Source organism: Clostridioides sp. ES-S-0048-02 (assembly GCF_020658495.1).
Lineage (GTDB): Bacteria > Bacillota > Clostridia > Peptostreptococcales > Peptostreptococcaceae > Clostridioides.
On the sequence record NZ_JACVWH010000011.1, the window covers coordinates 1 to 57,671 of the forward strand.

Consider the following 57,671-nt stretch of genomic DNA (forward strand, 5'->3'; position numbering starts at 1 on the left):
TTCTTTGACTAATTGTTTTCTTAAAGTATTCATAAAAAATCTCCTTTACGACATTTGATTATATTTAAATCATTGCCATAAAGAAGATTTTTATTAACCTTGAAGCACAAATTATTTTACATTACCTCTTATTTTGTTACTCATTTAATCTAGAGACTCTACCATAAAAATTTCTACCTTCTTTGTAATGTTCTATTACAAAAGATTCTGGAGCTGTTAAGCCTATAATTACCATGGGAACAGTTAATATATTATTTAGTGGGGGTAGGTATTGTAAGAACTTTTCATAAGAGCCTGTGGCACCATCAAAACCACCAGCAGATTTCATTTCATCAGTTGCGCATATAAGTATACCAGCCCTAGTTTGAATATCTTTTTCGACATGGTTTAATTCACTTGCAAGCACAGGCTTTATAAGATTCCATGCTACAGCTTCGCCATGATTAAATGCAACTTCTATGGAAATACCATCTTTCGCAAAATCTAATCTCCAGTTACTATTACCTCTACTACTTCTATAAGTAGGATCATTAAAAATAAAGCTTTGTCTACGCCATCCTCTAGATATTAACCTATCATCTATCAAATAGTTTATTGCTTCTGAAATACTTTTAGCCCTTCTTTGCTGAGACTCGAAATAATTTATGATATCTTCATCACTAATACTTTGAAGAGCATGAATAACTTCATGCCATAAAACTTGGAAATCTTCTTGAGTATTAAAAATTTCTAATCCATATCTAAAAGAATGAGTTACAAAATTCATAGATACCTCCTATATTAAGTTATTATTTAAGGAGATTATAGCATAACAATAACAACTTTAGTAGAAAATAAATATATATAATTATTAAAATAATTTATAAAATCGATCTTTTATTTATATTTAAATTGTATTATAATAAATTATATTGATAAAACGAATGATAAGTGGAAGTGCGGTGAATACAAAATGGCTATAAATAAAACAGTATGTGAACTTTTTGCAGGTGTAGGTGGATTTAATGTAGGTTTAAGTAAATCGGATGAGTGGAATGTAGTTTTTGCAAACCAATGGGAACCAAGCAGAAAATCTCAGTATGCATATGAATGCTATAAAAGTAATTTTCCAAATCACTATATATTAAATAAGGATATAGCAGAAGTTAATGAAAACTATGAAAAATATAATATACCTAAATATAACTTACTAGTGGGTGGTTTTCCATGTCAAGATTACTCAGTGGCGAGAACAAAAGCTAAAGGACTAGAAGGAAAAAAAGGTGTTCTTTGGTGGGAAATAAATAAATTTTTAGAAAGAGATAGACCTAGATTTGTATTACTTGAAAATGTAGATAGATTACTAAAATCTCCAGCTAAACAAAGAGGAAGAGATTTTGGTATAATGTTAGGTTGTTTTAGAGATTTAGGATATAGTGTAGAGTGGAGAGTAATAAATGCGGCAGACTATGGGTTTGCTCAAAAAAGAACAAGAGTATTTATATTTGCATCTTTAAATACAACTAATTACTATATGAATCAAATAGGTAAGATAGAAAATAAATATATAAAAGAAGAAGGATTTTTTTCAAATCAGTTCCCAATAGAGGAGATATGCAAAACAAATGAATTTGATTTATATCAAGACATACTTACAATATCTAATGATTTAAGTTTTGAATTTTTAAATAGTGGAATTATGTTTGAAAATAGAATAATAACTCAAAAATATACTCCTAAAATAAAAAATCCAGTAACTATTAGAGAAATATTAGAAACAAATGTCGACGAACAATTTTACTTAGGTGATAATCTCGAAGATTGGAAGTACATGAAGGGTGGTAAAGCTATACCGAGAACATCAAAAGATGGGCATGAGTATATTTACAGAGAAGGTGCATTGTCTTTTCCTGATAAACTAGATAAACCTGCCCGAACAATGTTAACAAGTGAGTCATCAAAAAATAGGAGCACACACGTAGTTAGAGACTTAGAAACTAATAGATTGAGAGTATTAACTCCTATAGAATGTGAAAGACTAAATGGATTTCCAGATAATTGGACAAATACAGGTATGACTCAAAAGTTTAGATATTTTTGTATGGGAAATGCATTAGTAGTAGGATTAGTCGAGAGAATGGGAAGAAGTTTAAGTGAAATATTTGAAAATGAAAGTGGAATATTTGAAAATGCATATGATGAAGTAGCAATAACTAATACTGATATTAATATAGAGTAAATATTAAAGTAGAAGAGATTGTAACAAAATTTAATTTTAAATATATATTATAACTATGATAGGGCTAGATGAGATAAATACAATTCATCTAGCTTATTTTGTTTTCAAATAAGGAGGAAGATACGATGATAATAAATATTTGGAAAAAACAAGACTTAGACTTAGTAAAGGAACTACCGACAGAAGTACTATCTTCAATAGAAACTACCATAGAACTACTAGATGAAAACTACGGTATAGAAAGAATAGCAGAAAACTTAGGTGGATATGTAGTTGTAGTAGATAAAGCTAGAATAGAAGAGCTAAAACAACACCAACTAAAAGGAATAATACCTGAATACATAGACGAAATAGAAGGAGCTGAATATATTTCAGCTCTATTTTTGTGTTCAAATGATTTCTCAATAGTAGTTGTTTGCAAGAAAGAATTAAAGAATCTAATAGAAATAGATAAGGAACAATAGGTGGAACTTTTCAAGGGATAATCGCAGAAGAAACTTTCCAAAGAAATAGTTATTATTAATAGGTACTGATAGAGGAGGTGGAGCATGAAAAAAGATAAGAGTGACTATAGAGGAATCTATTCAGAAAGGGTAGAGATTTTAGGTGAAGAGATTGTAAAGATGATACATAAACACTATAAGGGACAGCAGATAAATCTACCTATGAAACTACATTCAAATGAGTACGTTGAAAGGTACATCATTGAAAATAAGGATAATAAAAGTTTAAGAGAGATGGCTAGAGAACTAGGTTACTCTGATAGATGGGTAAAAAGATTGATAAATAAGATTACAACAGAGGAATAGCATTTGGAGGAGATTGGGCATGAAAAAAATAACTATAGCAATAATGATGATAGTAATAATATTTGCACTTACAGGATGTAAAAATACTGAGGAAATGGAATCTAAATACACTCACGACCAACAAGTATTTGGATATTTTCAAAGGGCAGAATCTGATTTACAAGACAATTACGGATATTACAAGAAACAAGACAATCAAGATTTAGCGATAGCTGATTTTCAAAAAGAGTGTCAAAATTTAATTAAAGATATGAATGCATTAGAATTACAAACAAAAGAAGGGAAAACAGTGAGAAAGCATAAGGTAGAACAATTTACATACTTGTGCAACTACTTAATAGAGAATTGGGGAATGATTTTTAGTGATGCAATAGCTGATGAAGGATATCAAGAATTAGTCGAAAAAGGATATGAGTACTCAAATGACCTTAATAAAGCAAAAGAAGAGGTAAGAAGTAAAAACGAGAATAAATCGTATAATAGGGAAAGTAGATATTTCATATTCGGAATAATTGTAGGTACAGTAATATTTGCAATGCTTAACAAAATGGTAAACATACGATATTTTGGGTGTGCAGGAATAACTTTTACTTGGGGGACTTGTATAGCAGTAAGTACATATGTAATAGCACCAATAGTAGGAGAATTACTAATGTGGGTAATAGGAATTGGTTCAGTAATAATATTGTATGCAACATTAAAGAATAAGAGTAATAATGTATAAAATAAGAGTAGTAGAAGAGGTAGTCGATAAAAAGACTATCTCTTTTTCTATGTTCAAAATGAAAGGATGAAGATAAATGTTTGATAAAGATAGATACTTAACTAGAGGTGTTTCCAAGGAAATACCATTAGAAATACAGATACTATTGTGGTCAATGATAGGAGAAATAAAAATAAAGAAAGACTATTTACAGGTATTTGAAATAGAGCCTATAAAAAATAGCTTACTTAAAATAGAGCATAGGCAAGAAGTACCTAAGTATCAAAAAGAGCATGTAGTAGTAAATACAGGAATAAATTCTAAAGTAAAGATATTTGTAATAGATGATGGAGAGTATTCAACAATGATGTTGAGTAGTGAGTACTAATAAAAAAGGAGAAATAAAATGAGTAAAATAATAAAAGAAACCAAATACTGTAAGGTACTTAAACAAACTAAAATTAGAGAAGATAATATAGCTTACGGAATAGAAAAAATATTTGTAAAAGAACTAAATCAAGAAGAAATAAGATTTGTTTACTTCAAAGACACATACAGACAAGAGGAACAATTAGTACCAAGACCACTAGATTTACCAGAAGAAGATTTACTAAAACTAATTGAAGTTGCAATAAAACAAAATGTGTTTTCAAAAGAGTTTTTAAATAATCTAAAAGAAGTAGTAAATAAGTAGGTGATACTAGGAGGTGCAAAATGACTGTAGAGCTATTTGTAGAAGGAGTAACATTTGGAATAACAACATTTAAAACTATAATAAATCAAAGGAAAGAATATCTTAAAAAATAGAGGAGGATGTAAAATGTGGGGATTTGTAATAGGAGCAGTAATAGGTTTAGGAGTTTGTATAGCAGTTGAAATAATGGTTTCTAACAAAGCTATATTGGTATAAAATAGTAATAAGGTTGACATAGTTAGCCTTATTTTTTTTGACAATAGATATTTACAGAAAGAAGGTAATATATTGAAATAGATAATAAAAAATAAACTAAATTAGGAGAAAAACAATGGATACATGCAGAATGAACATATACAGTAACTATAAAAATGAAAACGTAGCAATTTACGCTAAGAAAAGTTTAGAGAAAGAAAATGTAAATGAGCTTGTAATGGGAAAAGTAACATGGATGAAAATGGAGATAGAAGAGTTTGGTGTAAACATATTAGAATTTGTAGATAGTCATACAAAAGGAGAGTATCAAGAGATAAATAAGCTAATAGAGCTAGTAAAGAAAGATGAAATAAAAGCAATCTTAATTTGGGATTTTGATGATATACCAGCAGAGCTGGTAGAAATCTTAGTAGACGAATGTAGTAAAAGGGATGTTTACTTAAATGGATTTCTAACAACTATAAAAATAAAAGATGTAATATAATTTAACAAATAAAAATAAATTGCATCTAAAAAATAACGTGAAAACGTGAAAATAATATTAAAACCCTTGGAACAACAAAATGTTTAACGTGAATCTAAACGTGGTTTCAAGGGTAATTAGTGACAAAAAACGAGAAAATAGTGTTTGGAGGACATCAAGATGACTAAAAAGGTAGCAATATATTGTAGAGTATCAACGGTAGAGCAAGCAGAAGAGGGCTATAGTATATATGAACAAAGAAGAAGGAACATAGAATACTGTGAAAAAGAGGGGCATGAAGTTTTCAAAGTATATGAGGATAGAGGTATAAGTGGTAAGAATATTTCGGGTAGACCAGGACTAAAAGATCTTTTACAAGATGCCAATATAGGTAAGTTTGATTTAGTAATAGTTTGGAAGCTAAATAGAATAAGTAGAAGGCTGATAGACATACTTAACATAGTAGATACGCTAGATAAAAATAAAATAGCATTTCGCTCTCTAACAGAAAGCTTTGAAACAGAAACACCAGCAGGAAAACTACAACTTAATATCATGGGGGCAATAGGAGAATTTGAAAGAGGTACTATAGCAGAGAATGTAAAAATGGGAATGATAGCAAGAGCTAGAGAAGGAAAGTGGAATGGTGGAAAAGTACTGGGATACGATATAGTAGAAATACCAAGTGAAGGAAAAAAGAGAAAAGATACTAAATTAGTAATAAATGAAAAAGAAGCAATGACAGTAAGAAGAATATTTGAGTTGTATAGTGAGGGGTATGGATACAAAGCTACTGTAAATAGAGTAAACCAAGAAGGTCATAGGAGTAAGAAAGGTAATGCATTTGCTACAGCTACAATAAAAGAAATACTAAAAAATCCAGTCTACATTGGAAAGATAAGATACAATTTAAGACAAGATTGGAATGAAAAAAGAAGAAGAAATATCAATCCTGACCCAATACTTGTAGATGGGGAACATGATGCAATAATAGATACTCAAACATGGGAAAAGGTACAAATAATACTAAAAGACAGAAGCAAAACTCACAATAGAGTCTATGATAGTGAGCTAATTCTAAGTGGGCTATTGAAATGTCCTGTTTGTGGAGTATCAATGACAGTAAGCAGGTCAACTAGAAAAAGAAAAGATGGAAGTAAAGCAGTAAATGAGTACTATGCATGTAGCAATTGGAAGAATAAAGGAACAGCAGTGTGTAATTCAAATTCTGTGAAGGCAGAGGTTGCAGATGAAGTTGTAATCAATAAACTAATAGAAACAGTAAACAATGAGCTACTACTAAAGAAGGTAATAAATAACATCAACAAGAATAAGTCTAGTAAGTTAAAGCCTAAACTAGATGAAATGAACTTAGTAAATAAGGAAATTGATAAACTGAATGGTAAGAAGAACTCTAGCATAGAGCTATTTGAAGATGGAATATTGGCTAAGAGTGAGTTGGCAGAGAGAGTAAAGAAACTAAATGAAGATATAGATACTTTGAAGTTTAGGCTAGATGAAATAAAGCAAGATGTAATGTTAGCAGAAGGAGAACCAATACCTTTTGAATTAGTAAGTCAAGTAATAAAGAAGTTTGGAGAAGTATTTAAGGAGAGTAGTACAAGACAACAAAGAAAGCAGTTGTTGAATTTACTTGTATCAAAGGTAACAATAGATAAGTCAAGAAAAATAGATACTATAGAGCTACAGATAAATGAAGATGTAATAAGATACTTAGTGAAGGAAGGGTCGTCTGAAGAAGACGAAGACCCTTCCTTTTTTCATGTTTCTATGTTTAATTGTACTACTTTAAAATTTGTAATATAATAAGAAGGAATAAAAACTAGGGGGAGAGATTGTGAATAACACATCTAAAAAAATAATAATACGTACATTTTGGATATCAGTACTATCAATAGTAATAATAAATGGAATAAACTATATCAGTATAAAGTCACTTCCTATAGCACATAATAGTGATTGGATTCCATTCTATGGTAGTTTTATAGGTGCGATATTAAGTGGAATTGTAGGGGGATTAATAACATTAGAAGGTGTAAAAGAAACTATTGATGATGCAAAAGAAGCAAGAAAAATAGATGAAAGACAAAGAATTAGACCATATTTACATATGGAATTAGAATCATTAGATGGGTCTTCTAAGGATATAAAGATAGATGTAAAAAATACAGGAGAAAATAGAGGGAATAGTAAATACCGTATATTTTCAATAAGATTAAAGAATATAGGATTAGAATCGTGTGTAAATATAAGAATGAATGACAAGATAATAGAAAATAGTTTGCAAAAAGGTTTCTTAACTAGAGAATTTACAATAAACTCAGAATTCTATGATGGGGAAGAATCAATAAATAACATACCTGTAGAGATTACATTTGAAGATTTAATGGGTAATTTATATAAGCAAGAATATTGTATAAATTTCTTGGGAAATGTTGAATACAATAAATTGAGAAGGATACAAAATAATACTTCTCCTATATATATTGAAACAAGAAAGTAAAACACGCTCCGTTGGAGGTGTAACGGAGAACCATATCATAAGTAAGGGAGCACGTTAGTCTTAACCACTGAAATAAGTTGGTTAAGGCTACTTTTATTTTACAGGCATATAATAAGTTAAAGTACAAATAATATATAGTATTTTGATATAAATTATCAGATTAGATTTAGTAAAGTATCGAAATTGATTAAAATATAGATAAATAAGTAGATAAAGAGGGATTAAACAATGAAGTATAAAATAATAAATTAGGTGAGGTCTGATTTAGAAGCGAAAAACTTTGAAAAAGTGGCTGAAGTTGAAATTTTAAGAAACTTAGCATCTTGTGTCGGTTTAGGTGTAACTAAAGAAGAAATGAATAAATTAAGAAATTTATCATCAGAGGAATTAAAAAATATTGCGGAGAAATGCAAGAAAGCATATTTACATGCTGTAGACTTTATAACAACAGAACTACCTTTAACTAGTCATGGATATTTGCCTTATCCATTACAGTTAACATATTTCATTTGCATTAAGAAATGTATTAAGTAAAACATATGCTCTTATTCTTTCTATGAACAACCTTAGAAGCTTACTGGACGGAGCTCTAATAAATACACAGTCAGTACTGTCTATAGTCAATAAAAATGAATATCATCACATTTTCCCAAAAGATTATTTGAAAAATAAAGGGTTTAATAAAAATTAAATTAACTGTAATGGAAATATATGTATAATTAATCTGAATAACAGTAGAACTATATCAAATAAAGTACCTAGTGATTATTTCAAAATAATTAAAAATAATTTAGGTGATAACTTAAAAGATGTGTTAAGTAGTAATTTCATAGATTAAGAAAGCTATGAGTACCCCTTAAAAGATGATTATGCTGGATTTATAACAGCTAGAAATAAATTAATAGTAAAAAAGCTAAGGAATTGTGTGAAGATGACTTAGCTTTTTTACCTGGACATGATTTATTTAGAGAACAAGATATTGACGAAACAAGTAACAATGAACAATTAACTCTAATTTAATATTATTTTATAAAATTGTAGCAAAATATATGCTCTGTTGGATTTATAATGGAGCAGTGTTTCAAAGGTAATAATGAATAAGAAAAGAGAAATAGATAGCATAGAGATATAAATAAATGATGATGTGATAATATACTTAATGAAGGATGGGCTGCCTAAATAACAAGGTAACCCATCCTTTTTGTATTTACTTGGAATAAATTGTGTAAATTTGAAAAGTAAATATATAAAAAGTAGACAAATACGTAAATTATAGTCTATTTGTAGTTAATATGAGATTGGCATTTTAAATAGGATAATACTCTAATTTTTATAAGAGTTAAAGCAAGCATGTATTATTACTTAAATATTTGTATAATCAACATCTAGTAATTTACCTTTTTGGTGAAAATGATTAATAAGTTTTTTAGGATAATTCATTATTAATTCATTTGGAAAATTAATTTCTTTTAAGATATTCTCAGAATACTCATAGTTACCTATATCAAAACAAATGTGAGCATCTGAAGTTAGTATGATTTTAGTACCATGTTTTTTGCAAAGTGTAGCAATATACTTACAATTATCCGAGCTACCATTTCTTGACACTCCTTTGATAGAACAATTATTTATCTCTATTAAGATATTCTTTTCCATGGCTAATTTAATGATTAATTCATAGTCGATTGGGTAGTTTGGGTTTCCAAGGTGGCCTAATATTTCAATATTATCATGCTTATTTATTGCATTTATTAAGGCTTTAGTATTATTCTCTAATGTATTTGGTGAAAAAACGGCTTCGTGAAATGACAAAATAAGATAATCTAATCGAGAAATGACAAAGGGTTCTAAATCGATGTTTCCTTCAGTGTCTAGTGTATTTGCTTCACATCCTCTTAAGATTATAATGTTATTTATGATTCTTGGGATATTTTGAATGTTGTGAAAGTACCATTTGTGGGGAGAACCAGGCATCTTAGGACCATGTTCAGATGTACCTAGTATCTTAATTCCATTTTCTTTACAATAATTAATATTTTCTAACAAAGTGCTATAGCCATGACCACTGACTATAGAGTGGGTGTGTAAATCTGATAAAAAATTCATATAAATTCCTCCTCTATAAAAGATGAGGGTAACGTAATTTATATTATAAAATGAACAGGAAAGAAAATCAATAGTTACACAATTAGACAAAAATATTGAAATATTGTAGAATTAAGCTTAATAATAAATATTTAACAGTATTACTGCTTATAGGGGAGGTTAACTATGATACAAAAGAAGCTATCAAGGAAAGAAAAAGTTTTAATTTGCTTGAAAAGATTAACAGAAGAACACTTGAACCTTAATAATGGCATTAGATTTGGATTTGATGCAGAACATATTGCTACTGAAGTAGGTATAAATAGAAGTAATGCTAGTAAGGAATTAAATCAATTAATAAAGGAAAATATCATTATAAAGATAAAGGGAAAACCTGTTCAGTACTTATATAAAGAACGTATTGAGAGTATTTTAGGAAAGAAACTAAATACAGGGATATTTGATAATATTAACTCTATAAACGAATATAGTGAAAATGATTCTATCAAAGATGAGTATATTGTAGAGGGTATAAAAAAAGAGAACAATATTTTTAATTTAGTAGGATGTGACGGAAGTTTAAAGTCCCAGATAGAGCAAGCTAAAGCAGCAGTAATATATCCACCTAAGGGGTTGAGTACATTAATAATAGGACCTACAGGAGTTGGTAAATCTATATTTGCAGAATATATGTATAAGTATAGTTTAACTATAAAAGAAGATAGTGATAATGCACCATTTATCATATTTAACTGTGCTGATTATTCTGATAATCAGCAATTATTATTAGCACAGCTTTTTGGATATGTAAAAGGAGCATTTACTGGAGCTGATAAAGATAAATATGGTATTGTACATGAAGCTAATAATGGAATATTGTTTTTAGATGAAGTTCATCGACTATCTGCAGAGGGACAAGAAATGTTATTTCTGCTTATGGATAAAGGTATATATAGAAGATTAGGAGAGGCTAATAAGGTACATGAGTGTAGGGTTATGATAATTGCAGCTACTACAGAAGATCCAGAGATAGCAATGTTGGAAACGTTTTTAAGAAGAATACCTGTAACTATAAAGATTCCGTCTTTAGAGGAAAGAGGCTTTCAAGAGAGAATGAAGCTTATATGTTATTTTTTTAAAGAAGAAAGTATTAGGATTGGTGTTAAGTTAAAGGTTTCAAAAGAAGTTATTAAGGCATTTATTTTATATAAGTGTAAGGGAAATATAGGACAATTAAAAAGCGACATACAATTAATTTGTGCAAGAGCTTTTTTAGATTATATGACCTATAAAAGAGAATGTGTATATGTAAGACTCTCTCTTCTACCAAACAATATTAGAGAATCATTATATGGAAATAATAGAAAAGAGGAGTTTGTACAAAACTTCAGTTTTATTGGGAAAGATGATATTATTTTTTTACCAGAAGAAAAGAATTTTGAAAGTGAAAATTTATTAATAGAAAATAAAAAATATGATTTAGATTTCTATGGAATGATAAAAGAAACTTGGAATAAACTTCAACAGGAAGGGATTAAAGAGTCACAAATTAGAAGCGTTATAGATGAAGATATACATAAGTATTCCTATAATTTAATGAATACTTTTATATATAATAGTAGTAATCAAACAGCTTATAACAATATTGTTAATGATTCAATTGCAACTACTGTGAAGTATATTTTACAAAAGCATGATAAATGGAGCAAAAGAGAAGGATTAGATAAATTAATAAAAGCTATAGCCTTACATATTCAGAATTTAATTGAAAGAATAAAGATTGGGAACATAGTAAAGCATCCTAATAAAGATGAGATTATGAAGGAAAGAGCATATGAATATAACATAGCAAAAGAAATATTATCTAACATGTCGTTAATGTATGGAGTTGAGTTTCCAGAAGATGAAGCAATTTTTTTAGCAACGTTTCTTTATTTATCTTATGTGGGATTAAATGAGGAGAGTATAGCAATATTAGTTATAATGCATGGTGAATCTACGGCATCTAGCATGGTGAATGTAGCTAATACTTTACTGGATTGTAACCATGCGGTGGCAATCAATATGGGATTAGAAGATAGAGTTCAGGATATTTTAGTCCAAGCTGTAGAAATAGCCAATGAAATTGACAAAGGAAAGGGAATTTTAATTCTAACTGATATGGGATCTATTTTAACATTTGCTAAAGTTATTCATGATGCTACTGGAAAAGAAGTAAAAGCAATAGATATGGTAAGTACACCTATTGTAATAGAAGCAACTAGAAAGGCCTTAACTCCGGAAATGACATTAGAGAAATTATATTTTAATATTATAGAATCTATAAAGAAACATTATGGAGATATGGAAATTATGTATGCTGAAAAAGATAATGGTGGTAGATATTTTGATAGATTACTAATTGATAATATTAGTAAAACTTTGACTTTTTTAAATGGGGAAAAGGCTTATTTTATATTAAAAGAAGTAATTAATAGAATTAGCGAACATTATTCTTTAGTAATTCAAGATGAGCTTTTAGTAAAGTTTATATTTCATTGTTCATGTATGATTGAAAGAGTAATAATAAAAGAGTCTTTAGTTTATAAATTATATGAAGAAAGAATTAGTAGAAGTAAAGAATTATATTTAGTTATAAAAGAAAGCTTTAAGCTTGTAGAAGAGACATTCGATATAATTATTTCAGATATGGAATATGCAAATATATTAGATATATTTGAATCACAGTATGATACAGATAAATTCAAAAGTTGATACAAAATTTAAATATAGCCAAAAGGCTATCTTTTTTTTACCTATTTTTGATACAGATTTGATACAGGTTTGAAAAAGATTTTGATACATATTGAAAAAGTGAGTTTTTTTTATAAATTAAGTAAAAAGATTTGATTAAATCCTGTAAAATAGCCATTTGTTATTGATACACATAAGTTGGCACAACAATTGCTTATATAAAAAGTGACAAGAAAAGTGAGGTGAGATTGGTGATTGGGATAATAGTTATGACTCATGGGAATTTTAGTGAAGAAGTTATAAAAAGCTGTGAACTTATTGCAGGACCAGCAGAAAGAACAGCAGCAATTAAACTAAATAGGAATGATAATATTGAAGACTTAAATAGAAATTTTGTAGAAAAGTTAAATGAATTAGATGAAGGTGACGGAGTTTTAGTATTAGCTGACCTATTAGGAGGTTCACCAAGTAATGTTGCAAGTTTAAACCTTAAAAAAGGTGGAAAGTTTCATGCACTTACTGGAGTAAATCTTCCAATGCTACTTGAAGCTTTAATTAATAGAGATGGAAAAAGTTTAGAAGAGTTAGCAGAGACATGTATTGAAGCGGGGAAAACTGGTATAAACCATATTAATAAAGTTCTTGGCTCAATGTAATAGAAAAAGGAGTTCGATTAAAAATGTCTTTAGTAAAATATTGCAGATGTGATGATAGATTAATACATGGTCAAGTGATATATAAATGGGTTAAGCATCTAGGTGTTAAAAAAATAGTAGTAGTAGATGATGAAACAACCAATGATGTTATTGCTAAAGGTTTGATAAAAATGGCAGCACCAAAGAATATTGATTTATCAATATTAACTGTAAGTGAATCAAGGAGGTATTTTTATAATAACCAAGCTGATGATAACGTTTTTGTATTAATTAAAAACTTAGATACTGCAAATAGAATGAAAGAAGAAGGAATTGATATTAAAAAACTTATTATTGGAAGAATACCTACAGGGATAGGAAAAAAGAAAATATCTCAAAGTGTATATATTAATAAAAAAGAATTTCTTTTAATAGATGAATTTATTAAAAAAAATATTAATGTATCAATTCAAATGGTACCTGACGAGGACGAAGTAGAGTTAAATCACATTATTAATCGCTATAAAGGAGAGTTTGTTTAGCAATGAATAAATATAAGGCAATCATACTCTGCCATGGAACTTGGGGAAAAGTATTAGTAGAAGAAGCAAATAAAAACTTTGGATTGTCAAATCAATACGAAGTTTTATCACTAAGCCCTGAAAAAGATGTTTCTGTATTCATGAAAGAGGTTGAAGAAATAGTAGATAAAGAGGATGTGAAAATTATAATATCAGATCTATATGGGGGATCTACATCAAATGTTGCAATAGCTGTTGCTATAAGAAGAGGGATAGATGCAATAAATGGACTTAGCTTACAGACAATTTTAATCGTAGATGAAGAATTAAGCAAAGAAGATAAAGTACATACATTACCAGAAAGAATCGTCAGAAAAAATAATAGCCTTTGTGTGGACTTAATTAAAGAATTTAAAAAAATATAAATTATGAGGTGGATATAATGACAAAAATAACATTAGTAAGAGTAGATCATAGATTAATTCATGGACAAGTTATAACAAAATGGGTGAAAATCGCTCAAGCTCAAAAAATAGTAATAGTTGATGACTTCTTAGGTCAAGATGAATTTATGGCTGACGTATATAGGATGGCAGCACCATCAGGAGTAGAAGTGGCTATTTTAACAGTAGAAGATGCAGGGCAAGCATTCCAAAACAATACTTTAGGAGATAAAAATATATTTATTCTATTTAAGAACGTTGATATGGCAAATAAGGCGTATAAGGCAGGTCTTAAGTATGAAAAGATTCAATTAGGAGGTATTCCAAATGAAGCAGGAAAGAAGATGGTATTTACAGCTGTTTCATTAGGAAATGAAGATGTAGAACAACTAAATGAACTTAATGAAAATGGGGTTGAAATAGTTCTACAGGTTATACCAGAGGAATCATCTATGACGTATGAAAATGCGTTAAAGAAATTTAAATAAAAATTTATAAATTAGGAGGAATTATAAATGGAATCTGTTTTGATGTTGGCAATTGTAACAGGATTATGGTATTGGTTTGCAGCAGGTCTTGCAGGGTATACCCTTTTCTCAACACTAAAGTCTCCTTTATTTATAGGTTTTAGCCTTGGATTACTTTGGGGTGATGTAACAACTGGTATGATTGTTGGTGCAAGTATAGAAATGGTTTATCTAGGAATGGTAGCAGCAGGAGGAAATATTCCATCAGATAAATGTTTAGCTGCTCTTATTGCAATACCAGTAGCACTTCAAACTGGTGTTAATGCAGAAGTTGCAGTATCTATTGCGGTACCTTTAGGTGTTATAGGAGTATTAGTTAATAACTTAAGAAGAACTGGTAATGCTGTATTAGTTCATAAGGCAGATAAGTATGCCGAAGAAGGTAATACAAAAGGTATCTGGAGATGTGCAACACTTTACTCTTTAATATTTGGGTTTGTTTTAAGATTTCCAATAGTTTTTGTATGTAACTTTTTTGGAGCAGATTTAGTTCAATCATTATTAGATGTTATACCACAATGGTTAATGAATGGATTAACAGTAATGGGTGGTATATTACCTGCATTAGGTTTTGCAACAACAATATTTACTATAGGTAAAAATAAATTCTTACCAATGTTTATTATAGGATTTTTTATGGTTCAATATTTTGAAATATCAATTACTGCAGCTGCAATATTTGGTGTTTGTATAGCTCTTTTAATTACATTTATGAAAGAAGATAAAAGGGTGGGTGAAGTATAATGCAAGAAATAAAAAACAAAGAAGTTAAAAATGAACAAGGTACGACTGAAGTTAATAAGACAAGAGTACTTACGAAGAAAGATGTAACAAAAACATATCTAAGATGGTGGTGGACAGCAGAATTATCTAACTCTTTTGAAAGAATGCAAGCATTAGCAGTTTGTGCAAGTTTCACTCCGGCTTTAGAAAAGTTATATAAGAGAAAAGAAGATTTAATAGATGCGTTAAAGAGGCATTTACAATTTTTTAATACTCAAGCTATATGGGGAGGGTTAATTCACGGTACAGTTTTAGCTATGGAAGAAGAGAAAGCTACTGAAGGAAAAATCCCAGGAGAAGTTATTTCAGGTGTTAAGAATGGGCTTATGGGACCTTTGGCTGGAATTGGAGATACTTTAGATTTTGGTACATTTCAAACAATATTCTTGGCTTTAGGTGCTTCATTTGGAGCAGAAGGGAGTGTTATAGGTGCATTTTTCCCAATAATGTTTAGTATATTACTATTTTGCGAAGGTTATTACTTATTCCATTTAGGATATTCTTTAGGTAGAGATTCAATTAAGAAAATTCTATCAGGTGGTATTGTCAATAAGATAATTGATGGTGCTTCAATTCTAGGAATGTTTATGATGGGAGCATTATCTGCAACTACAGTTAAGCTTTCAACTCCATTATCATTTGATATTGGTGGTAAAGCAATTGTTGTTCAAGACACATTAAATATGATTGCTCCAGGTTTATTACCACTTGGTGTTGTATTCTTCGTATATTGGGGAATGAAATACAAGAAGTGGACAATAACTAAGTTATTAGTAATTTTAGTTGTAGTAGCATTAGTAGGATCATTAATTGGAATATTCTAATTTACAATGATTAAAATATAGAATTTAATTTTAGGAGGAGAAAGACATGTCAGAAAAAATGTATACAGAGAAGGAATATTTAGAAGGAATTAGAGGAGCAACAGGAGAAAGAGCAGTATGGTTCTATCTTCTTATGAAAGAAGCTGAAAAATTAGGAGTTAATCCAGATGATATATGTAAAGAAGCAATATATGGATTTGGCAAAATGAGAGGTCAAAAATATAGCGTAGCAGATACTCCAGGAAAAATGGCAGAAATGTTATATAACAGTAAAGGACAAAAAGTGTTTGAAATGGAATTAGTAGAAAATACAGATGAGAATGGAGTTTTAAAATTCCATCACTGTCCATTAGATGCTGCTTGGAAAGAGTATGGATTAACTAAAGAAGAAAGAAAAGAAATTTGTAGATTAGCTTGCTACGGTGATTATGGAAGAGTTGATTGTGCACAAGGTGTTAGATTAGAGTTTGCTCAAAAATGTGCTCATGATGATGAAGTTTGCGAATTAGTATTCACAAGAAAATAGTTTTTAATGCTAAAAGCCTGTTCTTTAAGAACAGGCTTTAAAAAAACAGAAAGTAGGTTGATTTATGGATATAAGCAGAAGTGTAGATAATAGTTTAAATAGAACAGTAGAATTCCTAAAAGAATTAATAAAAATTGATACACAACAAGGTGAACCTATTTCACAATGTCCTTTTGGTATCGGACCTAAAAAATCTTTAGATAAAACTTTAGATTACTGCACTAGTTTGGGTTTTAGCGTTAAAAATATTGATAATTATATTGGATATGCAGAAATTGGAGAGGGAGAAGAATTAATAGGAATTCCAATGCATTTAGATGTAGTTCCCCCAGGAGATGGTTGGAGTGTAGATCCATTTTCGGGAGCAGTAATTGACAATGTTATTTATGGAAGAGGTGCCATAGATAATAAGGGGGCTGTATCTATGCTTATACATGTATTGAAAAACATAAAGGATATGTACCCTACAATTAATAAAAGAATAAGATTAATTTTTGGTACAAATGAGGAAACAGGTATGAAGTGTATCAAATATTATTTAGATAAAGGTGAAGAAATTCCAAGTATGGGCTTTACTCCAGATGCTATGTATCCAGTGGTTAATGGAGAAAAAGGAAGAGTTCATATAAGGATAGAAAAAGAGATTAAAATTGATAAAAGTAAACCTTACATAATAGTAAGTGGAGGAACTAAAGAAAATGTTGTTCCGTCTTATTGTACTGCAAAGATTATTAATGGAATTATTTCAGAATTAACTACTAAAGGAGTAGCTGTGCATGCAAGTAATCCTGAAAAGGGAGAAAATGCTATATCTAAAATGATAATAAAGATAGTTAAAGATAATATGGATTTTCAGTATAGAGAAGATATAGAATTAGTTTCAAAATACCTTTGCAGTGACTATTATGGAGATGCATTGGGAATTAATCAATATGATGAGGTGTTTAAAAGCACTACTTTAAATTTAGGAATATTAAAAGTGAATGAAGAAAAAATCATATGTGAGCTAGATATAAGGTATGGTAAAAATATAGTTTTAAACAATATAATAGATAGATTCAAAAAGTTTTTTTGTAATGGTTGGAAAATAAAGATTATTGATCATAAAGACTTACATTATGTGGATGAGAGTAGTTTAGTACTTAAAAAGTTATTAGAAGCCTATGAAAAAGTAACAGATGAAAATGGATATACAATTGCTATGGGTGGTGGCACATATGCAAGTTGGTTTAAAGATATGGTGGCGTTTGGACCTAAGTTCTTAGAGTATAAAACTGGTGGTCATGGAGCAGATGAAAGAGTACCAATAGAGCATATACGAAAGAATATGGAGATATATACCTTGGCTTTAATAAAACTATTAGAATTGTAAAAGGAAAATAGAACTTATGTGCAAATATAATTAAGAATACATTAAAGGTAGGTATACCTGGAACTGGGAAAATAGGAATAAAAATAACAGCTGGACTTGGTGGTGTTATTAAAACAATAAGGTTTTTGAGTTTGGAAATATTTATGTGTATTCTTTAAATAAAAGTTTATCTTTTAAGTGATAATTAAATATTTATTGATAAGGCTATGGCTTTAAAAATCATAGGCTTATTTTGATATTTTTTCCATTTTTGCAAAAATTATTATCCCTTTAAGAAAATTTCTTGAATTTTTTGAAATATTTCTTTATTAACTTAAAGTTAAAATTCTTTCTTCAAAGTAAATACTTAAATGAGCTAAAATTTGAGTCCAATTTCTAATTACCTTTGGTTCAAAATCTACATTTCGGTCTCTTGGAATATTTAAAGTTATTTCTCCAAAATCTGATTTAACATTTTTATTTCTATATCCATTTCTAGAGTTTTAGTATTTTTATTCTTATTATCATACCTATCATAACCTAGATGCTCATCAAGCTCCGCTTCTAACATTTGATGAATTGTACTTGCAAATAAATCCTTTAACATGTCTTGAACATCTGTAGTTGTTTTAACATCATATTCTTCAATAAGTTTTTTTAATATTTTGTTTTTGTTAAACATAAAAAGTGTGTACCTTCATTTATATAGTGATATTTAATATTTTAATTATCATTACTTTTTAGAAGAATACACACTTTATTTTAAAGACCAAGTTAATATTAATTAATTTTATATTATAGAAATAAATTTTTCTAATGCTGGATTTGTATTGTTTTTATTCCATACAACTACAACTTCGATTCTATTTTGTACTTCATTTATAGGTACAATTGCAATATCCTGTTTTATCATAGTATCTACAACACAAAATGAAGGTAAAATGGATATACCCATGTTAGAGGCTACTAGTGACTCAATAGTATTAAAATCATTTGAACGTTGTACAACATTAGGTACGAATCCCGCTTCACGATATCTATTCTGTATCATGGATTTTTGCCCATACTCATCTCCTGTTTCCTTTACAAAAATAAACTTCTCATGTTGTAGCTCAATTAAATCAATAGAATCCTCATTGCAAAGTGGATGACCATGGGGTAAAAGAGCTACCAAAGAATATCTTTCTACAGTTTTATATTCAAAATCTTTTAATGGTTGATTCTCTGGATTAATAACAAAGGCAAGATCCATAAAATTATTTTTTACTAAGTTTAAAAGTTCAGTTATCTCGTTAGTACAAATTTCCATAGATATATTAGGGTATGTATTAGAAAATTCTTTTAAATATTGTTGGAATTTGTTTTTTTCATATCCTATTAAGATTCCAATACTCAAAGTTCCAAAAGAACCATGTGCAAATTGTTGTGTCTTTTCAATAGCGTCATTGATATTTTTTATTATAGTACGAGCCTCAGATAAAAAAACTTTTCCAGCTGGTGTTAGCTCAACATGTCGTTTACTTCTTGTAAATAGAGTCACATTTATTTTTTCTTCTAAAGCTTTTATTTGTTGTGTAACAGCAGTTTGGGAAATATAAAACTTTTCTGCTGTTTTGGTAAAACTTAGATTTTCTGCTACAGATATAAAATATTCCAATTGCTTAGTATTCAAATAATCACCCCTATTTAAACTTTATTGTTTGTAGACCTTATTCATATATAATTAAAACTTATTATAGTATAAGAAAATTTACTTTTAAATAATATTGGAAAATATTTGTATAAAAATATATGTTTTAGACATATTTCTATATTAGGTTTTATAAAATTATCAAAGATAGACTAACTACTTCATCCTCAACATAAGTAGGCTGGAAAGGTAGTTAACATGGAGTAGCTCAATAATAAGAATAACTTATATATTCCCATGAAAACGATATTGGATTTAAGTAAGTTTGTCTCATAAAATGAAAGTATAGCAATTAATAATATTTTAAATGAGAAGGGAGAAAAAATGGAAGATAAATTTTATGCAAAAGGAAAAGGAAATAACGGATATGTTAAAAATCTTGAAGTTTGTTCCTTTAATGACTTAGATGGAACTTGTGGAATGTTTCAGATGGCTCTGTACAAAAGAGATGAAAAATACTATTTATATGGATGTTGTTTTGGGGGAAGTAAAAAAAATGGAGTAATGATTAGTGATGTGACAGATCCTTATAATCCACAATTTATAAAACATTTTCAAATGTTAAATCCAAAAGAGTATCCTACAACAACTACTCCAAAAATTCAAATAGCAGATGATTTAATGATAGTAGCTATGAGTTGTGGAAGTGGACCAGGAGCACTTGTAGATCAAGCTAAATTAGCAAGTATTAAGTGTGAAGCAGGAATCAGAATATATAGTTTAAAAGAAGACCCTTTAAATCCTAAGTTTTTAGGTTACTGGGATTGTGGATTAAAGCATGTAATGGGTGTTCATAGATTTATGTACAATGGTGGAAGATATGTACATTTATCAAGTGATTGTGTTGGATTTGAAGGTCTGATTTATAGAGTTATAGATATAATAGATCCAACTAATCCAGTGGAAATAGGTAAGTGGTGGAGACCAGACCAATATGCAGATGGATATCCAGATAGAACTTTTGATGCAGGAGCACCTCATTGTCCAGAATTTATGGATAAAGGATGGCTTCATGGACCACCATTTGTAAGAGATGGAAAAGCATATTGTGGTTATGGAGGAGCTGGTTTAGTTGTATTAGATGTTGAAGATTTAACAAGACCAAGATGCTTAGGTGAATTACCATTTATGCCTGCATTTTCTAGTAAACTCGCAGGAGCAAGAACTCATACAGCACTACCATTACCAGGAAGAGATTTAGTTGTTGTGCAAAATGAGGGAGAACGTTTCCAGTTTTTTAAGCCAGAGAGTATTACAGATGTTCAAGCTATGAATAATATACATATGGTTGATGTTAGTAATCCAACAAGACCAACATTAATTGCTCAATTCCCATATCCTGAAGTACCAAAGGATTTCCCATATCCTAACTTTAATGTTGCAGGGCTAGGAAAACCAGGGCCATTTGGTCCACATAACCTTCATGAGCCAATGGATAATAAACCATGGCTAGAGCAAAGAGGAGATAGAGTATATTGCTGTTATTTCCATGCAGGATTAAGGGTTTATGATGTATCAGATCCATATTACATCAAAGAGTTAGCATATTTTATACCACCAAATCCAAATAAAACGCCAGAAGAATCTTATTTCCCAGGATTCCCTGGACCACGCTTGGCAGTAACAGAAGATCTTATTGTTGACGATAGAGGTTACATCATTATAGATGCCCTAGATGATGGATTCTATATATTAAAAATGAAAGAAGATTAATAAACACTAAAGAGGGAGAGTTAAAAATGAAAATACTAGGTATTTCTTTTGGAACAAAAAATGGAAATAATGACACCATGTGTAAAGTGGCACTTAAAGGTGCTCAAGAAGCAGGAGCTGAAGTAGAATTTATTCAAATGTCATCTCTTAACATTAAACATTGTACTGGATGTTGTGCATGTGTTAAGACTTTATTATCTGGAAAAGGTAGTATGTGTGTATTAAAGGATGATTTTGAATGGTTACTTGACAAAATGAAAGATGCAGATGGGATAGTAGTTTCAGACCCTATATTTGAGGAAGGAGCATCAGGTCTATTCCATACTATAATGGACCGTTTTGGACCAAGAGCAGATAGAGGAAATAATATTATAGGAATAAAAGTTGCAGAAGCTACAGGAGGAAAAACTCCAGACCCAAGAATGCTTAATGATAAAGTAATATCATTCATGGGAATAGGAGGGTCAGACTGGGGTACAAGAGTTCAATGTGAGCATGCTATGTTAGCATTAATACCAATGTGGAAAGTTATAGATAATGCTTGGTTCCCATGGGCAAAGGAATTAGTAATGGATGGCTCAAAACTTGCTCAAGTTCATCAAATAGGTTTAAACATAGTTGAAGCAGCAGAAGATTTTGAAAAAGCTTTATACAAAGGAGAAGAAGGAGTCTGTCCACATTGTAATAATAGATTATTCTACCTTGAGCCAGGTACTAAAAAATCAATATGTGCTCTATGTGGTATAGTTGGAGAATTAGATACTGCAAGTGGAAAAACTGTATTTAGTTTCCCAGAAGAGCAATTAGGTCATGCTCATGATACTTTAGCAGGTAAGTTTATACATGGTGATGATATTAAGAAAATGGAAGGTCATTATGCAGAAGTTCGTAAAACACCAGAATTTAAAGAAAGAAAAGCCGCTTACAATTTTATAGAACCATTAACCAAAGAAAAGCATGCTGAACTTTCATTAGGAGAATAATTAAAATATGAAGATTCATATTTTAATTAGTGTTATAGGAGATTTATTATATGAATGAAAAGCCACACTTTAAACAAATTGGAATTATTAATATAGTAAATAATATCCAAATAGCACTTATCATATCGACTATAGAAGCAATTATTGCTTTAGTACCTGCATATTACAATGTTAGATTAGCTCCAGTGTTTATTGCTATGTTTATACCACTACACTTAATTTGTTTTGTAGTATCTATGATTGCAAATCCAATAACAATAAGGTTAGTGGGAATGAATCAAGCTATAGAAACTACTAATTATAATATAGGAAATGGATAGAAAGAAAAAAGAAATATTAACACTATCCATAGGGATTGCTTTACTACCTCCTTTATGGGCAGTGCTAGCACCTTATATAGGAATAAAAACTGGAGCAGTAGCATTAATTTGTGCAGGATTATATGTAACAAATGGTAATAAACGAAAAGATGGATTAAAAATAATGTTTGGTTTTTGGTGTGGAGATTTATGGGCAGTGTTGGCTATTATAATTATGGAATACATAAATCTCAACCCAAATCTAGAATTATTTTTAACACTTGGTATATTAGGTTTTTTTGCAGTTATAATTGCATCCTTATTTGAAAAAGTAATTTTCTTACCATCATGGCTTTGTGGTTGGGCCATAGGTCTAACTATTATGACAGGTGAAAGTATTATTAACTTACAAAGTCTTTGTATTCAAGTTGCTGTGGCTATGGCAGTAGGAGTATGGTATGTAGGAGCAGGCGTAGATTTATTTACTGTATGTATTTTGGAGAAAGATAAAAAAACGGGAAATTGAAAGCATATGAATATAATTTGATTATAGGAGAATGTTTATGGGATTTGAATTTAAAATAATGAGAAGTTTAATATATGTAGGACTTGCTAAGGAAGAGTATAGACCTAAATTAATGGACTGGTTATATCGCTACCATATTCCAGATAGTATTAGTAATTTTGGGCCATATTGTACTAAATATGCTTTTTATCAAGCATATCCTACACCAGATGAAGGCGAACGTTTTGGTGTACGTAAGATGCAATTAACAGAGCATTATTGGATTGTAGATGAACATATGCCTGAAATGGCAAATAGAATTATGACAGAATACATGCCTATGGATGTTCTCCGTTGGCAAGGGTGTATACCAGATGTGGAGAATAAAAAAGTTCATGAGAATGCAGAAAGTGGAGATGCAGGACGTGCAGTAGGTGGGGATAATGGATGTCCACCATTTATATTTGCTTTTGTTCCAATAAACTGGGAAGAAGATTTTAGAGGAAAAGGACGTACTGTACAAGATGGACCAAACTATCGTTGGCAATTTATGATTAAGTACCCAGATGGAATTTCTAAAGAAGAAGGAGAAGGATGGTTCTATGATGAGGTAGTTCCATACTTTACAAACTGCTGTTATGTTAATCGTTTTGTAAGTAGTAAAATCATGATTAACTATGGAGCAACTGCCTTTGATCGTGTAGTAGAACTATGGTTTGAAGGAGAAGAAGAATGGTATAAAGCTGTGGTTGAGGGGACAAAATCATTTATCAAAAAGCCAGAATGGGCACAAGAAGAAGAGTTCCCATATTTAAAACCACAATTTAATATTGCCTCAGTATTCTTAGGCGATATAGCAACTATGGACGCATATTCACAGTATCGTGGATATATTCCAATGAGATAAAATCAAGAAGTTCCTTTTATGATGACAAATAGTTAAAATAATAAAACTGTTATCATGAAGGGAACATTTTTGTGTCTAGAAAAACTTTTGAAGTAAAAGTTAAATATGTGAGAGAGTATTTTAAAGGTAAAGAATCATTGTTAGATACATGTAGACAATATAATATTTATAACGTATCATATTAACAAGTTTTCACTTGAGTTATGAAATCAAAAGAGTAATTACAAAGATTGCAAACACTATGATGACTTTGATACTTCAACGTTTAGAAGATGTTGTAATTGTTAATAGGAAGAAATTTAATGAACATAAAGAACTTATATAACAGTAGGAGGATACAATGTATACAATTGGACAAGTATCTAAATTTTTAGGAATGTCTAGAGACACACTAAAATTTTATGAGGATAAAGGATTAGTAAATCCTAAGAAAAATGATGAAAATGGATATAGAAAATATAATCAGTTTGATATATATGATATTACAACAATAAATTTTTATAGAGAGATTGATATCGAAATTAAAAAAATTCAAGAAATAAGAAAAAGCAAGAGTATAAGCAATTTAGAACTTTTACTAGAAGAGAAGGAACAAATCATATTAGAAGAAATAAAATATAAAAAGCTTCTCTTAAAAAAGATTCAGTTAGTCAAAGAAGATTGTGATAAAATCAAAACATATTTTGGGAAATACACAATAAAAGAAATGAAGCCTTTAGAAGTGAGAGGTAAAATAAAGCATGTTACTGATTACAATGAATAGGAGACTTTAAAAGAAAATACAAACAACTTAAAAAAAGCAGTTACATTAACTGCTTTAAGAAGAGTAATACGTTTTAATGAAGAAGGTATAATAGAAGATAAATTTATAATCGTAAAAGAAGTAGAAAACATCGATAAAACTATAGAAGGTGAAGTTCTCTCCCATCCCAATTGTATTTACACTATTATTGAAGATGGAAGATGGTCAACTGGAGGAGAAAATATTGATAATAAAGTGGAAGACAGATTAAGAAAAATAGCAACAGAAAATGGATATGAATTACTTGGAATAGTCTATGTTAACATATTGCTTACTACTTATGAAGAAGGGCTTGAACGTATATTCTTAGAGATTTATGCACCTATAAAATAACATAAAAACATTGACCTGGGATTTACTCATAGGTTTAAACTCATGATATAAGCAGTTAAACATTAATTTGAAATGAGGATTACTTATGAGAACAGAGACAGCATTAAAAAGACCTATAGTCAGTTTTATTATTTTAACAAATATAATTTTCTTACCACTTTTTTTATTAGTAGTAGCAACTATAATGTTAAAACTTCCAACAGTGGTATCTGACATTGCTTTGTGTATATCAGCTTGGTCATCAACTTTTGCATTTATGATATTATTTAAAAAAATTTACCCAGATAAAAAATTTGTAGTATATGTAAAAGATAGATTTAGAAATAAATTTAAATTTTCAATAGCATCTATAGTAATTAGTATACAAGTTTTAATAGCTATAGTAGTTATACTTATATTAACATCTAAAAATCATGGAACAATGCCTAACTTCACAGTCTCATCATGGGGAGCGTTTATATATTTATTCTTAAAAAATTTATTTGCAGGACCATTAGGTGAGGAATTAGGTTGGAGAGGATTTGTTCAAAACGAACTTCAGAAAAAACATTCTCCTTTAAAAGCATCAATAATAGTAGGGTTTTGGTGGGGGATGTGGCATTTGCCAATATGGTTTACAACAGGATTTACAGGGATTGATTTAATAAAATATATTATATTTTTTATGACTGCAATTATATCAACTAGTATTATAGTGGCAACTTTTTATAATTTAAATAAAACTTTGCTAGTATCTATTTATAATACATCAACTATTTAATTTTTTAATTGGGATAATTAGCGGAAGTTTAATAGAGCTTATAAAATACTATGCAATATTATATTTGGTAGTTGCAATTGTATTGATAGCTATAAATCCAAGAGAGGCACTATACGAAAGGTTTTCTAAAAACACAACACAAACTCTTTAAAAGTGTAAGGTCTAATCTTATCATAAATGAGTGATAAGATTAGACCTTATTTATTAATTGAATTTAGGTAAAAATCACTTGTAGATACTCTCTTAAATCGGAGCCTAGTTTTAATAGATTTTTCACAATAAAAATTTATAGGCTAATATTTATTTTTATAGTAAAATATAAAGAAATTATTAGAGGAATATTCAAGGAGGAATAGGTATGGTTTTATTAATTGTTGATACACAAAAACTAATAACAAATGAAAAATTATATAAATTTCATGAATTTGTAGTAAATATAGAAAGCTTAATTGATACAGCAAGAAAAAATAATATAGAAGTAATCTATGTACGTCATGATGATGGAGTTGAAAATGAGTTGACTAAAGGTAAAAACGGATTTGAAATATATGAAAAATTTAAACCATGTGATGAAGAAAAAATCTTTGATAAAGAAGTAAATAGTGCTTTTAAGGGAACAGGCTTATTAGAATACTTAAAAAGTACTAGTGAAAAAAATATAATTATTGCTGGACTTCAAACAGATTACTGTATTGATGCTACTATAAAATGTGGATTTGAACATGGATTTAACATAATAGTCCCAGCTTATGCAAATACAACTGTTGATAATTCATTTATGTCAGCAGAACAATCATATAAATACTACAATGAATTTATCTGGAATGAAAGATATGCAGAGTGTATTTCAGTAGACGAAACACTTAGAAGGATGAAATAAATATAGATTATTACATAAGAAAAAACTTAACTTACTTAGTCTAAAATATTAAAATCATAAGGAACATAGACTGTGACATTTATATTTACATAAGTTGATTTCAAATTTAAGTTCCAACAAAGGATGTTAAATTCCAAATTAAAAATCAGACTTAACATATTAGAGTTATATATAAGGCACATCAATTTTATTTTGAATTAATGTGCTTTTTAGTTGTAGTAATTTATTCATAATCAATATAATTTTTATTATTTAAATCAATTTTTCTTGTGTTTCTTTATTTAAGAAACTCTTTTTTTATCTATAGAATCTATACATGTATTATAGTTTGTATTTTAGATAAGTTTAATTTTTGTCTTAATCTAAAACAAAAGTTAGACTTAAATGAAATTGAAAAGGCTAAAATTATCAAATAAAATAAATATTGTGGAGGTGATGAAAATCTAGTGATAATACAAAGACTAATCTTAACAAGAAAGTAGGGATTAATAGAAGTGGATAAAGAAATTGTATCAATTCTTCAGGTTTTATTAAATAGCACATTGATTACAGCTGACGAACTACAAGAAGAATCTAATGCATCAAAGAGGCAAATTACTTATAGAATAAATAAAATCAATGACATACTGAAAGTAAAAAAAGTACCACTTATATATTTAAGAGCTGATAAAGATATTATTGTTAAAAAAGATACAAAAGATGCAATTAGAGAAATCCTCGAAAAAAACTATTCTAAGAATACTTACTATTTTAGCAAAACAGAAAGACTTTTATATATGTATTTAATGCTTTTTATTAATCTGGAGGATATTTCAATTAATCATTTTATAGATTCTATAAAAGTAAGTAGGTCTACTGTAAATCTTGATTTTAAAGATTTGATACCAGAACTTGAAAAAAAGAACATTAAAGTTAAGAACAATCGTATAAACGGATATTACCTAGTCGGGAATGAGATGGAAATTAGAAGAGTACTTATTAAAAACATTATAGAAACTCTATCTAATGAGAAAAGTTCAAGAGTATTTGATATTTTTATTGAAGAGTATAAGTTAGATAGTTTTGAAGAAGCTAAAAAAATTATATTAAAGCTTGTAAAAAAATATGAAATTACTTTTGTTGAAGATAGATTAATAGAGTTTATATATATCTTTATCTTTCTAAAAGCAAGAATGTATTCAAATAGAATAGTTATTCAAGAAAATATAGATATTCCTAATATTGCAGTCATGAGTTCGATGAAGGAATACAAATTTGCTAGGGAGTTATTAGAAGTATATGAGAGTAAAGAGAAGATAAAATCTCATAATATAATGTATATTAGTGCTTGGATTTTAGGTATATCAGTAGGAAATGATGAAGAAGATACAGAAGATAGAGCTGTTATTTCAAAAATTGTAAATAAAATGATGACAAAGTTTGGATATTTAAGTGGAGTTTATTATATAAGTCAAGAAAAAATATTTAAGAGACTATATTCTCATTTTAGACCAGCCTATTACAGACTTTTATTTAAATTACCTATTTATAATCCAATTTGTGAAAAGGTAAAAGAAGAATATAGATTAGTTTATAGAATTGTGAGTAATGCAATGAAAGAGTTTTGTGGGCTATTTGGAGAAGACATTCAAGAAGAGGAATTGGCATATTTAACTATGCATTTTGCAACCCTTTTCTCAGATAAAAAAGAGTTTGATGGACCTAGAAAAAGGAGAGCATTGATAGTTTGTTCAAATGGTGTTGGCAGTTCAGCTATTTTACATGCAGAACTTACAAGCTTGTTCCCTGATTTGCATTTTCTACCAATACTAGAATCCTCTGAACTGGAAAATATTAGTGAATCTGTAGACATTGTGTTTACAACTAATTATAAGGCGGAGGGTTTAAAAACAGATGTGCCAGTGATTAAAGTTAGTCCTGTTATGACCCCAAAAGAAAAATATAAGGTTACACGTGAAGTGTACATTCAATTGGGTGATATTTTTTTAAGGCAACCTAAAATCGATGAGGTTATGGATATAATAAAAAAATATGCGAAAGTAACTTCTGAAAGTATGCTTTCAAGTGAGTTATTAGCCTATTTTACACAGATAGAAAATTTTACGTCTAAGGAAGGAGAAGGACCTATGCTAAGTGACATTACTAATGAAACGCTAATAAAACTAAGGATAAAAGCTAAAGATTGGGAGGAAGCTATTAGACAGTCAGCTTCTGTCTTAGTTGAAAATAATAAAGTAACTGAAGCCTATGTAGATGCTATGGTTAATTCAGCAAAAGCGTCTGGACCATACATAGTAATTACAAAACATGTGGCACTTCCACATGCTAGACCAGAAGCAGGGGCAAAAGAAATTGCAATAGGGATTGCTACTTTAGAAAATCCTGTTGAATTTGGAAATGATAATAATGACCCTGTAAAATATGTATTTTGCTTAAGTGCAATAGATAATAATAGTCATTTACGTGCTATGTCAGAGTTAGTTGAACTATTGGAAGAAGAAGAATTCTTTAGAGTTTTGGATAATGCTAAGGAAGCTAATGAAATTATTGATTTTATAAAAACACATGAATTATAAAAGGGGGATTTAATTATGTATAAAATTTTAATCGCATGTAGAGCAGGAGTTGGCTCAAGTTTGATGTTAAAAATAAAGACTCAACAAATTATTAAGGAAAATAATTTTCCAATTGAAGTAGAGCATGGTTCATTAGACTCCTTAAATGGATTCAATGGAGATGCTGTAGAAACATTAATTGATGTTGCTGAAGAGTTAAAAAATAAAAATTTGAAATTTGATATAATTGGAATTCACAACATTGTTGACCGTAATGAAATTAAAACAGCATTAGAAAAATTTCTTGCATCAAAAGAAAAATAAAATTTAATAGAATAAGGAGGGCTATTTATGGAGTTTATTATTAGTTTATTGAGTACGCCAGCTGTTTTACTTGGTGTAGTTGCATTTATAGGATTGATTCTTCAAAAGAAACCAGCTGTTGAAGTATTTACTGGAGCTTCAAAAACACTTATAGGTTTCTTGATATTTGGTATTGGTGCTTCAGCTATGACTGGAGCATTACAGAACTTCAATAAATTATTTCAACAAGGTTTTGGAATTACAGGTGTTATAGCTTCACCAGAAGCAGCTACTGCACTTGCACAAGGTACATATGGTTTTGCGGTTTCATGTACATTGATTCTTGGATTCATATTAAACTTAGTTTTTGCACGTATTACAAGATTCAAAAATATTTTCTTTACAACAGGTCATAGTTTATTCTTTTCTTGTGTATTAGTTTTGATTATGAAAGCACATGGATTCGATAACACAATTACTATTTTAGTGGGTGGTACTATCTTAGGATTTATGTCTGCTGCATTACCTCAATTCTGTCAACCATTTATGCGTGAACTGACAGGTGGGGATGAACAAGCTATTGGTCACTTCAACATGATTGGTTATGGCTTATCAGGTTATATTGGTCGTTTATTTTCAAAGCATAAAGAAGAAACAACAGAAACGATTAAATTTCCTAAGTGGTTATCAATATTTAGAGATTTCTTAATGGGTCTGTCTATAGTTATGTTAATCTTATTCTATGTAGCAACTTTAAAAGCTGGACACGCATTTACTCAGGAACTTGCTGGCTCAACACATTGGTTAGTATTCCCTCTTATAGAAGCATTTACATTCGTAGCTGGTATGTCAATATTAATGTCTGGTGTTCGTATGTTCTTGGCTGAAATAACTGCAGCATTCGTAATTATTTCAGAAAAATATATTCCAGGTTCACGTCCTGCATTAGATGTACCAACAGTATTTCCATACGCACCAAATGCAGTTATTATTGGATTTATCTCAGCATATGCTGCTGGTCTATTAGCAATTGTTATTATGGCATCATTTCCTAATATATTCCCTGTAGTAATTATTCCAGCTGCTCATATATGTTTCTTCTCAGGTGGTACAGCTGCGGTATTTGGTAATGCATCAGGAGGATGGAGAGGAGCTATTGTTGGCTCATTCGTTGTAGGATTATTTCTTGCATTCTTACCAGTTATACTATATCCAGTTTATGGAACACTTGGTATAGAAGGAGCAACTTTCCCTAATATTGATTATAACGTGGTTGGTTCAATATTACATAATATTTTACAATTTATAAAACCTATCTAAAACATATTAATATTATACAAGGATAATAGGTATTCCTATTATAATTTTAAGGAGGATAAATCTATGGTAGAAAATACATTACCTGTATTTCTAGAGAATCTATCTAATGAAGTTGCAACGTTCATTGCTTCAATAGATGAAGTATCTATAAACAAAGCATGTGATTTAATTTTCGAAGCAGAAAGAAGTTATGGACGTGTGCATGTAACTGGTATTGGTAAACCAGGTCATGTATCAGGGTATATTTCTTCATTACTTTCATCTACTGGAACACCAGCATATGTATTGCATGGTACAGAAGCAGTACATGGGTCAAGTGGTCAAGTACTTGAGGGTGATGTTGTTATTGCAATATCGAATAGTGGTGAAACTCAAGAATTAAAAGCAACTGTTGAAACATTAAAAGCAAATGGAGCAAAAATAATTGGGGTGAGTGGTAATGTTGATTCATACTTAAAAAATTCTTCTGATATATTCCTATTTGCAGGCGTTAAACAGGAAGGAGATTGCCTTAATAAGGCTCCTCGTGCATCAATTCTTGCTGAAACTATAGTATTACAATCATTAAGTGTTGCACTTCAGTACGCTAAAGGTCTTGATGCAAAGCAGTATTTAAAGTGGCATCCAGGAGGAAGTCTTGGAAAGTCTATTAGAGAGGGAATATAATTTTATGAAATATAAAGGTATTATATGTGCAATGATAACTCCATTTGATGAAAATCAAAATATCAATCCACACGCAACATGTGAATTGATTGATTATCTAATTGATAGAGGAATCTATGGATTATTTATTTTAGGAACTAATGGTGAATGTCATGTACTTACAGATGATGAAAAGGTTGAATTTGCAAAGATTGTTATCAATCACACTAACAATCGTGTACCTGTTTTTGTTGGAACAGGAGCTAATTCAACTCGTGAAGTTATAAGTTTATCCAAGAGAATGGAAGAAATAGGTGCAAGTGCATTATCAATTATTACGCCATATTTTGTAACACCAACACAACAGGAATTAATTTTACATTATAAAACTATTGCTAATGCAGTTAACTTACCAATTATGATGTATAACATGCCAAGTAAGACTGGAATTAATATTGAACCTGAGTCAGTACATGAATTATCTAAGGTAAAAAATATTGTTGGAATAAAGGATAGTAGTGGTAAGCTTGATAATATAAAAGCTTATATTGAAATAACTAGGAATGAAGACTTTAGTGTATTTTCAGGTTCAGATTCCCTTATTCTTGATACTTTGAAATCTGGTGGGCAAGGTGCTGTAGCAGCCACAGCAAATTTTTTAACAGAGATTGATATTGCTATTTATGATAACTTTATTAAGGGTGATTTAAGAGCAGCTCAAAAAGCTCAAAATAGTATTGAAGAACTTCGTCGTATCCTAAAATTTGGGACTATTCCATCTGTTATAAAGAAAACTGTTGTCTTGAATGGAATTAATGTTGGGACTGCACGACTTCCTGTAATTGAGCCAATGGGAGTATTGCTTGAAGAAATTAAGCAAGTAGTTGAAAATTATAAAACTTTATTCAATAAAAACTGTGAGAATAGATAACGCAGATAGTGACATCACATTGACATATAACTAATATAGTATTGTAAAATGGGATTGGAATTAATGAAGAATCAAAATGCTTTGATGAATGTAGAGGTGAATGGTATGAAAAAGATGAATATAACTAAAAGAATGGTAGAATGTGGAGCTCTAGCAATTGTAAGAGTGGAAACACTTGAGCGTGCATGTGAGATTGCTGAAGGCTGTATTAAAGGTGGAGTACCAGTTATAGAAATGAGTTATACCTTGAATAATGCTGGAGAAATCATTCAAGGGCTTAGCAAAAAGTATGGTAAAAGACTTTGTGTGGGTGCTGGAACAGTTTTAGATAGTGAAACAGCTCGTCATGCCATTTTACATGGAGCTCAGTTCATTATTGCACCGAATTACAATGAAGGTGTAGCAAAAACTTGTAATAGATATCAAATTCCTTACGCACCAGGGTGTACATCACTAACAGAAGCAGTAGATGCATTGAGTTTAGGAGCTACCTTTATCAAAGCTTTTCCAATATCAGATTTCTATGGACCTAAACTAGTAAAGGTATTTAAAACACCAATACCTGATATGCCAATATTGGCAAGTGGAGGAATTACTCTTGATAACTTGCATATATGGTTGGAAAATGGTGTTGATGTGTGTGGATTTGGTGGGTTATTAACCAAGGGTAGTGTTGAAGATATTGCTGAAAATGCCAGAAAGATTCGTGAAACAATTAAAAATATAAGAAAAGCTTAAAGTTAGAGCTGTTGCTAAACAATTATAAATTGATGTGTAACAGCTTTCTTTTTTACGAAGAGTAGCTTATTTTCAAGAAATAAATTTCATTTAAAATTCCAAAAAAGGAGTTGAATTTAAAATTTGATTAGAAAAAAATCAATTTTAAGGCAACTCCTTTATTATTTTTTTATTTGAAATGTAGATAAATTCAGCAATGCAACTAATAGTTAACATGGTGCAACTATATAAGTCTTGTGAATAAATCAATAAATAAATATAATTTAAATTGAGATGAGGTGATTATGTTGAACTTGGGGGAAAGTTTAAAAAGACTAAGAAAAGAAAGAAATCTATCACAAGAACAACTTGCTGAAATGCTAAATGTATCTAGGCAAGCTATATCAAAATGGGAATCCAATAAAACATATCCAGATATAGAAAATTTAATACTATTAAGAAATCTATTTAATGTAACTTTAGATGATTTGATAGTTAATACAAATAAAACTGAAGCTGAAGATACGATTGTACCAGGTAAATTACCTACTGATAATATCGCAGATTATGATAAAAATGAGGAAGAAAATGACCCATCAGATAATTTAATTATAGGTGGTTTTATAATTGGCATCTCAATTGGATTTGTCACAAGTAATTTTATGTGGGGGATAGTTGGTAGTTTTATAGGTATGGGAATTAGTTATATACTGGACTATATAAAAAAATAGAATAAATTAAATTTTAAAAAAGTTAAACCTACAGATTTACTTTTAGTTGAAGATTGAGGTAGTTTTTCTGATGCTATATTAGATAATAATTATCTAGGTATAACCACTTACTTTTTAATTATTGATAAGAAAGAAAATAAATTTATTAAACAATTTTAGTACATTTACTGTAGTACACTTAAAAATAAAACTTTATAATAATGAATAATTAACATAGACCATATAAGATAATTACTTATGTGGTTATTTTTTAGTGAAGAAATTACTTATAGTACAGCAAATAACTATACTATAAGTAATAGATACAGTTTTTATGTGTATAGTATATAACATAGAATAAAAAACAAAGAATATATTTAATTGATATTAAAAAGAATTTAAGAATAGATAGTATCTCTAAGTTTAAAAAAATGAATATTAATATATAATTAACTCGAAAAACATATAGTTTTATAAGATAATTTAGAAGAATATTTAAAAATACGTATTAAAAATAGCAATGGTCAATCAGACTTGTAGAGTTAATACAAAACACTGTAGATAGTATATTTAAATTGATATGATTTTCTATTATTTTTTCCATAATTTCAATGGTTTTATCTTATTTTTCTATTTAGAAAAGGACTGATTTAAAGTTCAAGTTATGATATAATTTCATTAAAAGAAGGCAAATTTTAGATAAATATCAGAAAATTATGGTTAAGAAACAATAAGTTCCACCCTATATATAAAATTAATCAAGTTTTGTTTGCAATAAATCAAACCTATTGCCTAAATTAGAAGAAATCAATTTGTATAATTTTTGAAGTTGTAGCATTAGGGAAATCAACAATAGCCATACCTTTAGCATTCAAGCTGGACGATGTGTGAAAATTTAAAAGTTAAATAAAACAATATTGTAAATAAAATAATTTGACACACTGAGTATTCACTTTTATCATTATGCTAATTAGCACAATAGATTAGAAGTGGGGATAAAGAGAGGAGGATAATTAAAAATGAAGCAAGAAGATACTGGGACACATCGAATGTGTAAAGAAGAGAAAGTAACAAATAATGAAGTTATTTCAGAGGACATGCTAAAAGCTATGGATATTGGAGTTAGTAAGCATGTTTTAGATGATTCATTTACAATTATCTGGGGAAATACAGCTTTTTATCAGTTGTTGGGATATACAGAGAAAGAATTTTTGTCTCATTTTTCTAGTCTTAGACATTATTATGAAGATAATCTTTATCATTTTGAAGCTATGAAAAGTCGTTTTTTAGATGCTTATCAGAATGGTAAGAAAAGTGTAGAATATCAAACTTGCATTCCAGTAAATCATGGAGAATATGTTTGGGTAATAATGACTGGTATATTAGTTGAGCCACAGGAGGATGGAAAAGCAATAGTCTATATCATATATTCAAATATTGATGAGTTAAAAATTAGACAGAATGAACTATATGAGATGGAAAAAGAAAGTACAGAGAGTTTTAAGTGGATGATGTCAGAGTATGCTGGAAATGTATATATAAGTGATATGGATACATATGAGTTGTTGTACGTAAATAAACAGTCATGTAATACTCTACAGGCATCAGCAAATGAGGTGATTGGGAAAAAATGCTATGAGGTAATTCAAGGTAGAACTTCCCCATGTCCATTCTGTACCAATTCATGTTTAAAAAAAGATGAGACATATGAATGGGAGTTTTACAATTCCAAGTTGAAGCGAACATTTATGATTAAAAATCGTATGATAAATTGGGAAGGACACAGAGCACGCATAGAGTTGTCTTATGATATGTACAGTTCTGAGTATAAACTTGCAAAAAAAGATCAGGAAAGAGAATCAATCCTGAAAACTATTCCAGCAGGAATGATTCGAATGGATGCAAGGGATTATCTTACAATACTCTGGTATAATGATATATTTCTGAATATGATTGAATATACAAAGGAGCAGTTTAAAGAGGAACTTAATAGCCAATGTTTATATTTATATCCTGAGGATTATAAGCGTGCGAAGATGATGGCGCAAGATTTAAAAGAGTCTGGAGATAATGTTGTATTTGAGCAAGAGCATATACGCGCTCAAAAGAAGAACGTATATGGACTATCACTCTATGTTATATTAGTGGAGAAGACAGTTGGGATGGAATACCATCTTTTTATAGTGTAGGACTTGATATTACAAAAGAAAGAAAACAGATTGAGAAATTGCAATACATAGCAGAGAAAGATGCATTGACAGGAATTTATAATCGTGCTGAAACAGAAAAGCAGATTAAGGAATATGTTGAACAAAATTTAGATGCTATGGGTGCGCTATTTATGATTGATACAGATAATTTCAAACATATTAATGATACAGAAGGTCACATGATTGGAGACATAGTGCTCACAGAGATGGCATCAGGCATGAAAAAAATAATGCGCGATAGTGATGTTGTTGGCAGAATAGGTGGAGATGAGTTTGCAATTTTTATGAAGAACATTTCTTCAACTAAAGATGCAGAAAAGAAAGCAGAAGAATTGCTGTATATGTTCCGTCATCTATTTCAGAAAGAAAAAAGCTCTGTAAAAGTAACCTGTAGTATTGGAATCTCTATATATCCGAAAGATGGTAATACATTCAAGGAAATGTATACAAGAGCTGATAAGGCTTTATATCAGGCAAAAAGTTTGGGTAAAAACAATTATGTCATCTATAATCATGATGCCTTTAAAGGCTTGGAAGAATTGAATTACTCTTCTCTTGGGACAGCTATTGATTCAGAAAAAAAATACGTCGAATCTTCTGATAATCTTACACGTTATATATTCCGTGTCCTTTATCAGACCGATAATATAGACCAGACGATTAATATGATACTTGAAATTATTGGTAAGCAGTTTAATGTGAGTCGTGCTTATATCTTTGAAAATTCAGAAGATGGTCGATACACTTCTAATACTTATGAATGGTGTAATGAGGGAATCATTCCTCAAATAGAATACTTGCAAAATGCTGATTATGAGGACTATGGAGATTATGAAAAACTCTTTGAAGATGATTCTGTTTTCTATTGTCGTGATGTACATACATTAAGTCCTGAATTAGAGGAATTGTTTTCTAGTCAAGACATACATTCCACACTTCAATGTGCATATAGAGAAGATGAGGTATTCAGAGGATTTGTTGGATTTGATGAATGTACTGGTCTACGTCTATGGACACAAGAAGAAGTCAGTACATTAGCTTTGATTTCTCAAGTTCTATCAATATTTTTGCAACGTAAGAAAAAGAAGAAATTAAATCAACAGATGCAGCAATACCAGGCTATTATAGATAGTATTGATCAATGTATTTATGTTGTTGATAAGGAAGATAATTTGTTATTGTATGGAAATAAAAGATTTAAGAGTACATATCCTAAATTACATATTGGGCAGTATTGTAATTATGACTCTATAGATATTAATAAGACTCTTATAACATGGAATCAAAAGGAAGCATATTTATGTGTCAGTATGATTTAGTAGTAAAAGAAGTACTATGTTGGGCATAAATTAAATTTTACTTTAGACAAAATATTTTCGTTGACTATAGGAAATATTAGAGTTCTTATTTAAGGAATTAGGTAAATTTTGTAATGATATTGAAATATCAATTTATAAAAAATAGTATTAGTTTTAAAAGCAGTTGATTATAACAGATTGACTGTTTTTTCTTTTATAAATATTTAAAACTATAAGTACAAGGCTATATTTGTCAATATAAGTATAATGTGGTATCATATAGGCTCAAAAGAAATTTTATATATTTAAAAATAAAATTAAAAATAATAAATGGAGGACATATGAATATGGAAAATTTGCCAAATTGCCCGAAATGTAATTCAGAATATACTTATGAAGATGGAACTCTTCTAGTTTGCCCAGAATGCTCTCATGAGTGGACTTTAGAACTAGATACAGAAGAAGATACAAACATTATTAAAGATGTAAATGGAAATGTGTTAAATGATGGAGATGCTGTGACAGTAATCAGAGACCTTAAAGTAAAAGGAAGTTCATCATCTATAAAAATAGGAACAAAAGTAAAAAGTATACGTTTAATTCATGACCCATCTGATGGGCATGATATAGAATGTAAAATAGATGGTTTTGGAGCTATGAAACTAAAGTCTTCTGTTGTCAAAAAAGCATAGTATAAAAAATTTGTGGTATTTATGAAATAATCTATATAGCTATTATGCAAATATAAATTTAAGACTTTAATGTAGTAATAGAAAATTCATTAGGAGGGTAACGTATGTGTTATTTTTTAAAAGGTGAAGAACAAGATTATTATGTAAATAAAGTAATGGAAGAAATGAAAAAAGTAGTACCTATAGTATACAGATGCTGTGAAGATAGTGAAGATGGAGAAGCAGTAGTTGGGTGTGACGAAAATGGGGAAGCAAAGTTATGGATAACATTTGGCCCAAATGAAAGATTAGAAATGGATAAACACATAGAAAAAGGTACATTACTAGAATATATTATTGGTTAAGAAAGAAATCATATGATTTCTTTCTTTTTTTGTGACAACTTTAGATTATATATTTGAAAAGAAAATTAATGATGTAATACAAACATCAATTCACATTGGAGAATAAAAAGCGAAAAATTTTTAGTTTATTCTGCAATGTGTAATATTAGACTATTGTGGATGCAAAAACTATTGGCATGAAAAAGGCATTGTCACAGATATTAATATTGATAGATTACTGTATACTATTGGAATAAAGGACACTTTAACTTATAATTAAGAAGAAGTAATTTTGTATAAATAGTTTAAAAATGATTTGTTAATAAATATTAATTTATATTATAAAATGTAAAAATAAAAGGAGAGTAAATATGAAAGCTATACATAGAGATACATATAATAATCAATTATTTAAAGATTTAAAAATTGATTGTGAAAAGTGCTTTGGACTTTGTTGTGTGGCACTTTATTTTTCTGCTTCAGAAGGTTTTCCTGCTGATAAGGAATCAGGTAAGCCATGCACTAACTTACAATCAGATTTTAAATGTTCTGTACATAAAAATCTTAGAAATCAAGGATTTAGAGGCTGTACTACGTATGATTGCTTTGGTTCGGGTCAAAAGGTAGCACAGGTAACATACAAGGGAAAAAACTGGATACAAGAGCCAGAATTAGCAAACCAGATGTTTGAAGTATTTTTAATTATGAGGCAGTTACATGAAATGTTATGGTATCTTAAAGAAGCATCTACATTAGATATACCTAATTCAATCAAAGAAAAACTCAATCTAATAATTGAAGAAACTGATGAGCTAACTAATATGAGTCCAGAACAACTAATAGATTTAGATATAATATCACATCGAACAAAAGTTAATTCATTATTGTCACAAGCTAGTGACTTTGTACTAGAAAAAGCTAAATCCTTTGTAAAGACTTCTAATTTTAAAAATAAGAAAAAATTAAGTAAAAGTATAGATTTAATAGGAGTAGACCTTAGAAAAACAAATTTAATAGGAGCAGATTTAAAAGGTAAATTTCTTATAGCGGCTAATTTAAGGGAAACAGATTTAAGTGGTGCTAATTTGATAGGGGCAGATTTAAGAGACTGCGATATTAGAGGGGCAAATCTTAAAAATAGTATATTCCTTACACAATTACAGATTAATACTGCAAAGGGAGATTCTAATACGAAGTTACCAGATACACTAGTACATCCTAAATACTGGGATAAATAATTAAATTATTACATAACTTTACAAAATATGAACCTTTTTGACTCCAGTTCATAGTATATATTAGAGATTCTTTAGAGGAATTTCTTAATATATAATATAATAGGAGAGATATAAAAATGAGTTGTCAAAATTGTAAATGTGAAAAAAATTATATGTATGAGGATTATAAATATAATAAGTGTAATAAGTGCTATAATGACTATGAAGAAATGACACATGTCCATGAATACTCAGAAAGTGTTAAATTAGCAGAAGAATGTGAAGATAGACATAATCATCGTGCTGCAGGAGTTACAGGTGAAGTTATACCAATAAATGGCGGAACAAATCATGTTCATAAAATAAATGATAATGTAGATTTTCTTGACCATTTCCACAAGATATGTGTTACAACAGGTCCAGCAATTAATATACCAGGAACTAATAAGCATGTTCACTTAGTATGTGGAAATACTACTGTTAGTGATGGTCATTGCCATAAATTCCTTTTTACTACTCAAATAGAAGCACCTTTAGTATAAACTAAGGTAAATTATTGTAGCAAATTTATTGAATGTAAGTAAAGTATAAAAGTGTATTATATACAATGTTTAAACTTAATGAGGACTATGATATTAGCTTTCATAGTCCTTTATAACTTCTATCTTTGATAAAAAAGAATATTCATTTATAAGTATCAGAGGCATTTTAACTAGTATTCAACAGTGAATTTATTTGCCCAAAATACATGATTATAAATTATAATAAACTATTTACAAAATAAAATTTTATTGTGATTATACTTAACATAAGGTTGTACTATGTAATTAAAATATACTATGGAGAGGAGATTATTATGAGCTCTGAAATAGTTTTTGAAGTTAAACAAAGGAGTGCAAAAGAGCTTCAAGAGATGTTACAAATTTGGGAATCATCAGTAAGAGCAACACATGATTTTTTGACAAAAAAAGATATTGAATCTTTGAAGCCAGTAGTTAAAATTGGTTTGACACAAGTAGAAACTATGGTTTGTTTAAAAGTTGATAACATGATTAAAGCTTTTATGGGAATAGATAAAGATAAAATTGAAATGTTATTTATAAAAGATGAATATAGGGGTAATGGTATTGGAAAAAAACTAATATTATATGCTATAGATAAATACAATATAAAATATGTTGATGTAAATGAACAAAATAAAAAAGCAGTGGGATTTTATATTCACTTAGGATTTAAAGAGTTTGATAGGTCTGAAATAGATGGGCAAGGGAATCCATTTCCAATATTACATATGAGGCTAAGTTAATATAGATATAGTTAAATGAAAAAATATGCATATGAAAATATAAATATGCATATAGATAATTCTACAACTTAAATAAAATTGTAATTTTCCTAATCTATTTGGGTAAATATGATACTATATTTGCTATAGAACTTACAAATGATAATACACTAAAATATGACTGTAAAGAAGGAAGAAAGTTATATTTAGTTATTGTTTGATATGTCCAATAAAATAATATTATAAAAATGATAGACCTTATAATTTTAATTCTAGCAATTAAATTTGAAAATAATTTATTTTATTTTCTATAGATTTAGCACTATATTAAATATATAAGCAAATACAAGTTAATAGTAAAAAGCACTTTCTTAAGAAGAAGAAAGTGTTTTTTTATTTGTGAATAGTTGTAAATATAATAATTTGAGAGATATTAAATTATAAATTATTAAAAGATAATATATATTTAAGTGATTTACAGGTTAAAATATAATAAAAAGATTAAGGGGATATCATGAAAAAGAAAGTTTTAAATAATTTTATAAAATTGGTGAAATATAACTGGAGTACATTAATTCTATTTGAGCTATTTCATAAAGGATTAGCTTTGTTGATTATATTACCATCAATCAAACTTGTATTAAGTAGCTCTATGAAAAGTGCAAATATAGTGTATTTAAGTACTGATAACATAGGAGAAATATTAACGAATCCTCTATCAATAATATTAGCTATACTGTCAATTATAATATTGGCGTTTTATATGTTTTTTGAATTTACTTCAGTGATTATTTGTTTTGATAAATCACGAATTTCTGAAAAAATTACTTTGTTTAAACTTATTAAATTATCCTTAAGAAAATCTATAAACATATTGAATCCTAAAAATATATTATTATTTGTGTTTGTATTACTAATAGTTCCATTAACGAATATAGCCCTAACCTCAGGCTTTATAGGGAAAATAAAACTTCCTGAATATATATTGGATTATATAAGTTCTAATATTGTTCTGAATATAATTTATATGGTTTTGATTTTAATATTATATATATCAGTCATTAGATGGATTTTTAGTATACATGAAGTAACTCTAAATACAAATAGTTTTAAAAAAGCAAGGAAAAAAAGTGCTAGCCTTACAAAAGGAAAAGCAATAAAATTAATACTTTATTCCTTAGGATTATCTCTAATAATTACTGTTATGGGGTATATAATTTATCATGTTATTATTATATTGATAGGAATATGGACTAAAAATTACACAAATGCAAACTTTTTAAAAGACATATTTATTAGTAGATGCATTATGTTTAATGATTATGCAGCATTTATTTCATCAATAGCTATATTTATAATTAGTACTGGATTTATTTCTGCATTTTATTATGAATATAATGACATTCGTGTCTATAAAAAGAGTCTAGAAAAACAAAAAAACTCAATAAAGTCAATATTAAAAGTTACTTTGAAAATAGTAGTAATTTTATTTATCTTACATATTGAGTCGATGATGTACTCTTTAAATAATGATATTTTATTTAATACTTCATTTTTTTATAACACAACAGCAACGGCTCACAGGGTTTCAGCGTTGGTTGCTCCAGAAAACACTATAGTAGCATTTAAAGAAACCTTCATAACTCAAGCTGAATATGCTGAAATTGATGTTCAAGAAACTAAAGATGGAGAGTTGATTTTATTTCATGACTCTAATTTTGAAAGAGTCACTGGTGTAAATAAAAATGTTTGGGAAGTGGATTATAATGAAATTAAGACATATGATGTAGGAAGTCATTTTAGGTCAGATTTTGCTGGGGAGAAAATACCAACTCTTGATGAGGCAATGAAGTATTCTAAAGGCAAAATAAAATTGCTAATAGAAATAAAGCTTAATGGTCATGAAAAAACTGATGTAGAAAAAAGAGTATTAGAGCTAATTAAATCAAATAGAATAGATAATCAATGCGTTGTAGCATCCATGAATAAAAATGTATTAAAAAGGGTTAAAAAATTAAATCCCAATATGGTAACTTGTTATTTAACAGCAGTTGCATATGGGAATTTTTATGACTGGGACTATGTTGACATATATGGAATAGAGTCCACCTTTATAAATAAAAAGGTAGTAGATAACATACATCAAAAAGGAAAACAAGTTTTTGTATGGACTATTAATAACAGTAAATTAATGAAAAAAATGATTATTTTAAATGTAGATAGTATAATTACAGATAATCCATTTTTAGTAGATGATGCAATTTATTGGCAGAAAAATGGATTCATAAATAGAGTAGCTAATTATTTATTTAGGCATGATTCTAATAAAGATATAATTGAAGTGTATTAGACTAAAAAATGTGCAAATTGCAAAATAATAATATATTTATTTTATAATATTTTTAAATAACCGTATCATAGTGAAGAGATACGGTTATTTTTATTTGTTAATAACTTTGTGTCTGTAATCATTTCCCCATTCATGCATTGAATTTAGAACTGGCTCAAGACTATAACCAGTTTCTGTTAGAGTATATTCTACCTTTGGAGGAACTTCTGGATAAACTTTTCTAGTTACTAAATCACTTTCTTCCATAGACCTTAAGTTTGATGTTAAAACTTTTTGAGTTATATCTCCAATAGATTTTTTGATTTCACCAAATCTTTTAGTACCATCTAATAGCTCTCGTATAATTAATACCTTCCATCGATTACTGATGAGTTGTAAAGTAATCTCTACAGGACATTCAGGTAAATCTTTTTTCATAAATCACAACATCCTTTCTTTAATAATCTTCTTTAAAGTATTATATCATTTTAGGGAATACGTATAAAAATTTCTTTTAAATATATAAGTATTAAAAAAATAAACTGTGCCAATAGTTTCTATTAGGTAACTATAGTACTTTAAAGTGCTTACTATACAATAGATACTAATGAGTTTATTATATTATTAAAGAAATAAAAAATACAACAAATTATTTTAGGGGGTAGATGAAATGAATGAAGTAGTAAAATTTTTAAAGGAAAATCCAGTTCAATATTTTGCAACAATAGGAGCGGATGGAAAGCCAAAAGTTCGCCCATTCCAATTTATGATTGAAGAATGTGGAAAATTATATTTTTGTACAAGTAATGAAAAAGATGTATTTAAACAAGTTAAAAAAAGTCCATATGTAGAAATAACTACGTCAACTCCTGAATTTGCTTGGATAAGACTATGTGGAAAAGTCATATTCTCAGACAATAAGGATATAAAGAAAAAAATAATTGAATCTAGTGAACTTGTTAAATCAATCTATAAGAATGAAGATAATCCTACTTTTGAAATATTTTATCTTGAGGACGCTAAGGCTGTAATCTCAGATTTTTCAGGCGAGCCACCAAAAGAATATAGTATTTAATACAAAAAAATAATTAATATCAAGAGCTAGCAATATTATTTTAACAACATTAAAATAGAATTTAAGTTAGATGATAATATTATACTTGTTTTAACATAATTAATTTTAAGAAATAAAATAAATGTTTAAAAATCTTATACAAATCCATCACATTACAAATATATAAGAGAGTCATATTATATGAAATTAAATGATTCTCTTGTTTATTTGTATAAGTTTATATATTGACATTGACGCTACGTAATTCTATATACTTTATTTTAAAGGAGATGATAAAAATGAATATTGTAGAGGTACGCTCAGATAAAATATATAAAAAAATAATGAATGCACCTGCAAATAAGAAAGAGGATATATACAGATATGAGTTGATGAAGCCTTTTGAGTTTAAATGGATGTGTATAAATGTTCCAATCACTGCAAAACAAGAAGGTGGATATGATGTAATTATGGCAAGTGATATGATGGGGGTTTTATCTCCAAAAGATATTAATGAAAGTCAAATAAATAACATAGATATTCTATCCAATGACAAACTTTGGAACAAGTGTAAAGAAACTATTGAAAGTTCCATAAAGCCTTTTATAAAAGAGGGGTATAAATTGAACACTGAGAAGTATAAATTTTCAATATTATTAGCAAATCCCAAAAACCCTTATACAATATTAAGTGATGGATATTTTGGTGATGGTGGAATTCCAGGATATATATTTTTATCAATAGTCCCAAATGAGTATACTATTAATAGGTTACCAGCAGCACTAGCACATGAATGTAATCACAATATTCGATTTCAATTTATAAATTGGAGTAATAACATAACTTTAGAAGAAATGATGATAAATGAAGGTCTTGCAGAAAACTTTGCAACATGGATGTTTGGGGATGATATAGCTAAAATGCAAGGATATTTTCCAGTAGGACTACCTTATTGTGCAGGATATGCCTGTGGTTACTATATGATTAAGTATTATTTAGAAAAAACAAACAAGTCAATAGTGGAGGCTACTTTATTACCATATAGTGAAATCATAGAGGAAGTAAGGGAATTTTGGGATTAAATCTATAAGTTGCATAATCTAAAAAAGATTATGCAATTATTCTATTTTTGAGAAAAATAAATTGACAATGATTTGTAAAAAATATACAATAATATATATAAAGAAATATTTCAATGATAAAATTTTGAAGATTTCATATCTAGTGTATCTAATACTACATGCTAGTTTCTTATTACTTATCTAAATATTATGTATTTCATAGTTACCTGTAAACTTACTATAAAAATATGAAATACACTAAATAATCGACTGAAAAATGAAATATTAATTAAATAAAATTCAAACTATAAAGATTAAATGAATATAATTAAAGTAAACATATGAGATTGAGTATAATAATCAACTTTTAATAGATTGTTAAATTTTAATTATACTTTGCACAATATAACTTATATCATATTGATACTTAAAGAATCAGTATAATTATAGATATAATTTAATCTGTAAAATTTATATGAAATGGAGATGATGCTATGACAGAATTGATGATTGTAAGTGGGTTAGTACTATTGATTTGTATAACCTCAAGTAAGGTATTATATAAATTTGGAGTACCAATATTATTGATTTTTATCTTATTGGGTATGTTATTTGGGTCTGATGGAATGGTAGGAATCTATTTTGATAACTATGAGTTAACAAAACAATTATGTTCTATTGGATTGATATTTATAATGTTTTTTGGAGGATTTGGAACAAACTGGAATATGGCTAAACCAGTTGCAGTACCTTCTATACTGATGTCTTCATTAGGTGTAATAATTACAGCAGGTGTTACAGGTATATTTTGTTACATGGTAATAGGAACTAGTGTATTTGAAGGTTTGTTAATTGGAGCAATTGCAGCTTCAACAGATGCTGCATCTGTATTTGCTGTATTACGTTCTCAAAAACTAAACCTAAAAGGTTCTCTTGCTTCATTATTAGAAGTTGAAAGTGGAAGTAATGACCCAATAGCATATATGTTAACATTAATTATTTTGACACTGATGAATAATTCTGGTGTAGAACTGATTATTCCAATGGTAATAAAACAAATAACTTTTGGATTGGCAATAGGATTTATATTGGCAAAATTATCTGTTTATATTTTGAAAAATTCAAATTTTGAGATAGAAGGATTTTATACTATATTTATTATAGCTATTGTGTTACTTTCTTATGCACTTAGTGAGTATGTTGGAGGAAATGGATATTTAAGTGTATATATTTCAGGTATCATTATAGGTAATAATAGGATACCTCATAAAAGGAGTCTAGTTCATTTCTTTGATGGAATTTCTTGGATTATGCAAATAATGTTATTCTTTATGTTAGGATTGCTATCCTTCCCTTCCAAACTACCAAGTGTATTTGGTGTAGCAATGGCCATATCTATATTTATGATAATTATTGCAAGACCATTAGCCACATTTATAACTCTAGCAAAATTTAAATTTTCAAACAAAGAAAAATTGTTTATATCATGGGTAGGTCTTAGAGGTGCTGCATCAGTAGTTTTTGCAATTTATGCAGTTACTCAAGGATTAGTTATAGAAAATGACATATTTCATATAATATTTTTCATAGCCTTACTTTCAGTAGGACTACAAGGTACATTGATACCAGCTGTAGCAAGGAAGTTAGACTTGGTTGATGATAATACACCTGTATTAAGAACATTTAATGACTATGATGGTGAAATTAGTTCTAAGCTTATAGAAGTAAATATAGACGATGATAATAAGTGGGCTAACAAGAGTATAATGGATTCTAATATACCAGAAGACATATTAATAGTTATGATAAAACGAAAAGAGCAGGTTTTAGTACCTAAAGGGTCAACTGTTATAAAAAGAGGGGATATTTTAGTATTAAGTGGAGACAAAATTGAAGAATTAATATAATTATAATTTATTTAATATTGACTTTGACCTAAGGGTAAGGTTTAAACTTAAATTAATCAAGTCTAATGCGCAGGTGATGAGATGTTTTCTATAGGAATGTTTTCTAAAATAAATAAAATAACTACAAAGACATTAAGGTATTATGAAGATATAGGGCTGTTAGAGCCAGAATACGTAGACGAATTTACAAAATACAGATACTATACAACAGAACAATTGCCAAAATTGCATCAAATAATCACCTTAAAACAAATGGGCATATCACTAGTTGAAATAAAAGAAATAATAGAAAAGCCTGAAGAAGTGGAAAGGATTTTAATAAACAAAGAAAAAGAGATATTAGATGTAATGAGGAATGAAGAATATAAGCTTATTAAACTACGTAATTACCTTAAAAACTTAAAAGGAGAAGTCGATATGAATAATGTAATTATTAAGTCTCTACCAAAAGTTAAAATTGCTTCTATGAGAAAAGTATTAAAGAATTATGATGAACTTTTCAATTTGTTTCCAAATGTAATGGCTGGAGAAATGATGAAATCAGGGTGTACATGTATGGTTCCAGACTATTGTTTTAATATATATCATGATGGTGAATATAGAGAAACAGATATGGATGTTGAGATGTGTCAGGCGATAAATGACCTAAAAGAAGACACAGATTTATTAAAATTTAAAGAAATAGACGAAGTTGAAAATGCAGTTTGTATATTGCATAATGGCTCATATTCAACATTAGGAAAAACTTATGCAGCAGCATTTAAATGGATACAAGATAATAAGTATGAAGTAATAGGGCAATTTAGAGAATCTTATATAGATGGGATATGGAATAAGGAAAATGAAGAAGAATGGTTAACAGAAATCCAGATACCTGTGAAACATATTTTATAGTAAATTAAAATAATATATAAGTAATTAAGTAAGGTCTGTCTAAATAAAAAGATAGGCCTTATTTTTATATTTAATATATTTTACTAGATTTTTATGTATTTAAATATGCAATTTAAAATAGAGTTTTATACAACTAAGCTTAGAAAAACTGGTCTAACATAAGACATACAATTAATTGTTTAATTTTAATTAATTAATGATAGGATATGAAAATATACAACTTTATAAATAAAATATATTGATATTTTATTTATAAAGTTGTATATTTTCGTTGAGGTGATAAAGTGGAAAAATATAAAGTATTAACTGATAAAGTAAAACAAGTATTTAATGGATTTTATATTGATTATGAAAATGAAGATTTACCATATATAGATTTAGATAGGACTGACAAGATAATACTAAATGAAAGGTATTTTAAAATAGATAGTTTTCCTAAAACGATGGATAAGGAATCTCCACATAGTATCCTTGATGTATTTTGGGATTTAGATAAAGTAAAGGATAAGTATTTTATACAGGAAAATAAGTTTTTAAGAGCACTATTAATTATAATGAGTTACAGTAAAGAAATAATAATTGTAAGTGAATATTTTGTAAGTGAAAATAAAAAACATATAAAAAGAGTACTAAGTAAAAAGGAGAGTACATATCTAGAACAATTAAGCGATACCTTATTTGATTTTAAAGAAATAGGGTATAATTACTATATAATTGATGCTCTTATGAAGTTGGCACTAAGAGAAAGAGTTTATTTCTCTATATATATGTTGGATTTGGGAATAGGATTAGAAATAAATGGATTATTTAGCAATGTATATATAGGGTTAAATGGAAGTATAGATATAGTTAAGTATATTTGCAATGTAGAGGGCTTGTATGTAAGATAGATTATCAATTGTATAAAATAGTAATTTTAAGAATAGTAGGTGATTGTATGGAAATATTTGCAATAGGTCATTCAAATTATCCATTTGATAAGCTTATTAATATGATAAAAAAATATAATATAAACTGTGTAGTTGACATTAGAGAAACACCATATTCTAAATATAATATTCAGTATAATAGGGAGGCATTCAATGAATCCCTAAGAAAGGCTGGATTTGTATATATATACATGGGCAAGGAATTTGGGGCAAAAAGAACTAATAAAGATGTATATACAAAAGAAGGTTATGCAGATTTTGAAGAGGTAATAAAGGAAGAAGTATTTTTAAAAGGAATCGAAAGATTAAAAAAGGGATGTCAAATGGGTTATAAAATAGTTTTATTAGGTGCAATGCAAGAGCCTATAAGGTGTCATAGAAGTATTTTACTAGGAAAAATATTAAATAAAGAAGGTTTCAATGTAAAATATATAATGCATGAAGGACATTTAGCATCTCAAGAAGATATAGAAGAGTCATTATTAGATAAGTATTTTAGTGATAGAAAACAACTGAGTATTGATAATTTATTAGGAAATGCATTAACACGAGAAGATATGATACAAGAAGGCTATAGATTAGCTAATAAAGAAATAGGATATAGAACAGAAAAAATAGGTAAGTAAAATATATGAACTACCCAAAAACTTAAACACCATTTGATAAGAAAAATTATTATAAATTTGTAACAGTTAAACATGATGTACTAGCTAAGGTTTTTATGTTAAATTAATATCATTGCCTAAAAGGTTACATTGTTTTAAATAGCACATCATGTTGTACTGTTAAAAAATAAAATCTCTAATATTACCATAATCAACTGTTCTATTAAGAGTAGGATGGCTAGATATAAATCTAACTGTAATTTTTGAGTTTAATAAACAAGGATTCGAAGTTAAAAACACTCTGTCTCCATTGACAATAGAAGTAATAGCCACTGGTAAAATATCAACAAATGTATCATATCTACTTTTAGCAATTTGATAAGGATAGTTTCCTACAAAAACAAATAGATTTAAGTCATATATATCATCAACGAACCAAGCCCATTGACCATAAACTTTGTCAATACTTACTGTACCTAAACCAAGTGTATCAAAGTATGTTGCTATAGTTAAATAAATATTTTCCATGTTTTCTAAGTATGAAACAGTATATCTTCTGAAACGTATAGGTGCTGTGGCAGAAATAGGGTAAACCATATTTACATTTAAATTATTCGCATTCAAATTAACCAAAGTATCACATCCTAAAAATAGTCTATAAGATACAATATTTAAATTGATGTGATTTTGTTACAGATATCTTATAAGATTTTATAAATAGTTAGAATTAGGATACAAAGTGAATTAACAAGCCTAATAAGATATTCTACACTAATAGGCACAGATTGGTAATAGTGTCAAATTGTTATTACAGGACTTATATGTGATAATATTATGAAATTGTTATTATTGTACAATAGTGGTACAATATTATCGAAATACAGTGATTGCGTTTGATGTCCAGCTATATTAACTGGTTAATTTAACTCATAAATATTTTAAATCTAGTATCCATAAAGAATAATAAACATAAGATAATTATAAAGATATACTGTGTTCAAATGATATTAAACAAGATTTATATTATTTGAATACAGTATATTATAACGTTGAAAATACAATTCTAAACCTTATGGTATCAATTCATAGTTTGATAAACTAATTAAAAATTAAATTTATATAAAGAGGGAAAAGAGGAAAAGGAATGTTTATAAGGAAGAATGTTATAAGATTAGCAATTCCTATAATGATAGAGCAGACATTTGTTATGCTTTTAGGGGTATTTAATACAATGATGGCAGGTCATATTGGGGAAGAGGCTGTATCTGCAGTTGGAATGGTTGATTCAATCAACAATATATTTATATCTGTATTTGCTGCGCTATCTGTTGGTGCTACTGTTGTTGTAGCTCAACAAATAGGGAAAAGAGATAATGAAAAAGTAAATGAAACTATCAAGCAAGCATTAATATCTGGTGTAATATTATCATTTACAATAACAGTATTAATGTAGATTTTTAGAACAGGTGTAATCAATTTGTTTTATGGTTCAGCAGAAGAATTGGTAAAATCAAATGCAAAACTATACATAGAGTTTACATTATTCACCTATCCATTTATTGCAACACAGCAGATAGCAAATGGTATTCTAAGGGGTTGTGGAGATGTAAAGAAACCTATGTATGTGACTATGTTTATGAATATAGTAAATGTAACATTAGGATATATACTTATATATGGTGTTGATTTAAATACTTTAGGAATAAATTTACAGACACCTTCTTATGGCATAACAGGAGCAGCTATGTCTATTGCCATAGCCAGAATAATCGGATGTATAGTTATTGTAAGGGCTTTGTTTAAAGGGAATGAATTTATATCTATAGGTAAAATATTTCCATTTAAGATTGATGTTGAAACTCAAAAATCTATATTCAATATAGGTATACCAGCAGGGGTTGAACAATTACTTTTTAATGCAGGTAAATTGATTGTTCAAATATTTATAGTTACTATGGGAACATCAGCGATTGCATCAAATGCAATAGGAATGTCAATTGCATCTATTATAAATGTAATTGGAAATGCATTGGCCTTGTCTGCTACGACTTTGGTGGGTCAATATATAGGACGGGGAGACATCAAAGGGGCTAAGAGTACTTTATTGTATCTAACTAAATTTGCAACGGTTTGCTTATTTGCAGTAGGTGCTATATTTATACCAATTGCACCATGGATTTCAAGCATGTATACTCAAAACTCGAATGTAATTGATGTATCAACACAATTGATTCGAAGTGATTGTTTAGCTATGGTAATATGGCCTATATCCTTTGTATTATCAGCAGGGCTGAAAGGTGCTGGAGATACTAGATATACAATGATGACAGCCGTAATAGGAATGTGGATTTTTAGAATTTTTACAGGTTACGTATTAGGGGTTGTATTAGAATTTGGAGTGCTAGGAATTTGGATAGGTATGTATACAGATTGGCTTGTTAGAGGAACATTATATTGTTTGAGATTAAGAGGAACGAAGTGGCTAAAACACAAAGTTGCATAGAATATATAAAATCACTTTTAGATAGTAAATTCTATTTAAAAGTGATTTTTTATTTAGAGAATATCATAATTATAAGTATGATATATAGAAAAATTAAAATATGTAAATTAAGTATATAATTATATGGACACTATAAATTATATACTGTAGAGAATTACATAATTTGGCGACAAATATTAGAAATATATATCTATATTTAATAATATATATGGGTATATTATTAAATATAAAAAATATTAGATATTTATTTAATAATAAAGGTGGGTATTTTTATGATAAATAAAATAGGAAAAATAACTCTCTATGTAAATAATCAAGAGGATGCAAAATTGTTTTGGACAGAAAAATTAAATTTTGTGGTAACTTATGAAAAAGAAATGGGTCCAGATATGAAATGGGTGGAAGTAGCACCAAGTAAAAATGAATTTACAACATTTGTATTGTATGATAAAAATCTGATGATGAAGCAAAATCAAGATGTAAATTTATTGCATCCATCAATAATTTTAAGTACAAGAGATATTCATGGAACTTATGAACAGATAGCAAAGAATAAAGTTGAAGTAGGGGAATTAATGGAGATGCCTTATGGAAGAATGTTTTCTTTTAAAGACCAAGATGGAAATTCTTACTTAGTCAGAGAAGATAAATAATTTTGTAAAGTGTTAAATTTACTCAATATCTGATATAATTAGATACAATAATTATTATAATTTAGTATTAAACGATAATTATATAATTAAAAATCAATTGTAAAATTTGAGTAGAGGTGATAAAATGTTTAAGAAAATGGCAGTACTAAAAGATATAGCAACTAAAATAGGACGTAAAAAAGCGTATGAATTATTAGAAATGGTTGAAGGTAATGACGCTTTTGTAGCTGAAGTAAAAATAAAAAAGAATGGGATTGAATCTAAAAAAGAAGAAATCATGTTAAAAGATAATCAAAAAATAATATTAGAGTATATAGAAGGTTAATTTTTAGATACATATATAATTAAATAATACTGATTTTTAAAGATGAGTTATGAAAACTCATCTTTTTTATTTTTTCATAACTTTGTTTTATATTTAATATATATTTTATCCCTTAGAGTTGCTGAGATATAAAAAGTACTGATATAATAAAAGAATGGATATAAATGTAATATTTTACAGAAAAGAGGGGTATTATGCTTGAAATAAAAAATCTTTCCTTTAATGTTGAGTCTAACAATGAGGAGCTAGGAATAATAAATGATGTTAGCCTTTCATTTGAAAAAGGCAAACTTATTGTTATCACAGGACCAAATGGTGGAGGAAAATCCACAATTGCTAAGCTTATTATGGGAATTGAAAAAGCCACTAGCGGTCAAATACTTTTAGATGGAGAAGATATAACTAATCTTAGCATCACAGAAAGAGCAAAAAAAGGAATAGGATATGCATTTCAACAACCACCAAGAATAAAAGGTATGACAGTTGAAAACCTGCTTACTCTTGCTCATGGAAAACCATTGTCTACTGATGTGTGTTGTCAATATCTTACAGATGTTGGATTGTGCTCAAAAGACTATTTAAATCGTGAAGTTGATAACTCTCTTTCTGGAGGGGAAATGAAAAGAATCGAGATAGCAACTCTTTTTGCTAGAGATTTAAAGGTTTCTATATTTGATGAACCTGAAGCAGGTATAGACCTTTGGAGTTTTGGAAAGCTTAATGAAAGTTTTAAGAAAATTCATGGGGAATCTGACCAAACTATAATCATAATTTCTCACCAAGAAAGAATACTAGAGTTAGCTGATGAAATAATTGTTTTACAAGATGGTTCAGTAAAAAGCCATGGAACAAAAGATGCTATATTACCTGAAATCATGTGCCAAGTTAATTCAAACTGTGAATTAATGAAAGATATGAATTAATTAGAAAGGAAGGCAAATTAAATGAACAAAATAGACTTAAATCTTTTAGAAAAAGTTGCTGAACTTCGTGGAACTCCATTAGGAGCATACAATATACGTAAAAATGGACAAGGTATAGAAAGACATTCAACTGAAAATGTAACTATAGCTCCAAAGACTGATAAACATGGAATTGATATTATAGTAAAACCAAACACTAAAGGAGAAAATGTTCATATACCAGTAATAGTAACAGAAGCTGGTGTACAAGACATGGTTTATAATGATTTTGAAATTGGAGAAAATGCAGATGTTGTTATAATTGCTGGTTGTGGTATACATAATTGTGGTAATGATGACAGTGAACACAATGGAATACATAGATTCTTCTTACATAAAGGAGCTCGTCTAAAATATGTGGAAAAACATTATGGCGAAGGTGATGGAGAAGGAAAAAGAATTTTAAATCCAGTTACGATTGTTAATATGGGTGAAGATTCATATTGTGAAATGGAAACAATTCAGATTAAAGGCGTTGATTCAACTAAAAGAGAAATGGATGCCACTTTAGGTAAAGGAGCAAAGATAGTTGTATTTGAAAAGTTGTTAACTCATGGAAATCAAGTTGCAGAATCTAATATGAAGGTTATATTGGAAGGTGAAAATTCTTCTGCTCAAGTAATTTCTCGTACAGTTGGTCAAGACAACTCTAAACAAAAATTTAATCCTTGTGTTATTGGGGATTCTCTTTGCTCTGCACATGTTCAATGTGACTCAATAATTATGGGAAATTCTCAAATTAGTGCTATACCTGAAATTGCTGCAAACCATCCAGATGCTCTTTTAGTACATGAAGCAGCAATTGGAAAGATTGCAGGAGACCAAATTTTAAAGATGATGACATTAGGACTTACAGAAGAAGAAGCAGAACAACAAATACTAAATTGTTTTTTAAAGTAAGTCCAAGTTTTTATTTAATTTAATATAATTAATATAGTATAATATAATGAATAAGTCTAAAATTTTTTTATTTTTAGACTTATTTTCTTTATGTAAGATAAAACTATTAGAGAAATTATACTGTAATTAGGATGTGGAATAAATGAAAAACTTACTTATAAGAAATGGCACAATAATATCTCCAAAAGATGGTATCAAATTTGAGAAAAGAGATATCTTGGTTTTACATGGAAAGATATGTGATATTGGATTAAATCTTAAAGAAATGATAAGAAAAGAAAAAATACTCATAAACAAAGAGTTTGAGATAATAAATGCTAACAACATGTATATTTCTCCTGGATTTATAGATGTTCATACCCATTGTTATAAGAGAAAATTACCTACAGGTATGGATTCTGATTCAATTGGAATTGAAAAAGGTTCAACAGTTATATTTGATGCAGGTACAGCAGGTCCTGTAAATTACTACGATTTTAAGAAAAAATATATGGATGAATGTAAGACTGAAGTGTATTCATTTTTAAATGTAACCAATGAGGGATTAAATATATTGAATGAATCAACATCTTTAGATGTTATAAATTTTGATAACATTGAGTCTATTGTAGAAAAAAACATGGAAAAGATAAAAGGTATAAAAGTAAAAGCAAGTAAATTTCAATCTAGTACAGATGGTATAGATATAATTAAGAAGTCAAAGCAAATTGCAGAAAAATTAAATTTACCATTAGTGGTATATATAGGGGAGTATCCATCATATATAGATGAAGTAATGAATATTTTGGGAAAGGGAGATGTAGTTACGCCTGTATATGGAAATAGCACAAATGGAATATTTAATGAATCTGGCAGTTTGAGAGAATCTGTATTAAATGCAAAAGATAAAGGTGTATTATTTGATGTATGCCATGGATTAGAGCAGTTTGATTTTGAAGTCTTTAAAAAAGCAGTAAATCAAGGATTAGAGCCAGATTTAATAAGTACAGATATGCATATAAAAAATATGAAAGATATACATTATTCTCTTTTAAATGTTGTAAATAAAATCATGGAACTTGGTATACCTCTAGAAAAATGTATAGAAAAAGTAACTGAATATCCAACAAAAGTTTTTAATTTGCAAGGAAGTCAAGGTAGGATAAAAATTGGTGGAGAAGGTGATTTTACAATATTTACAATAGATGATAGTGAAGAAATTATAACAGATTATAGTAATAATGAACTAATGCTAAATAAAAAATTGAACTTACAATATACTATAAAATCATGGATGAAAAGTAGTGAAGTTTATAGACATTCGTATGATGGCACTGTAATAAATTAAGTTATATTGAAAAAAAAGGAAAAATATGTTTAAATTAGTATATATTGGATAAATATGTAATGGAACAATAATTATAATTTTAGGGGAGGTATTTTAGTATGAAAGCATTTGTTGATAAAGATGTATGTGTAGCTTGTGGAGCGTGTATAGGAACATGTCCAGACGTTTTTAGTATGAGTGATGAAGGACATTCAGTTGCAATTGAAGGAGAAATACCAGCAGAATTACAAGATTTATGTAAAGAAGCAGAAGAAGGATGTCCAGTTTCAGCTATAACAGTTAAATAAGACTGTTTAGATTTAGTTTCAAGACAACATATAAGATTTGATTATTATTTAAGCTATAGTATTAGATTAAGATTCTATTACTATAGCTTTTTAAAATATATAAACTCAAAAGATAATATATTATTTTTATAAAAAGTGGAGGACTTATATATGAAGAAAAATTATGAAATAGTGCTGTTTGACCTAGATGGAACACTTACAGACCCTAAAGAAGGAATAACAAAGTCTATTCAATATTCTTTAAATAGTTTTGGTATAGAAGAAGAATTGGATAACTTAGAACAATTTATAGGGCCACCCCTACATTCTACTTTCAAAGACTATTATAAATTTGAAGATGAAAAGGCAACAGAAGCTGTTGAAAAATATAGAGAATACTTTTCTGACAGAGGAATATTTGAAAATAAAATCTATAAAGACATAAAGGAGACTTTAAAAATACTTTATGAGAATGGGAAAACATTATTATTAGCTACTTCTAAACCAACAGTTTTTGCAGAAACCATACTTAAATATTTTGGTATAGATAGTTATTTTAAATATATCGCAGGTAGTAACCTTGATGGTACAAGAGTAAATAAAAATGAAGTTATAGAATATGTGTTAGATTTGTGTGGTGTAACAGATAAAGATAAGGTCATTATGATTGGTGATAGAAAATACGATATAATTGGAGCTAATAAAATAGGTGTAGATTCTATAGGGATATTGTATGGATATGGTTCTTTTGATGAAATTAGTAAGAGCAATCCTACCTATATTGTCGAAAGTGTTAAATCTATAAAAGATATTTTGCTATAAA

The 57,671-nt window shown here is 28.6% G+C and carries 65 protein-coding genes and 1 pseudogene; 58 read left to right on the forward strand and 8 right to left on the reverse strand.

Going from position 1 to position 57,671, the window contains the following annotated elements:
• Nucleotides 1–136 precede the first annotated feature (136 nt).
• On the reverse strand, nucleotides 137–766 hold the full coding sequence (locus tag IC173_RS13940) for a BglII/BstYI family type II restriction endonuclease (RefSeq protein ID WP_227483322.1): 630 nt from the start codon (nucleotides 764–766) through the stop codon (nucleotides 137–139).
• Between the two features lie 186 nt (nucleotides 767–952).
• On the opposite strand from IC173_RS13940, the gene IC173_RS13945 reads away from it, so the two are divergent.
• The 10 genes from IC173_RS13945 to IC173_RS13990 all read left to right on the forward strand — a co-directional run bounded on the left by IC173_RS13945 (nucleotide 953) and on the right by IC173_RS13990 (nucleotide 8,161).
• Nucleotides 953–2,218 carry a DNA (cytosine-5-)-methyltransferase gene (locus IC173_RS13945; RefSeq protein ID WP_255613402.1) on the forward strand — a complete coding sequence of 422 codons (1,266 nt, stop codon included), beginning with the start codon at nucleotides 953–955 and terminating at the stop codon, nucleotides 2,216–2,218.
• Nucleotides 2,219–2,343: 125 nt separating this feature from the next.
• Nucleotides 2,344–2,682 (forward strand): hypothetical protein, encoded by a 339-nt coding sequence (locus IC173_RS13950; RefSeq protein ID WP_227483321.1) that lies wholly within the window; start codon nucleotides 2,344–2,346, stop codon nucleotides 2,680–2,682.
• Nucleotides 2,683–2,766: 84 nt separating this feature from the next.
• Nucleotides 2,767–3,027, forward strand: coding sequence for a Mor transcription activator family protein (locus IC173_RS13955; protein ID WP_227855728.1), 261 nt, complete (start codon nucleotides 2,767–2,769; stop codon nucleotides 3,025–3,027).
• 19 nt (nucleotides 3,028–3,046) lie between these two features.
• Nucleotides 3,047–3,751: a hypothetical protein gene (locus IC173_RS13960; protein WP_227855729.1), complete on the forward strand. Its 705-nt coding sequence runs from the start codon at nucleotides 3,047–3,049 to the stop codon at nucleotides 3,749–3,751.
• 76 nt (nucleotides 3,752–3,827) lie between these two features.
• Entirely contained in the window at nucleotides 3,828–4,118 is a 291-nt protein-coding gene (locus tag IC173_RS13965) for a DUF960 family protein (protein WP_227483318.1), read from the forward strand.
• Between the two features lie 18 nt (nucleotides 4,119–4,136).
• The gene (locus IC173_RS13970) at nucleotides 4,137–4,424 is read left to right on the forward strand and encodes a hypothetical protein (RefSeq protein ID WP_227483317.1); all 288 of its coding nucleotides are present in this window, start codon (nucleotides 4,137–4,139) and stop codon (nucleotides 4,422–4,424) included.
• 331 nt (nucleotides 4,425–4,755) lie between these two features.
• Entirely contained in the window at nucleotides 4,756–5,124 is a 369-nt protein-coding gene (locus tag IC173_RS13975; RefSeq protein ID WP_227483316.1) for a hypothetical protein, read from the forward strand.
• Nucleotides 5,125–5,283: 159 nt separating this feature from the next.
• On the forward strand, nucleotides 5,284–6,930 hold the full coding sequence (locus IC173_RS13980) for a recombinase family protein (RefSeq protein ID WP_227483315.1): 1,647 nt from the start codon (nucleotides 5,284–5,286) through the stop codon (nucleotides 6,928–6,930).
• 31 nt (nucleotides 6,931–6,961) lie between these two features.
• A complete protein-coding gene (locus IC173_RS13985) occupies nucleotides 6,962–7,627 on the forward strand; it encodes a hypothetical protein (RefSeq protein WP_227483314.1) in 666 nt (221 codons plus the stop codon).
• Between the two features lie 252 nt (nucleotides 7,628–7,879).
• A complete protein-coding gene (locus tag IC173_RS13990) occupies nucleotides 7,880–8,161 on the forward strand; it encodes a hypothetical protein (RefSeq protein WP_227483313.1) in 282 nt (93 codons plus the stop codon).
• A gap of 828 nt (nucleotides 8,162–8,989) precedes the next feature.
• Here the strand turns inward: IC173_RS13990 and IC173_RS13995 are convergent.
• On the reverse strand, nucleotides 8,990–9,733 hold the full coding sequence (locus tag IC173_RS13995; RefSeq protein WP_227831484.1) for a PHP domain-containing protein: 744 nt from the start codon (nucleotides 9,731–9,733) through the stop codon (nucleotides 8,990–8,992).
• Nucleotides 9,734–9,898: 165 nt separating this feature from the next.
• Between IC173_RS13995 and IC173_RS14000 the strand changes: the two genes are divergently transcribed.
• From IC173_RS14000 to IC173_RS14040, 9 genes are all read left to right on the forward strand, one after another.
• Nucleotides 9,899–12,466 (forward strand): sigma 54-interacting transcriptional regulator, encoded by a 2,568-nt coding sequence (locus IC173_RS14000; RefSeq protein WP_227483311.1) that lies wholly within the window; start codon nucleotides 9,899–9,901, stop codon nucleotides 12,464–12,466.
• Nucleotides 12,467–12,696: 230 nt separating this feature from the next.
• Entirely contained in the window at nucleotides 12,697–13,101 is a 405-nt protein-coding gene (locus tag IC173_RS14005; protein ID WP_227436507.1) for a PTS sugar transporter subunit IIA, read from the forward strand.
• 23 nt (nucleotides 13,102–13,124) lie between these two features.
• The gene (locus IC173_RS14010) at nucleotides 13,125–13,622 is read left to right on the forward strand and encodes a PTS sugar transporter subunit IIB (RefSeq protein WP_227436505.1); all 498 of its coding nucleotides are present in this window, start codon (nucleotides 13,125–13,127) and stop codon (nucleotides 13,620–13,622) included.
• Between the two features lie 2 nt (nucleotides 13,623–13,624).
• Nucleotides 13,625–14,026: a PTS sugar transporter subunit IIA gene (locus tag IC173_RS14015; RefSeq protein ID WP_227436503.1), complete on the forward strand. Its 402-nt coding sequence runs from the start codon at nucleotides 13,625–13,627 to the stop codon at nucleotides 14,024–14,026.
• A gap of 17 nt (nucleotides 14,027–14,043) precedes the next feature.
• The gene (locus IC173_RS14020; protein WP_227483310.1) at nucleotides 14,044–14,532 is read left to right on the forward strand and encodes a PTS sugar transporter subunit IIB; all 489 of its coding nucleotides are present in this window, start codon (nucleotides 14,044–14,046) and stop codon (nucleotides 14,530–14,532) included.
• Between the two features lie 27 nt (nucleotides 14,533–14,559).
• Nucleotides 14,560–15,315: a PTS mannose/fructose/sorbose/N-acetylgalactosamine transporter subunit IIC gene (locus IC173_RS14025; RefSeq protein WP_003425166.1), complete on the forward strand. Its 756-nt coding sequence runs from the start codon at nucleotides 14,560–14,562 to the stop codon at nucleotides 15,313–15,315.
• Nucleotides 15,315–16,178, forward strand: coding sequence for a PTS system mannose/fructose/sorbose family transporter subunit IID (locus tag IC173_RS14030; protein ID WP_227436499.1), 864 nt, complete (start codon nucleotides 15,315–15,317; stop codon nucleotides 16,176–16,178). Before IC173_RS14025 ends, IC173_RS14030 begins: the two co-directional genes overlap by 1 nt.
• 46 nt (nucleotides 16,179–16,224) lie before the next feature.
• On the forward strand, nucleotides 16,225–16,704 hold the full coding sequence (locus tag IC173_RS14035) for an L-2-amino-thiazoline-4-carboxylic acid hydrolase (RefSeq protein ID WP_227436497.1): 480 nt from the start codon (nucleotides 16,225–16,227) through the stop codon (nucleotides 16,702–16,704).
• 64 nt (nucleotides 16,705–16,768) lie between these two features.
• Complete coding sequence (locus IC173_RS14040; protein ID WP_227436496.1) at nucleotides 16,769–18,076, forward strand: M20 family metallopeptidase; 1,308 nt, start codon at nucleotides 16,769–16,771, stop codon at nucleotides 18,074–18,076.
• A 308-nt stretch (nucleotides 18,077–18,384) separates the two neighbouring features.
• On the opposite strand, the gene IC173_RS20855 is transcribed toward IC173_RS14040, so the two are convergent.
• The 3 genes from IC173_RS20855 to IC173_RS14050 form a co-directional block, all read right to left on the reverse strand.
• Entirely contained in the window at nucleotides 18,385–18,507 is a 123-nt protein-coding gene (locus tag IC173_RS20855) for a hypothetical protein (protein ID WP_413926651.1), read from the reverse strand.
• Nucleotides 18,504–18,737, reverse strand: a complete 234-nt coding sequence (locus IC173_RS14045) for a transposase (RefSeq protein ID WP_255606218.1) — start codon at nucleotides 18,735–18,737, stop codon at nucleotides 18,504–18,506. The genes IC173_RS20855 and IC173_RS14045 overlap by 4 nt, the downstream gene beginning before the upstream one ends.
• A gap of 108 nt (nucleotides 18,738–18,845) precedes the next feature.
• Nucleotides 18,846–19,727 (reverse strand): LysR family transcriptional regulator, encoded by an 882-nt coding sequence (locus IC173_RS14050; protein WP_227436494.1) that lies wholly within the window; start codon nucleotides 19,725–19,727, stop codon nucleotides 18,846–18,848.
• Nucleotides 19,728–20,069: 342 nt separating this feature from the next.
• On the opposite strand from IC173_RS14050, the gene IC173_RS14055 reads away from it, so the two are divergent.
• The 25 genes from IC173_RS14055 to IC173_RS14175 all read left to right on the forward strand — a co-directional run bounded on the left by IC173_RS14055 (nucleotide 20,070) and on the right by IC173_RS14175 (nucleotide 43,483).
• On the forward strand, nucleotides 20,070–21,458 hold the full coding sequence (locus IC173_RS14055; protein WP_227483309.1) for an LVIVD repeat-containing protein: 1,389 nt from the start codon (nucleotides 20,070–20,072) through the stop codon (nucleotides 21,456–21,458).
• A gap of 26 nt (nucleotides 21,459–21,484) precedes the next feature.
• A complete protein-coding gene (locus tag IC173_RS14060) occupies nucleotides 21,485–22,441 on the forward strand; it encodes a flavodoxin family protein (protein WP_227436490.1) in 957 nt (318 codons plus the stop codon).
• A gap of 50 nt (nucleotides 22,442–22,491) precedes the next feature.
• Nucleotides 22,492–22,761, forward strand: coding sequence for a hypothetical protein (locus IC173_RS14065; protein ID WP_227436488.1), 270 nt, complete (start codon nucleotides 22,492–22,494; stop codon nucleotides 22,759–22,761).
• Nucleotides 22,754–23,266, forward strand: a complete 513-nt coding sequence (locus IC173_RS14070) for a DUF1097 domain-containing protein (protein ID WP_227436486.1) — start codon at nucleotides 22,754–22,756, stop codon at nucleotides 23,264–23,266. Before IC173_RS14065 ends, IC173_RS14070 begins: the two co-directional genes overlap by 8 nt.
• 31 nt (nucleotides 23,267–23,297) lie before the next feature.
• The gene (locus IC173_RS14075; protein WP_227483308.1) at nucleotides 23,298–24,152 is read left to right on the forward strand and encodes an acetyl-CoA hydrolase; all 855 of its coding nucleotides are present in this window, start codon (nucleotides 23,298–23,300) and stop codon (nucleotides 24,150–24,152) included.
• A 196-nt stretch (nucleotides 24,153–24,348) separates the two neighbouring features.
• Complete coding sequence (locus tag IC173_RS14080) at nucleotides 24,349–24,477, forward strand: winged helix-turn-helix transcriptional regulator (RefSeq protein WP_227855730.1); 129 nt, start codon at nucleotides 24,349–24,351, stop codon at nucleotides 24,475–24,477.
• Between the two features lie 15 nt (nucleotides 24,478–24,492).
• Complete coding sequence (locus IC173_RS14085) at nucleotides 24,493–24,915, forward strand: MerR family transcriptional regulator (protein ID WP_227855731.1); 423 nt, start codon at nucleotides 24,493–24,495, stop codon at nucleotides 24,913–24,915.
• A gap of 234 nt (nucleotides 24,916–25,149) precedes the next feature.
• Nucleotides 25,150–25,287 (forward strand): hypothetical protein, encoded by a 138-nt coding sequence (locus tag IC173_RS14090; protein ID WP_227855732.1) that lies wholly within the window; start codon nucleotides 25,150–25,152, stop codon nucleotides 25,285–25,287.
• A gap of 85 nt (nucleotides 25,288–25,372) precedes the next feature.
• Nucleotides 25,373–26,047 carry a type II CAAX endopeptidase family protein gene (locus tag IC173_RS14095; protein ID WP_227855733.1) on the forward strand — a complete coding sequence of 225 codons (675 nt, stop codon included), beginning with the start codon at nucleotides 25,373–25,375 and terminating at the stop codon, nucleotides 26,045–26,047.
• Between the two features lie 358 nt (nucleotides 26,048–26,405).
• Nucleotides 26,406–26,927, forward strand: coding sequence for a cysteine hydrolase family protein (locus tag IC173_RS14100; RefSeq protein WP_227436482.1), 522 nt, complete (start codon nucleotides 26,406–26,408; stop codon nucleotides 26,925–26,927).
• 494 nt (nucleotides 26,928–27,421) lie between these two features.
• Nucleotides 27,422–29,503 (forward strand): BglG family transcription antiterminator, encoded by a 2,082-nt coding sequence (locus IC173_RS14105; protein ID WP_227855734.1) that lies wholly within the window; start codon nucleotides 27,422–27,424, stop codon nucleotides 29,501–29,503.
• Nucleotides 29,504–29,518: 15 nt separating this feature from the next.
• Nucleotides 29,519–29,806, forward strand: a complete 288-nt coding sequence (locus IC173_RS14110; protein WP_227436477.1) for a PTS sugar transporter subunit IIB — start codon at nucleotides 29,519–29,521, stop codon at nucleotides 29,804–29,806.
• A gap of 27 nt (nucleotides 29,807–29,833) precedes the next feature.
• Complete coding sequence (locus IC173_RS14115) at nucleotides 29,834–31,105, forward strand: PTS ascorbate transporter subunit IIC (protein ID WP_227825068.1); 1,272 nt, start codon at nucleotides 29,834–29,836, stop codon at nucleotides 31,103–31,105.
• Nucleotides 31,106–31,168: 63 nt separating this feature from the next.
• Nucleotides 31,169–31,771 carry a KpsF/GutQ family sugar-phosphate isomerase gene (locus IC173_RS14120; RefSeq protein WP_227436474.1) on the forward strand — a complete coding sequence of 201 codons (603 nt, stop codon included), beginning with the start codon at nucleotides 31,169–31,171 and terminating at the stop codon, nucleotides 31,769–31,771.
• A gap of 4 nt (nucleotides 31,772–31,775) precedes the next feature.
• Nucleotides 31,776–32,681, forward strand: coding sequence for a 4-hydroxy-tetrahydrodipicolinate synthase (gene dapA, locus IC173_RS14125; RefSeq protein WP_227855759.1), 906 nt, complete (start codon nucleotides 31,776–31,778; stop codon nucleotides 32,679–32,681).
• A gap of 105 nt (nucleotides 32,682–32,786) precedes the next feature.
• The gene (locus IC173_RS14130; protein ID WP_227436597.1) at nucleotides 32,787–33,419 is read left to right on the forward strand and encodes a ketohydroxyglutarate aldolase; all 633 of its coding nucleotides are present in this window, start codon (nucleotides 32,787–32,789) and stop codon (nucleotides 33,417–33,419) included.
• A 284-nt stretch (nucleotides 33,420–33,703) separates the two neighbouring features.
• On the forward strand, nucleotides 33,704–34,129 hold the full coding sequence (locus IC173_RS14135) for a helix-turn-helix domain-containing protein (RefSeq protein ID WP_227436472.1): 426 nt from the start codon (nucleotides 33,704–33,706) through the stop codon (nucleotides 34,127–34,129).
• Between the two features lie 998 nt (nucleotides 34,130–35,127).
• Nucleotides 35,128–36,297: a PAS domain-containing protein gene (locus tag IC173_RS14140; RefSeq protein ID WP_227855735.1), complete on the forward strand. Its 1,170-nt coding sequence runs from the start codon at nucleotides 35,128–35,130 to the stop codon at nucleotides 36,295–36,297.
• A 65-nt stretch (nucleotides 36,298–36,362) separates the two neighbouring features.
• On the forward strand, nucleotides 36,363–37,637 hold the full coding sequence (locus IC173_RS14145) for a diguanylate cyclase domain-containing protein (protein ID WP_255613405.1): 1,275 nt from the start codon (nucleotides 36,363–36,365) through the stop codon (nucleotides 37,635–37,637).
• Nucleotides 37,638–37,963: 326 nt separating this feature from the next.
• Nucleotides 37,964–38,308: a zinc ribbon domain-containing protein YjdM gene (locus IC173_RS14150; protein WP_227436468.1), complete on the forward strand. Its 345-nt coding sequence runs from the start codon at nucleotides 37,964–37,966 to the stop codon at nucleotides 38,306–38,308.
• Between the two features lie 104 nt (nucleotides 38,309–38,412).
• On the forward strand, nucleotides 38,413–38,652 hold the full coding sequence (locus IC173_RS14155) for a hypothetical protein (protein ID WP_227436466.1): 240 nt from the start codon (nucleotides 38,413–38,415) through the stop codon (nucleotides 38,650–38,652).
• A 350-nt stretch (nucleotides 38,653–39,002) separates the two neighbouring features.
• Entirely contained in the window at nucleotides 39,003–39,869 is an 867-nt protein-coding gene (locus IC173_RS14160; RefSeq protein ID WP_227855737.1) for a pentapeptide repeat-containing protein, read from the forward strand.
• 116 nt (nucleotides 39,870–39,985) lie between these two features.
• Nucleotides 39,986–40,390, forward strand: a complete 405-nt coding sequence (locus IC173_RS14165) for a YmaF family protein (RefSeq protein ID WP_227436462.1) — start codon at nucleotides 39,986–39,988, stop codon at nucleotides 40,388–40,390.
• Nucleotides 40,391–40,704: 314 nt separating this feature from the next.
• Nucleotides 40,705–41,154, forward strand: a complete 450-nt coding sequence (locus IC173_RS14170; protein ID WP_227483301.1) for a GNAT family N-acetyltransferase — start codon at nucleotides 40,705–40,707, stop codon at nucleotides 41,152–41,154.
• A 493-nt stretch (nucleotides 41,155–41,647) separates the two neighbouring features.
• Entirely contained in the window at nucleotides 41,648–43,483 is a 1,836-nt protein-coding gene (locus IC173_RS14175; RefSeq protein WP_227855738.1) for a glycerophosphodiester phosphodiesterase, read from the forward strand.
• A gap of 90 nt (nucleotides 43,484–43,573) precedes the next feature.
• Here IC173_RS14175 and IC173_RS14180 read toward each other — a convergent pair whose 3' ends face one another.
• Entirely contained in the window at nucleotides 43,574–43,900 is a 327-nt protein-coding gene (locus IC173_RS14180) for a winged helix-turn-helix transcriptional regulator (RefSeq protein ID WP_227436457.1), read from the reverse strand.
• A gap of 232 nt (nucleotides 43,901–44,132) precedes the next feature.
• Here IC173_RS14180 and IC173_RS14185 point away from each other — a divergent pair, with 232 nt between their 5' ends.
• From IC173_RS14185 to IC173_RS14210, 6 genes are all read left to right on the forward strand, one after another.
• Entirely contained in the window at nucleotides 44,133–44,537 is a 405-nt protein-coding gene (locus tag IC173_RS14185; RefSeq protein ID WP_227436455.1) for a pyridoxamine 5'-phosphate oxidase family protein, read from the forward strand.
• 278 nt (nucleotides 44,538–44,815) lie between these two features.
• Nucleotides 44,816–45,598 carry a DUF2268 domain-containing putative Zn-dependent protease gene (locus IC173_RS14190; protein ID WP_227855739.1) on the forward strand — a complete coding sequence of 261 codons (783 nt, stop codon included), beginning with the start codon at nucleotides 44,816–44,818 and terminating at the stop codon, nucleotides 45,596–45,598.
• Between the two features lie 473 nt (nucleotides 45,599–46,071).
• Nucleotides 46,072–47,484: a potassium/proton antiporter gene (locus IC173_RS14195; RefSeq protein ID WP_227855740.1), complete on the forward strand. Its 1,413-nt coding sequence runs from the start codon at nucleotides 46,072–46,074 to the stop codon at nucleotides 47,482–47,484.
• Between the two features lie 81 nt (nucleotides 47,485–47,565).
• Nucleotides 47,566–48,378 carry a MerR family transcriptional regulator gene (locus IC173_RS14200; protein WP_227483297.1) on the forward strand — a complete coding sequence of 271 codons (813 nt, stop codon included), beginning with the start codon at nucleotides 47,566–47,568 and terminating at the stop codon, nucleotides 48,376–48,378.
• A 284-nt stretch (nucleotides 48,379–48,662) separates the two neighbouring features.
• Nucleotides 48,663–49,268, forward strand: coding sequence for a hypothetical protein (locus tag IC173_RS14205; RefSeq protein ID WP_227483296.1), 606 nt, complete (start codon nucleotides 48,663–48,665; stop codon nucleotides 49,266–49,268).
• Between the two features lie 8 nt (nucleotides 49,269–49,276).
• Nucleotides 49,277–49,933: a DUF488 family protein gene (locus tag IC173_RS14210; protein ID WP_413927112.1), complete on the forward strand. Its 657-nt coding sequence runs from the start codon at nucleotides 49,277–49,279 to the stop codon at nucleotides 49,931–49,933.
• A gap of 159 nt (nucleotides 49,934–50,092) precedes the next feature.
• Here the strand turns inward: IC173_RS14210 and IC173_RS14215 are convergent, their stop codons facing one another.
• A complete protein-coding gene (locus IC173_RS14215) occupies nucleotides 50,093–50,545 on the reverse strand; it encodes a staygreen family protein (protein WP_227436443.1) in 453 nt (150 codons plus the stop codon).
• A 553-nt stretch (nucleotides 50,546–51,098) separates the two neighbouring features.
• Here IC173_RS14215 and IC173_RS14220 point away from each other — a divergent pair.
• From IC173_RS14220 to IC173_RS14240, 5 genes and pseudogenes are all read left to right on the forward strand, one after another.
• Nucleotides 51,099–52,415 (forward strand): annotated as a pseudogene (locus tag IC173_RS14220) (MATE family efflux transporter).
• Between the two features lie 272 nt (nucleotides 52,416–52,687).
• Nucleotides 52,688–53,068, forward strand: a complete 381-nt coding sequence (locus IC173_RS14225; protein WP_227436439.1) for a VOC family protein — start codon at nucleotides 52,688–52,690, stop codon at nucleotides 53,066–53,068.
• 124 nt (nucleotides 53,069–53,192) lie between these two features.
• Nucleotides 53,193–53,393 (forward strand): hypothetical protein, encoded by a 201-nt coding sequence (locus IC173_RS14230; RefSeq protein ID WP_003420681.1) that lies wholly within the window; start codon nucleotides 53,193–53,195, stop codon nucleotides 53,391–53,393.
• A 194-nt stretch (nucleotides 53,394–53,587) separates the two neighbouring features.
• Nucleotides 53,588–54,316, forward strand: coding sequence for an ABC transporter ATP-binding protein (locus IC173_RS14235; protein ID WP_227825061.1), 729 nt, complete (start codon nucleotides 53,588–53,590; stop codon nucleotides 54,314–54,316).
• A gap of 21 nt (nucleotides 54,317–54,337) precedes the next feature.
• Entirely contained in the window at nucleotides 54,338–55,255 is a 918-nt protein-coding gene (locus IC173_RS14240) for a SufB/SufD family protein (protein ID WP_227855741.1), read from the forward strand.
• Here the strand turns inward: IC173_RS14240 and IC173_RS21010 are convergent.
• Nucleotides 55,247–55,354 (reverse strand): hypothetical protein, encoded by a 108-nt coding sequence (locus tag IC173_RS21010; RefSeq protein WP_227436595.1) that lies wholly within the window; start codon nucleotides 55,352–55,354, stop codon nucleotides 55,247–55,249. The two genes, IC173_RS14240 and IC173_RS21010, sit on opposite strands and share 9 nt — an antisense overlap.
• Nucleotides 55,355–55,397: 43 nt before the next feature.
• Between IC173_RS21010 and IC173_RS14250 the strand changes: the two genes are divergently transcribed.
• From IC173_RS14250 to IC173_RS14260, 3 genes are all read left to right on the forward strand, one after another.
• Entirely contained in the window at nucleotides 55,398–56,582 is a 1,185-nt protein-coding gene (locus IC173_RS14250; protein ID WP_227855742.1) for an amidohydrolase family protein, read from the forward strand.
• Nucleotides 56,583–56,680: 98 nt separating this feature from the next.
• A complete protein-coding gene (locus IC173_RS14255; RefSeq protein WP_227436432.1) occupies nucleotides 56,681–56,869 on the forward strand; it encodes a ferredoxin in 189 nt (62 codons plus the stop codon).
• A 150-nt stretch (nucleotides 56,870–57,019) separates the two neighbouring features.
• Entirely contained in the window at nucleotides 57,020–57,670 is a 651-nt protein-coding gene (locus tag IC173_RS14260; RefSeq protein ID WP_227855743.1) for an HAD family hydrolase, read from the forward strand.
• The last annotated feature ends 1 nt before the right edge of the window (nucleotide 57,671 follow it).

What these genes read in the sequence shown, in the direction of transcription:
- IC173_RS14045 (WP_255606218.1), bottom strand. Translation starts at nt 18,737, where the DNA reads ATGTTTAACAAAAACAAAATATTAAAAAAACTTATTGAAGAATATGAT.
- IC173_RS13995 (WP_227831484.1), bottom strand. Translation starts at nt 9,733, where the DNA reads ATGAATTTTTTATCAGATTTACACACCCACTCTATAGTCAGTGGTCAT.
- IC173_RS14225 (WP_227436439.1), top strand. Translation starts at nt 52,688, where the DNA reads ATGATAAATAAAATAGGAAAAATAACTCTCTATGTAAATAATCAAGAG.
- IC173_RS14160 (WP_227855737.1), top strand. Translation starts at nt 39,003, where the DNA reads ATGAAAGCTATACATAGAGATACATATAATAATCAATTATTTAAAGAT.
- IC173_RS14115 (WP_227825068.1), top strand. Translation starts at nt 29,834, where the DNA reads ATGGAGTTTATTATTAGTTTATTGAGTACGCCAGCTGTTTTACTTGGT.
- IC173_RS14190 (WP_227855739.1), top strand. Translation starts at nt 44,816, where the DNA reads ATGAATATTGTAGAGGTACGCTCAGATAAAATATATAAAAAAATAATG.
- IC173_RS14110 (WP_227436477.1), top strand. Translation starts at nt 29,519, where the DNA reads ATGTATAAAATTTTAATCGCATGTAGAGCAGGAGTTGGCTCAAGTTTG.
- IC173_RS13965 (WP_227483318.1), top strand. Translation starts at nt 3,828, where the DNA reads ATGTTTGATAAAGATAGATACTTAACTAGAGGTGTTTCCAAGGAAATA.
- IC173_RS14055 (WP_227483309.1), top strand. Translation starts at nt 20,070, where the DNA reads ATGGAAGATAAATTTTATGCAAAAGGAAAAGGAAATAACGGATATGTT.
- IC173_RS14075 (WP_227483308.1), top strand. Translation starts at nt 23,298, where the DNA reads ATGTTTATGGGATTTGAATTTAAAATAATGAGAAGTTTAATATATGTA.
- IC173_RS14255 (WP_227436432.1), top strand. Translation starts at nt 56,681, where the DNA reads ATGAAAGCATTTGTTGATAAAGATGTATGTGTAGCTTGTGGAGCGTGT.
- IC173_RS14065 (WP_227436488.1), top strand. Translation starts at nt 22,492, where the DNA reads ATGAATGAAAAGCCACACTTTAAACAAATTGGAATTATTAATATAGTA.
- IC173_RS14120 (WP_227436474.1), top strand. Translation starts at nt 31,169, where the DNA reads ATGGTAGAAAATACATTACCTGTATTTCTAGAGAATCTATCTAATGAA.
- IC173_RS14025 (WP_003425166.1), top strand. Translation starts at nt 14,560, where the DNA reads ATGGAATCTGTTTTGATGTTGGCAATTGTAACAGGATTATGGTATTGG.
- IC173_RS14140 (WP_227855735.1), top strand. Translation starts at nt 35,128, where the DNA reads ATGAAGCAAGAAGATACTGGGACACATCGAATGTGTAAAGAAGAGAAA.
- IC173_RS13945 (WP_255613402.1), top strand. Translation starts at nt 953, where the DNA reads ATGGCTATAAATAAAACAGTATGTGAACTTTTTGCAGGTGTAGGTGGA.
- IC173_RS14100 (WP_227436482.1), top strand. Translation starts at nt 26,406, where the DNA reads ATGGTTTTATTAATTGTTGATACACAAAAACTAATAACAAATGAAAAA.
- IC173_RS14175 (WP_227855738.1), top strand. Translation starts at nt 41,648, where the DNA reads ATGAAAAAGAAAGTTTTAAATAATTTTATAAAATTGGTGAAATATAAC.
- IC173_RS14095 (WP_227855733.1), top strand. Translation starts at nt 25,373, where the DNA reads ATGAGAACAGAGACAGCATTAAAAAGACCTATAGTCAGTTTTATTATT.
- IC173_RS13975 (WP_227483316.1), top strand. Translation starts at nt 4,756, where the DNA reads ATGGATACATGCAGAATGAACATATACAGTAACTATAAAAATGAAAAC.
- IC173_RS14150 (WP_227436468.1), top strand. Translation starts at nt 37,964, where the DNA reads ATGGAAAATTTGCCAAATTGCCCGAAATGTAATTCAGAATATACTTAT.
- IC173_RS14010 (WP_227436505.1), top strand. Translation starts at nt 13,125, where the DNA reads ATGTCTTTAGTAAAATATTGCAGATGTGATGATAGATTAATACATGGT.
- IC173_RS14130 (WP_227436597.1), top strand. Translation starts at nt 32,787, where the DNA reads ATGAAAAAGATGAATATAACTAAAAGAATGGTAGAATGTGGAGCTCTA.
- IC173_RS14060 (WP_227436490.1), top strand. Translation starts at nt 21,485, where the DNA reads ATGAAAATACTAGGTATTTCTTTTGGAACAAAAAATGGAAATAATGAC.
- IC173_RS14015 (WP_227436503.1), top strand. Translation starts at nt 13,625, where the DNA reads ATGAATAAATATAAGGCAATCATACTCTGCCATGGAACTTGGGGAAAA.
- IC173_RS14000 (WP_227483311.1), top strand. Translation starts at nt 9,899, where the DNA reads ATGATACAAAAGAAGCTATCAAGGAAAGAAAAAGTTTTAATTTGCTTG.
- IC173_RS13970 (WP_227483317.1), top strand. Translation starts at nt 4,137, where the DNA reads ATGAGTAAAATAATAAAAGAAACCAAATACTGTAAGGTACTTAAACAA.
- IC173_RS14185 (WP_227436455.1), top strand. Translation starts at nt 44,133, where the DNA reads ATGAATGAAGTAGTAAAATTTTTAAAGGAAAATCCAGTTCAATATTTT.
- IC173_RS14020 (WP_227483310.1), top strand. Translation starts at nt 14,044, where the DNA reads ATGACAAAAATAACATTAGTAAGAGTAGATCATAGATTAATTCATGGA.
- IC173_RS13950 (WP_227483321.1), top strand. Translation starts at nt 2,344, where the DNA reads ATGATAATAAATATTTGGAAAAAACAAGACTTAGACTTAGTAAAGGAA.
- IC173_RS14135 (WP_227436472.1), top strand. Translation starts at nt 33,704, where the DNA reads ATGTTGAACTTGGGGGAAAGTTTAAAAAGACTAAGAAAAGAAAGAAAT.
- IC173_RS14240 (WP_227855741.1), top strand. Translation starts at nt 54,338, where the DNA reads ATGAACAAAATAGACTTAAATCTTTTAGAAAAAGTTGCTGAACTTCGT.
- IC173_RS14180 (WP_227436457.1), bottom strand. Translation starts at nt 43,900, where the DNA reads ATGAAAAAAGATTTACCTGAATGTCCTGTAGAGATTACTTTACAACTC.
- IC173_RS14235 (WP_227825061.1), top strand. Translation starts at nt 53,588, where the DNA reads ATGCTTGAAATAAAAAATCTTTCCTTTAATGTTGAGTCTAACAATGAG.
- dapA (WP_227855759.1), top strand. Translation starts at nt 31,776, where the DNA reads ATGAAATATAAAGGTATTATATGTGCAATGATAACTCCATTTGATGAA.
- IC173_RS13980 (WP_227483315.1), top strand. Translation starts at nt 5,284, where the DNA reads ATGACTAAAAAGGTAGCAATATATTGTAGAGTATCAACGGTAGAGCAA.
- IC173_RS13960 (WP_227855729.1), top strand. Translation starts at nt 3,047, where the DNA reads ATGAAAAAAATAACTATAGCAATAATGATGATAGTAATAATATTTGCA.
- IC173_RS14195 (WP_227855740.1), top strand. Translation starts at nt 46,072, where the DNA reads ATGACAGAATTGATGATTGTAAGTGGGTTAGTACTATTGATTTGTATA.
- IC173_RS14170 (WP_227483301.1), top strand. Translation starts at nt 40,705, where the DNA reads ATGAGCTCTGAAATAGTTTTTGAAGTTAAACAAAGGAGTGCAAAAGAG.
- IC173_RS14030 (WP_227436499.1), top strand. Translation starts at nt 15,315, where the DNA reads ATGCAAGAAATAAAAAACAAAGAAGTTAAAAATGAACAAGGTACGACT.
- IC173_RS14200 (WP_227483297.1), top strand. Translation starts at nt 47,566, where the DNA reads ATGTTTTCTATAGGAATGTTTTCTAAAATAAATAAAATAACTACAAAG.
- IC173_RS14155 (WP_227436466.1), top strand. Translation starts at nt 38,413, where the DNA reads ATGTGTTATTTTTTAAAAGGTGAAGAACAAGATTATTATGTAAATAAA.
- IC173_RS14260 (WP_227855743.1), top strand. Translation starts at nt 57,020, where the DNA reads ATGAAGAAAAATTATGAAATAGTGCTGTTTGACCTAGATGGAACACTT.
- IC173_RS13955 (WP_227855728.1), top strand. Translation starts at nt 2,767, where the DNA reads ATGAAAAAAGATAAGAGTGACTATAGAGGAATCTATTCAGAAAGGGTA.
- IC173_RS14040 (WP_227436496.1), top strand. Translation starts at nt 16,769, where the DNA reads ATGGATATAAGCAGAAGTGTAGATAATAGTTTAAATAGAACAGTAGAA.
- IC173_RS14165 (WP_227436462.1), top strand. Translation starts at nt 39,986, where the DNA reads ATGAGTTGTCAAAATTGTAAATGTGAAAAAAATTATATGTATGAGGAT.
- IC173_RS14070 (WP_227436486.1), top strand. Translation starts at nt 22,754, where the DNA reads ATGGATAGAAAGAAAAAAGAAATATTAACACTATCCATAGGGATTGCT.
- IC173_RS14085 (WP_227855731.1), top strand. Translation starts at nt 24,493, where the DNA reads ATGTATACAATTGGACAAGTATCTAAATTTTTAGGAATGTCTAGAGAC.
- IC173_RS14230 (WP_003420681.1), top strand. Translation starts at nt 53,193, where the DNA reads ATGTTTAAGAAAATGGCAGTACTAAAAGATATAGCAACTAAAATAGGA.
- IC173_RS14035 (WP_227436497.1), top strand. Translation starts at nt 16,225, where the DNA reads ATGTCAGAAAAAATGTATACAGAGAAGGAATATTTAGAAGGAATTAGA.
- IC173_RS13940 (WP_227483322.1), bottom strand. Translation starts at nt 766, where the DNA reads ATGAATTTTGTAACTCATTCTTTTAGATATGGATTAGAAATTTTTAAT.
- IC173_RS14250 (WP_227855742.1), top strand. Translation starts at nt 55,398, where the DNA reads ATGAAAAACTTACTTATAAGAAATGGCACAATAATATCTCCAAAAGAT.